The sequence below is a fragment of the Mesorhizobium sp. CA16 genome (genome assembly GCF_020165175.1).
GTDB lineage: Bacteria > Pseudomonadota > Alphaproteobacteria > Rhizobiales > Rhizobiaceae > Mesorhizobium.
The window spans coordinates 226214-283884 of the sequence record NZ_JAIUHP010000005.1; the positions used below are offsets into that span (position 1 = coordinate 226214).

Annotated in this window: 51 protein-coding genes and 2 pseudogenes (2 of these 53 running past the window's edge); 30 read left to right on the plus strand and 23 right to left on the minus strand. The window is 62.4% G+C overall.

The window, feature by feature from the left end:
* The 7 genes from LB525_RS10340 to LB525_RS10370 all read left to right on the plus strand — a co-directional run.
* A protein-coding gene (locus LB525_RS10340) for a FadR/GntR family transcriptional regulator (protein WP_224544515.1) crosses the window boundary here: on the plus strand, positions 1-208 show its end. Its footprint begins 506 nt before the window's first position; 208 of the gene's 714 nt are visible here — the last part of the coding sequence; its start codon lies off the left edge, out of view; the stop codon is at positions 206-208.
* A 21-nt stretch (positions 209-229) separates the two neighbouring features.
* Entirely contained in the window at positions 230-1804 is a 1575-nt protein-coding gene (locus LB525_RS10345; protein ID WP_224544516.1) for an ABC transporter substrate-binding protein, read from the plus strand.
* A 78-nt stretch (positions 1805-1882) separates the two neighbouring features.
* Positions 1883-2842 (plus strand): ABC transporter permease, encoded by a 960-nt coding sequence (locus LB525_RS10350; protein WP_224544517.1) that lies wholly within the window; start codon positions 1883-1885, stop codon positions 2840-2842.
* A gap of 26 nt (positions 2843-2868) precedes the next feature.
* Complete coding sequence (locus tag LB525_RS10355) at positions 2869-3729, plus strand: ABC transporter permease (RefSeq protein ID WP_411971017.1); 861 nt, start codon at positions 2869-2871, stop codon at positions 3727-3729.
* 10 nt (positions 3730-3739) lie between these two features.
* The gene (locus LB525_RS10360) at positions 3740-4657 is read left to right on the plus strand and encodes a dihydrodipicolinate synthase family protein (RefSeq protein WP_224544519.1); all 918 of its coding nucleotides are present in this window, start codon (positions 3740-3742) and stop codon (positions 4655-4657) included.
* Positions 4657-5667, plus strand: a complete 1011-nt coding sequence (locus LB525_RS10365; protein WP_224544587.1) for an ABC transporter ATP-binding protein — start codon at positions 4657-4659, stop codon at positions 5665-5667. Before LB525_RS10360 ends, LB525_RS10365 begins: the two co-directional genes overlap by 1 nt.
* Positions 5664-6635: an ABC transporter ATP-binding protein gene (locus LB525_RS10370; protein WP_224544520.1), complete on the plus strand. Its 972-nt coding sequence runs from the start codon at positions 5664-5666 to the stop codon at positions 6633-6635. Before LB525_RS10365 ends, LB525_RS10370 begins: the two co-directional genes overlap by 4 nt.
* A gap of 346 nt (positions 6636-6981) precedes the next feature.
* Here the strand turns inward: LB525_RS10370 and LB525_RS10375 are convergent, their stop codons facing one another.
* Together LB525_RS10375 and LB525_RS10380 are read right to left on the minus strand one after the other, a co-directional pair.
* Entirely contained in the window at positions 6982-7236 is a 255-nt protein-coding gene (locus LB525_RS10375) for a hypothetical protein (RefSeq protein ID WP_224544521.1), read from the minus strand.
* 37 nt (positions 7237-7273) lie between these two features.
* The gene (locus LB525_RS10380) at positions 7274-7576 is read right to left on the minus strand and encodes a hypothetical protein (protein WP_224544588.1); all 303 of its coding nucleotides are present in this window, start codon (positions 7574-7576) and stop codon (positions 7274-7276) included.
* A 489-nt stretch (positions 7577-8065) separates the two neighbouring features.
* Here LB525_RS10380 and LB525_RS10385 point away from each other — a divergent pair, with 489 nt between their 5' ends.
* Together LB525_RS10385 and LB525_RS10390 are read left to right on the plus strand one after the other, a co-directional pair.
* A complete protein-coding gene (locus LB525_RS10385; RefSeq protein ID WP_224544522.1) occupies positions 8066-10501 on the plus strand; it encodes a putative bifunctional diguanylate cyclase/phosphodiesterase in 2436 nt (811 codons plus the stop codon).
* 706 nt (positions 10502-11207) lie between these two features.
* The gene (locus LB525_RS10390) at positions 11208-11522 is read left to right on the plus strand and encodes a hypothetical protein (protein WP_224544523.1); all 315 of its coding nucleotides are present in this window, start codon (positions 11208-11210) and stop codon (positions 11520-11522) included.
* Positions 11523-11570: 48 nt separating this feature from the next.
* On the opposite strand, the gene LB525_RS10395 is transcribed toward LB525_RS10390, so the two are convergent.
* From LB525_RS10395 to LB525_RS10405, 3 genes are all read right to left on the minus strand, one after another.
* Complete coding sequence (locus tag LB525_RS10395; RefSeq protein ID WP_224544524.1) at positions 11571-12059, minus strand: hypothetical protein; 489 nt, start codon at positions 12057-12059, stop codon at positions 11571-11573.
* Between the two features lie 662 nt (positions 12060-12721).
* The gene (locus LB525_RS10400) at positions 12722-13720 is read right to left on the minus strand and encodes a membrane dipeptidase (protein WP_224544525.1); all 999 of its coding nucleotides are present in this window, start codon (positions 13718-13720) and stop codon (positions 12722-12724) included.
* Positions 13717-15165 carry an aldehyde dehydrogenase family protein gene (locus LB525_RS10405; protein ID WP_224544526.1) on the minus strand — a complete coding sequence of 483 codons (1449 nt, stop codon included), beginning with the start codon at positions 15163-15165 and terminating at the stop codon, positions 13717-13719. The genes LB525_RS10400 and LB525_RS10405 overlap by 4 nt, the downstream gene beginning before the upstream one ends.
* 100 nt (positions 15166-15265) lie before the next feature.
* Between LB525_RS10405 and LB525_RS10410 the strand changes: the two genes are divergently transcribed.
* The 5 genes from LB525_RS10410 to LB525_RS10430 are packed head-to-tail and all read left to right on the plus strand — an operon-like array spanning position 15266 to position 20537.
* Positions 15266-16174: a LysR family transcriptional regulator gene (locus LB525_RS10410; RefSeq protein WP_224544527.1), complete on the plus strand. Its 909-nt coding sequence runs from the start codon at positions 15266-15268 to the stop codon at positions 16172-16174.
* A 15-nt stretch (positions 16175-16189) separates the two neighbouring features.
* Positions 16190-17194: an Ldh family oxidoreductase gene (locus tag LB525_RS10415; protein WP_224544528.1), complete on the plus strand. Its 1005-nt coding sequence runs from the start codon at positions 16190-16192 to the stop codon at positions 17192-17194.
* A complete protein-coding gene (locus LB525_RS10420; protein ID WP_224544529.1) occupies positions 17191-18840 on the plus strand; it encodes a hypothetical protein in 1650 nt (549 codons plus the stop codon). Before LB525_RS10415 ends, LB525_RS10420 begins: the two co-directional genes overlap by 4 nt.
* Positions 18837-19415 (plus strand): DUF3726 domain-containing protein, encoded by a 579-nt coding sequence (locus LB525_RS10425; RefSeq protein ID WP_224544530.1) that lies wholly within the window; start codon positions 18837-18839, stop codon positions 19413-19415. The genes LB525_RS10420 and LB525_RS10425 overlap by 4 nt, the downstream gene beginning before the upstream one ends.
* A 15-nt stretch (positions 19416-19430) precedes the next feature.
* Positions 19431-20537 carry a class I SAM-dependent methyltransferase gene (locus LB525_RS10430; protein ID WP_224544531.1) on the plus strand — a complete coding sequence of 369 codons (1107 nt, stop codon included), beginning with the start codon at positions 19431-19433 and terminating at the stop codon, positions 20535-20537.
* Between the two features lie 228 nt (positions 20538-20765).
* On the opposite strand, the gene LB525_RS10435 is transcribed toward LB525_RS10430, so the two are convergent.
* The 11 genes and pseudogenes from LB525_RS10435 to LB525_RS10485 all read right to left on the minus strand — a co-directional run bounded on the left by LB525_RS10435 (position 20766) and on the right by LB525_RS10485 (position 31130).
* A complete protein-coding gene (locus LB525_RS10435; RefSeq protein ID WP_224544532.1) occupies positions 20766-21383 on the minus strand; it encodes a hypothetical protein in 618 nt (205 codons plus the stop codon).
* 189 nt (positions 21384-21572) lie between these two features.
* Positions 21573-21753 (minus strand): annotated as a pseudogene (locus LB525_RS10440) (transposase domain-containing protein); the annotation flags it as partial.
* A 98-nt stretch (positions 21754-21851) separates the two neighbouring features.
* The gene (locus tag LB525_RS10445) at positions 21852-22667 is read right to left on the minus strand and encodes an IclR family transcriptional regulator (RefSeq protein ID WP_224544533.1); all 816 of its coding nucleotides are present in this window, start codon (positions 22665-22667) and stop codon (positions 21852-21854) included.
* A gap of 61 nt (positions 22668-22728) precedes the next feature.
* Entirely contained in the window at positions 22729-23928 is a 1200-nt protein-coding gene (locus LB525_RS10450) for an aminotransferase class V-fold PLP-dependent enzyme (protein ID WP_224544534.1), read from the minus strand.
* A 24-nt stretch (positions 23929-23952) separates the two neighbouring features.
* Positions 23953-24444: a RidA family protein gene (locus LB525_RS10455; protein WP_224544535.1), complete on the minus strand. Its 492-nt coding sequence runs from the start codon at positions 24442-24444 to the stop codon at positions 23953-23955.
* Between the two features lie 15 nt (positions 24445-24459).
* Positions 24460-25455: an ABC transporter ATP-binding protein gene (locus LB525_RS10460; RefSeq protein ID WP_224544536.1), complete on the minus strand. Its 996-nt coding sequence runs from the start codon at positions 25453-25455 to the stop codon at positions 24460-24462.
* Entirely contained in the window at positions 25452-26459 is a 1008-nt protein-coding gene (locus tag LB525_RS10465; RefSeq protein ID WP_224544589.1) for an ABC transporter ATP-binding protein, read from the minus strand. Before LB525_RS10465 ends, LB525_RS10460 begins: the two co-directional genes overlap by 4 nt.
* Before the next feature lie 8 nt (positions 26460-26467).
* Positions 26468-27685 (minus strand): amidohydrolase/deacetylase family metallohydrolase, encoded by a 1218-nt coding sequence (locus LB525_RS10470; RefSeq protein WP_224544537.1) that lies wholly within the window; start codon positions 27683-27685, stop codon positions 26468-26470.
* Positions 27685-28548: an ABC transporter permease gene (locus LB525_RS10475; RefSeq protein ID WP_224544538.1), complete on the minus strand. Its 864-nt coding sequence runs from the start codon at positions 28546-28548 to the stop codon at positions 27685-27687. The genes LB525_RS10470 and LB525_RS10475 overlap by 1 nt, the downstream gene beginning before the upstream one ends.
* Positions 28548-29489, minus strand: coding sequence for an ABC transporter permease (locus LB525_RS10480; RefSeq protein WP_224544539.1), 942 nt, complete (start codon positions 29487-29489; stop codon positions 28548-28550). The genes LB525_RS10475 and LB525_RS10480 overlap by 1 nt, the downstream gene beginning before the upstream one ends.
* Positions 29490-29600: 111 nt before the next feature.
* Entirely contained in the window at positions 29601-31130 is a 1530-nt protein-coding gene (locus LB525_RS10485; RefSeq protein ID WP_224544540.1) for an ABC transporter substrate-binding protein, read from the minus strand.
* Between the two features lie 454 nt (positions 31131-31584).
* Here LB525_RS10485 and LB525_RS10490 point away from each other — a divergent pair, with 454 nt between their 5' ends.
* From LB525_RS10490 to LB525_RS10505, 4 genes are all read left to right on the plus strand, one after another.
* Positions 31585-32292, plus strand: coding sequence for a 4'-phosphopantetheinyl transferase (locus LB525_RS10490; protein WP_224544541.1), 708 nt, complete (start codon positions 31585-31587; stop codon positions 32290-32292).
* A gap of 100 nt (positions 32293-32392) precedes the next feature.
* The gene (locus tag LB525_RS10495) at positions 32393-38710 is read left to right on the plus strand and encodes a non-ribosomal peptide synthetase (protein WP_224544542.1); all 6318 of its coding nucleotides are present in this window, start codon (positions 32393-32395) and stop codon (positions 38708-38710) included.
* Positions 38703-40400, plus strand: a complete 1698-nt coding sequence (locus tag LB525_RS10500; protein WP_224544543.1) for an AMP-binding protein — start codon at positions 38703-38705, stop codon at positions 40398-40400. Before LB525_RS10495 ends, LB525_RS10500 begins: the two co-directional genes overlap by 8 nt.
* Positions 40401-40552: 152 nt before the next feature.
* Complete coding sequence (locus LB525_RS10505) at positions 40553-41611, plus strand: alpha/beta fold hydrolase (RefSeq protein ID WP_224544544.1); 1059 nt, start codon at positions 40553-40555, stop codon at positions 41609-41611.
* A gap of 1187 nt (positions 41612-42798) precedes the next feature.
* Here the strand turns inward: LB525_RS10505 and LB525_RS10510 are convergent.
* The 4 genes from LB525_RS10510 to LB525_RS10525 all read right to left on the minus strand — a co-directional run bounded on the left by LB525_RS10510 (position 42799) and on the right by LB525_RS10525 (position 44956).
* Complete coding sequence (locus LB525_RS10510) at positions 42799-43617, minus strand: transglutaminase-like domain-containing protein (protein WP_224544545.1); 819 nt, start codon at positions 43615-43617, stop codon at positions 42799-42801.
* A 387-nt stretch (positions 43618-44004) separates the two neighbouring features.
* Positions 44005-44247 carry a hypothetical protein gene (locus tag LB525_RS10515; protein WP_224544590.1) on the minus strand — a complete coding sequence of 81 codons (243 nt, stop codon included), beginning with the start codon at positions 44245-44247 and terminating at the stop codon, positions 44005-44007.
* 86 nt (positions 44248-44333) lie between these two features.
* Positions 44334-44684, minus strand: a complete 351-nt coding sequence (locus LB525_RS10520) for a hypothetical protein (protein ID WP_411971014.1) — start codon at positions 44682-44684, stop codon at positions 44334-44336.
* An 11-nt stretch (positions 44685-44695) separates the two neighbouring features.
* Complete coding sequence (locus LB525_RS10525; RefSeq protein WP_140721212.1) at positions 44696-44956, minus strand: hypothetical protein; 261 nt, start codon at positions 44954-44956, stop codon at positions 44696-44698.
* 492 nt (positions 44957-45448) lie between these two features.
* On the opposite strand from LB525_RS10525, the gene LB525_RS10530 reads away from it, so the two are divergent.
* Genes LB525_RS10530 through LB525_RS10540 form a run of 3 tightly spaced genes read left to right on the plus strand, consistent with a single transcriptional unit; the run spans position 45449 to position 47717 of the window.
* Positions 45449-45787 (plus strand): co-chaperone GroES, encoded by a 339-nt coding sequence (locus LB525_RS10530; RefSeq protein WP_224544547.1) that lies wholly within the window; start codon positions 45449-45451, stop codon positions 45785-45787.
* A gap of 56 nt (positions 45788-45843) precedes the next feature.
* Complete coding sequence (gene groL / locus LB525_RS10535; protein WP_224544548.1) at positions 45844-47478, plus strand: chaperonin GroEL; 1635 nt, start codon at positions 45844-45846, stop codon at positions 47476-47478.
* Positions 47479-47501: 23 nt separating this feature from the next.
* On the plus strand, positions 47502-47717 hold the full coding sequence (locus tag LB525_RS10540; RefSeq protein WP_224544549.1) for a hypothetical protein: 216 nt from the start codon (positions 47502-47504) through the stop codon (positions 47715-47717).
* Here LB525_RS10540 and LB525_RS10545 read toward each other — a convergent pair.
* Positions 47701-47997 (minus strand): hypothetical protein, encoded by a 297-nt coding sequence (locus LB525_RS10545; protein WP_224544550.1) that lies wholly within the window; start codon positions 47995-47997, stop codon positions 47701-47703. The genes LB525_RS10540 and LB525_RS10545 overlap by 17 nt on opposite strands.
* Before the next feature lie 75 nt (positions 47998-48072).
* On the opposite strand from LB525_RS10545, the gene LB525_RS10550 reads away from it, so the two are divergent.
* From LB525_RS10550 to LB525_RS28705, 3 genes are all read left to right on the plus strand, one after another.
* On the plus strand, positions 48073-48270 hold the full coding sequence (locus LB525_RS10550) for a hypothetical protein (protein WP_224544551.1): 198 nt from the start codon (positions 48073-48075) through the stop codon (positions 48268-48270).
* An 80-nt stretch (positions 48271-48350) separates the two neighbouring features.
* Entirely contained in the window at positions 48351-48533 is a 183-nt protein-coding gene (locus LB525_RS10555) for a hypothetical protein (protein WP_224544552.1), read from the plus strand.
* Positions 48534-48972: 439 nt separating this feature from the next.
* Positions 48973-49227, plus strand: a complete 255-nt coding sequence (locus LB525_RS28705; RefSeq protein WP_411971015.1) for a DUF6527 family protein — start codon at positions 48973-48975, stop codon at positions 49225-49227.
* Positions 49228-49329: 102 nt separating this feature from the next.
* Here LB525_RS28705 and LB525_RS10565 read toward each other — a convergent pair whose 3' ends face one another.
* Positions 49330-50307, minus strand: a complete 978-nt coding sequence (locus LB525_RS10565; protein WP_318012397.1) for an AraC family transcriptional regulator — start codon at positions 50305-50307, stop codon at positions 49330-49332.
* A gap of 12 nt (positions 50308-50319) precedes the next feature.
* Here LB525_RS10565 and LB525_RS10570 point away from each other — a divergent pair, with 12 nt between their 5' ends.
* The gene (locus LB525_RS10570; protein ID WP_224544554.1) at positions 50320-51069 is read left to right on the plus strand and encodes an SDR family oxidoreductase; all 750 of its coding nucleotides are present in this window, start codon (positions 50320-50322) and stop codon (positions 51067-51069) included.
* Positions 51070-51279: 210 nt separating this feature from the next.
* Positions 51280-51525, plus strand: a pseudogene (locus tag LB525_RS10575) (SDR family NAD(P)-dependent oxidoreductase); the annotation flags it as partial.
* Positions 51526-52157: 632 nt separating this feature from the next.
* On the opposite strand, the gene LB525_RS10580 reads toward LB525_RS10575, so the two are convergent.
* Positions 52158-52385 (minus strand): hypothetical protein, encoded by a 228-nt coding sequence (locus LB525_RS10580; RefSeq protein WP_224544555.1) that lies wholly within the window; start codon positions 52383-52385, stop codon positions 52158-52160.
* 370 nt (positions 52386-52755) lie between these two features.
* On the opposite strand from LB525_RS10580, the gene LB525_RS10585 reads away from it, so the two are divergent.
* From LB525_RS10585 to LB525_RS10600, 4 genes are all read left to right on the plus strand, one after another.
* Positions 52756-53802, plus strand: coding sequence for a DUF3991 and toprim domain-containing protein (locus LB525_RS10585; RefSeq protein WP_224544556.1), 1047 nt, complete (start codon positions 52756-52758; stop codon positions 53800-53802).
* 44 nt (positions 53803-53846) lie between these two features.
* Positions 53847-54446 (plus strand): DUF1419 domain-containing protein, encoded by a 600-nt coding sequence (locus LB525_RS10590; RefSeq protein ID WP_224544557.1) that lies wholly within the window; start codon positions 53847-53849, stop codon positions 54444-54446.
* Positions 54447-54457: 11 nt separating this feature from the next.
* Positions 54458-54856, plus strand: a complete 399-nt coding sequence (locus LB525_RS10595; RefSeq protein WP_224544558.1) for a DUF3085 domain-containing protein — start codon at positions 54458-54460, stop codon at positions 54854-54856.
* Between the two features lie 82 nt (positions 54857-54938).
* Positions 54939-57671, plus strand: partial view of an N-6 DNA methylase gene (locus LB525_RS10600; RefSeq protein ID WP_224544559.1) — the 5' portion only. It continues 2376 nt past the right edge of the window; the window shows 2733 of its 5109 coding nt (coding positions 1-2733); the start codon lies at positions 54939-54941; its stop codon lies beyond the right edge, outside the window.

A 57671-nucleotide genomic window follows, 5' to 3' on the forward strand; every position in this document is an offset into this window, starting at 1 on the left:
CAGCGCATTGATCGATATCTTTTGGGTGGCGTTCAACAAGGCCTCGGATTTCACCAATCTCGACAATCCGACGCCGCTCGCCACCTGGCGCGATCATCATGAAATCGTCGAGGCGGTCGCCGCCAAGGATGTCGACATGGCACGTAGCCGGCTCGACGATCACTACAGAGGCATCCAGCAAGTTATCGCCAAAAACCGCACAACCTGAAAAATGCCAAGGGAGGAAACCATGCGCATCAAGACGATAGCCATCGCTGCCGCGCTGCTGTTCGGCACCGGCCTGCCGACCATCGTACAGGCGCAAAGTCCAAAGACCATTGCGGGTGGTTTCGACGTCGGTCCCGGCGGCTTCCCCAAGAACTTCAACCCGCTAGTCGCGACTGGCGGCTTCACCTGGCTCAGCACCTATTTTGAACCGCTAGTCATCTGGAATGCAGGGCTGACCCAACTCGAAGGCGACCTGGCCAAGAACTACACGGTGAGCGCCGACCAGCTGACCTATACGTTCAACCTGGTCAAGGAGAGCTGGCACGACGGCAAGCCGTTCACGTCGAAGGACGTGAAATTCACCATCGATCTTGCCAAGAACAAAGCTTCCGGCAGCCTGTTCGCGGCACGCCTCGGCGATATCGCTTCGGTCGAGGCGCCCGACGACAGCACCGTAATCATCAAGCTGTCGAAGCCGAACGCCTCCTTTCTGTCCATTCTTTCGCAGGTGCTGATCCTGCCGGAGCATGCTCTTGCCGGAATGCCGCCGGAGTCGCTGGCAACCAGCACCTGGTGGTCGACCAATCCGGTCGGCACAGGTCCGTTCAAGTTCAAGAAATACGTCACCGACCAATATGTCGAACTGGCCGCCGATGACGATTATCGTGGCGGCAAGCCGAAAGTCGACGTGCTGATTAACCGCTATTTCGAGAGCCCGGCCGCGGCGGTCGCGGCGCTGCGTGCTGGTGAGATCCAATTCACCTATGTCGAGCCTGACGACGCGGCGTCGTTCAAGACCGATTCCAACTTCAAGGTGATCGAAGGCGGCTCCTACGTGGTCAACTATATCGGTCTCAACCAGCAGGTCGACCTGTTCAAGGATCTCAAGGTTCGTCAGGCGATCATGTACGCCATCGACCGTAACGCGATCATAGAGAGCCTCTATGGCGGCGCAGCCAAACCAGCCAACTGCGGCTTTGTGGCGCCGCAACTGGTCCCCGAAGGGCTGGAAACCTACGCCTACGATCCGGCCAAGGCCAAAGCGCTGTTGGCAGAGGCGGGCTGGGACAAGATCAACGGCGACAAGCCCATCACGTTGCTGACCTATTACGGCTCTCCGCAGGCTGCCAATGTCATGGCAGCCATCCAATCCATGCTCTCACAGGTCGGCATTAACGTCGTGCCGCGCGTCGTCGACACGCCGACCTACAATGGCATCGTCTACAAGGCAGGCACGCCGGACTGGAACGCATTTCCCATGGTCTATGCCGGCCTGCAGAATGGCCCGAACCCGGCTGGCATCAATCCGGGCCTGAACAAGTCGCAGATTCCGCCCGCCGGCTTCAACACCATGCGCATCAAGTTCGACGACCTGAGCGCGGCTTTAGACAAGGCGCTCGGTGAAACCGATGCATCGAAGCTCGATGCCGCTTGGCAGGACGTTTGCAAGGTGATGAACAAGGACCTTCCGTGGGCAACGCTGTGGGTGGCCAATCGCTACGGCGTTGCCTCCAATAAGCTGAAGGATTTCGTCTGGACGCCTGCGCCCGCCGGCGGTCCTTACGCCGCTCATCCCGAGGCCTGGGACATTCAGTGAGCAGGCGGGTCTGCCGGCCCGCCACAAGGGCCGGTTTCCTCTGGGATCCCGCCCACACCATCCACTTGCGGAAAGCCAATGCTGAGCTTCATAGCCCGCCGCTGCGCCACAGGACTGTTGATGCTGGTTGCCTTGAGTCTCCTCATCTTCATCTTGTTGCGCCTGTCGCCTGGCGATCCGATCGACGCATATATCAATCCTTCCGTGCCGATGTCGGCTTCCGATCTCGAAACCCTGCGCGACCGCTTCGGTCTCGATCGGCCGCTGCCGCTTCAGTATTTCGGTTGGGTGCGTGCGGCTCTGTCGGGGGATTTCGGCTATTCGATCCAGCGCAACGGCGTGCGGGTGTTGCCGCTGGTGATGGAGCGCATCGGACCCACGGCTCTCCTGATGGGCACGGGGCTGGCGATCGCCATTGTCGTCGGTATTACGACCGGTATCTACAGCGCAGTGCGCCGCAACGCCTGGCCCGACATTGCAATGTCCGTGCTGTCGTTCATCGGCATATCGAGTCCGGCCTTCCTGACCGCACTGCTTGGCCTCTATTTTTTCTCGGTTCTGCTGCGCTGGGCGCCGTCAGGCGGCATGCAGACCGCGGGCGCGCCATTCTCGATCTCCGATGTGCTTGCCCATCTAATTCTGCCGGCATGCCTGCTGTCGATCGGCCACGCGGCGCTGATCATGCGTTATATGCGCGCTTCGCTGCTCGAAGTGCTCAACCAGGATTATGTCCGAACCGCCCGGGCCAAAGGCGTGCGAGAGTTCTGGGTGATCATCAAGCACGCCACCCGCAACGCGCTCTTGCCGGTCATCACGCTGATCGGGTCGACCGTTGGCATCGCGATCGGCGGCGCGATCTTCCTGGAGAGCGTCTTCAACTGGCCAGGCATGGGCTTGCTGCTGGTCAACGCCGTCGGCACGCGTGACTATCCCGTCATCATGGGTGCCACGCTGGTGATCGGTGTCTGCGTCATTCTGGTCAACATTCTCACCGATGTTGTCTACGCCTTTGTCGACCCGCGCATCCAGGTGGAGTGATGACGATTGCCGAGATCGAACCACCCATGCAGCGCACCAAGGGTCCATTGCGCCGCGCACTCGGCCGCTTCATCGAGAACCGCGCCGCGCGGGCCGGTCTGGTCACCGTGATCCCCGTACTGATAGCGGTCATGACCTACCACTGGTGGTGGCCATACGCTCCCAACGCCATCGACCTGAAGGCCATGAACAAGGGACCGTCCGCCACCCATTGGCTCGGCAGCGACGGTGTCGGCCGCGATGTTTTCGCGCGGCTTCTGCAGGGTGGTCGCATCTCGCTGCTGGTTGCCGTCTGCTCGGTCGCGATCTCCACCGTCATTGGCTTCCTCATCGGTGCTATCGCGAGCTTCGGCGGCCGCGTCGTCGATGCAACCGCGATGCGCTTCGTCGATCTCGCCATGACCTTGCCGCCAGTCATGTTCTTGCTGGTTCTTGCCTCGATCGCCGGCACCGGCATCGCGCCGACAATCCTCGTCATCTCGCTGCTATCGTGGCCAGTTCTGTCGCGCATGGTCAGGGCCCGCCTCCTCGAACTGCGCGAGCGCGATTTCGTCGTTGCCGCGCGCGGCATGGGGGCAAGGCTGCCGCATCTCCTGTTTCGCCACGGCCTGCCCAATTGCATGGACATCCTCGTCGTCTACGCAACTTTGCAGATCGCCAACGCGATCCTGTTGGAAGCTGGCCTCTCTTTCCTCGGCCTCGGCATCGCACCACCCGAAGCGAGCTGGGGCAATATGCTCAATCTTGCCCGCTCCACCGTCGTCCTCGAACAATACCCCTGGCAGTGGATGTTCCCCGGTGCCGCCCTCGTACTCACGGTCCTCGCCATCAATTTCATTGGCGATGGGCTGCGTGACGCTTTCGATCCCCGATCCGATCTCAACTGAAGGTTTCAAAATGGCACTTTTTACCGGCGTCGTGCCGCCAGTCGTTACCCCCCTCAACAACGACTACAGCATCGACTTTCCGTCGTTCACCCGGACGCTGGAGAACCTGCTCGACGGCGGCGTCCACGGACTGTTCGTGCTTGGCTCGACCAGCGAGGTGGTTTTCCACGACCAAGCCGTGCGCAAGGCGATCATCGAGCACGCGGTGAAGGTCAACAACGGCCGCGTTCCGATCTTCGCCGGCGTCATCGATCCGACCACCGACCGTGTCATCAACCATTCGAAGATCGCCAGATCGGCCGGGGCCGACGCAATCGTCGTCACCGCGCCCTTTTACACGCGCACCAGCCAGCCGGAGATCATCGATCATTTCCGCTATATCAAGGATGCGATCGACATCCCGATCATTGCCTATGACATCCCGGTCTGCGTCCATATCAAGCTCGATCGCAAGACGACGGTGACGCTTGCCAAGGAAGGCACCGTGGCCGGCCTGAAAGATTCCAGCGGCGACGATGGCAATCTGCGTTATGTGCTGAAAGACATGGCCGGCGATGCCGGCTTCTTCGGCATGACCGGCTCCGAGATCATGGTCGATACTGCTCTCGCCATGGGCGCGCATGGTGTTGTGCCGGGCATCGCCAATGTCGATCCGCACGGCTACGTCAAGATGTGGAACCTGATGCAGGCCGGCAAGCATGCCGAGGCCCGCGTCGAGCAGGAACGCCTGCTGAAGCTGTTCGAGATCGTCTGGATCGCGCTCGGGCGCACCAGCGCCGGTTCAGCCGGCGTCGGCTCCTTCAAGACCGCCATGCGCAGCCTCGGCATCATCGCCACCAACAGGATGGCCCGCCCGCAGCGCGATCTCAATGCCGAGGAAACCGCCAAGGTCGACGCGATCCTGCGCGACGTCGGCCTGCTTGGCTGATCATGGAAGCGCCGATCCTCCAGATTGCAGGATTGCGTGCGGTGTTTCGCATTGCGGGGCGCGACATTGCGGCCGTACAGGACGTTGATCTCGAGATCGGCTCCGGCGAGACCGTGGCGCTGGTCGGCGAGTCCGGTTCGGGCAAGTCAGTCACCAGCCTCTCCATCATGGGGCTCCTGGCGCCGAAGATCGGCCATATCGCTCACGGCCATATCTCGATCAGACGACGCGACGGTTCCGTCACCGAGCTGACCGGGCTGGACGCGGAGCAACTGCGCCGCGTGCGCGGCAACGACATCGGCATGGTGTTTCAGGAGCCGATGACCAGCCTGAACCCGGTTTACACTATCGGCGAGCAGATCGCCGAGCCGATGCGCACCCATCTTGGCAAATCGCATCGCGAGGCGGCAGCCGAAGCGGTGCGCTTGCTGATGCAGGTCGGCATCCCGGACCCCGCGCGGCGCGCGAAACAATACCCGCACGAACTCTCGGGCGGCATGCGTCAGCGGGCCACCATTGCCATGGCGCTCGCATGCAACCCGACATTGCTGATTGCCGACGAACCGACGACGGCGCTTGACGTGACGATCCAGGCGCAGATCCTCGATCTGCTTGCCACTCTCCAGGCCGAACGCGGCATGGGCATCCTCTTCGTCACCCACAATCTTGGCGTTGTTGCGGAAATCGCCGACCGCGTGGCCGTCATGTATGCCGGCCGCATCGTCGAGACCGGCCCGGTTGCCGAAGTCTTTGCCCGTCCGCGCCATCCTTACACGACAGGCCTGATGCGATCGGCACCGCGACTTGGCCAAGCAACGGTGCTGAAGGCGGCCGGCACACCGCTGCCGACGATTGCCGGCAATGTCCCCTCGCTGGCCATGCTGCCCGGAGGCTGTTCTTTTGCTCCAAGGTGCCCGATGGCGATCGACTCCTGCCGCGCCGCCGTGCCGCCGCTGTTGCAGGTATCGCCGACACAGACGAGCCGCTGCATCCGCTGGGAGGAGCTATGAGCGCGCCGGCTCCTTATCTGTCCGTTCGCAACCTGACCAAGCATTTCCCGCCGACAGCGTTCTCGCGCGGACCTGTGGTCAAGGCACTGCAGGATATTTCATTCGACATTCCACGTGGTCAGGTGGTCGGGCTGGTCGGCGAATCCGGTTCCGGCAAGACGACAATTGGCCGTTCCGTGTTGCGGCTGATCGAGCCGACCTCAGGCGAGATACGCTTCGACGGCAAGGACATCGTCAAGCTCGGGGCGAGGGAGCTTCGACGTCAACGTCGCAACATGCAGTATATCTTCCAGGATCCCTTCGCCAGTCTGTCGCCGCGCATGACTATCGGCCAGATCCTCACCGAAGGCCTCGATATCCAGGGCATCGGTAATCGGCCCGAGCGCCGCGCCCGCGCCGAAAAGGCGCTCGCCACCGTCGAACTGCCGGTCGATGCCTATGACCGCTACGCGCATGAATTCTCGGGCGGCCAGCGCCAGCGCATCGGCATCGCGCGAGCCCTTATGCTGGAGCCCGAGTTTATCGTCGCGGACGAACCGGTCTCGGCACTCGACGTGTCTATTCAGGCCCAGGTGATCAACCTTCTTCGCGATCTCCAGGTCCGGCTTGGCCTCACCATGCTGTTCATTTCGCATGACCTCGCCGTTGTCGAATATATCTGCGACACGGTCATCGTTCTCTATCTCGGACGCATCATGGAAGTCGCGCCCGCCGCCGATCTCTATGTCCGGCCGGAGCATCCCTACACACGGGCATTGCTGTCGGCCGTCCCATCGCCAGATGCGTTCGCCAGGAAGCAACGGCAGATACTGAAAGGCGACATCCCAAGTCCCGCCAATCCGCCGTCGGGATGTGTTTTCAGAACGCGCTGTCCCGCAGCGATGGCTGCCTGTGCCGGCGCCGTGCCACGGCTACGGGAGATAGCTCCTGGACGTATGAAGGCATGCATTCGCGACGACATAGGCTGAACATGGCAGCCTAAAAATTGGAGTAGTTCTGATACGTTTTTGGGACATTCACAGTCAGCGCGCAGTTGGCAGTTGAGCGGGGAGGTGTCCGTTTCTGTACCCGCAATGGGGGCGGAGGAGGTTGGAAATATAGGGGATAAGTCCGGGCCAGAGATGCCGCAACTTCGTGGTCAGGTTGATCGAGGACGCCGCAAAGGGCGCGTAACGAGCCTGCTGCTGTCCATGACGAAAAGAGCGGGCCGGCACGAAGAGCCGGTCGTTGCGCCCACTCAGTCGCAGCCGGGAGCAAAAAAGGCCATCCCGGTAAATGCGGAGGTGGACGGCCTTCTTTGCAATACTTCAAACCTTAATAGGCCTTCTTCGCGGCGCTCCTCCTGTGCTTCACCGGGCACTTGTGCTTCTTGGTCGCCTTGCAGGCCTTCGTTACGTGCTTCTTAGCCTTCTTCATGGTCATAGCATCCGAAGCGGGTGCAGAGCTAGTTGCGGCCGTCGCTGCTGGCGCTGGCTTCGTCGCCGCGGCGGCGTCGTTAGGGCTGAGAACTGGTATCGAGACGGCGAGCGCGAATGCAAGACCGACGGCAGACAGAAGAGACTTTTTCATGTGTCTATTCCTTGTTTGGCAAGTCGGGGGTTGAGCGTCACCCATCAGGATCGATGAGTGTCACTCCAAGCAGCTTCAAAGCTTTCGCGAGCATCCGGATTCCCTGCGCCTCCTTCTTCTTGGCGCAGTACCGGTTTCCCTTTCTCTGAAGAGCCTTCGCCGCGGTGACCTGCGTTGCCGCGGCATGCGTTTTGAGGGCTTCGTCAACTTGACGGCTGAGAATGGTGCAACGCTCGGTCCGGGTGAGCGGCGCCGCCTTTGAGGTGGAGGCTCCGGTCGCTGCCGTAGCGAGCGACAAGCTGAGCAACGCACCCATCAAGTTGATCGAGATTCTGTGCATCGCTTGTCGCAACCCGAGCAAGTGCAGCACTGCCGCAGCCGATGAACTGATCCCTCCAGAGCATGATACGCTTGAATGATTTCTGCAGTTTTTCCTGAATGTTTCTGGATTGTGTCTGCCCTCGTGCGGACGGTTCGCTGCCGCAAATGCCGGAGGAGCATGCGCGACGTTAAAACTTGGTGGTGGCATGACACGGCTCATTCACGCCTGTGGTGGCAATCGAGCTGTCGGGCAGGAAATCAATAGAGTTAGAGCCGGCGGTCTGTTTCGTTCGATAGCCTCCGACAGCGCGGCGAGCGGGCGGAGGGAGCTAGCCCGCCTTTAAAGATAAGGGCTTCTATTTGCAGCCGTTACCGGCCGTTCGCGCTCAGTGGCTGCGGCGAGTAAGGGTCCTATTTTGCTAGATTATAAATCTATAATCTTGGTGGATCATTAGCGGTTCCTAAACCGGACAACACTAACCTCTGCCGATTGGTAGGGGAGCCCCGGATGAATGCCTTCAGGCGAACAATAGGCTTCGGCCTGATCCTGTTGATTAGCGTTGTCACCCTGGTGGGGTTGCGTGTTGACGCGAGCAGGGAATTTGCGCTTGCCAAGGAACGATATCTGGAAAATTCACGGGCAACTTCGAGGGCGACTGCAAAGACCGTCGAAGACGCTCTGAACGCGATCTATCAGAATGTCCGAACCCTGACGTTCCTGCCGAGCGTCCGGGCCCTTGACCGACACGGCACCAACCTCGGCGACGAAGGGCGAGCAACGATCCAGCAGATTTACAACAACCTCGCCGACAACGTCTCGATCTCGGAGGTCTACTTCCTGCCTCTGGATTTCGATCCCGATCGGTTCGACGCCGTGACCGGCAAGCTGGAGGAGCCAATTCTTCAGTTCGACCAGCTAATCGTCAATGCCAAGGCGAGATCCGAAGCTGCGGCAGCGCCCAAATCCAGGAAGCTGGACGAGAATGCGCTGACTCGCCCCCCTGAGGAGGTCGAGACCTATGAATACCACGAGCTGGCGAAACAGCTTGCCTGGCTTAAGGCAAACTACCCTAACTCAAGCACCCTTGACGGGCTAAACGTGCCGATCATCGGGACCAAAGAGCTGATCACCTGCGACAACACGAATTTCATTCGCACCGGCGATGATGCCGACCGGTCTGGCTTCATTCTTTCGGTTCCGGTCTTTGGACAGGACGGAACCCTGCGCGGCTCCGTTTCGGCGATCATGCTCACCTCGGCGCTGCGAAAGCTGCTGCCTGGCAGTGGCTATGTGATCGTCAATGCCGGATATGGCTTCGAGTCCGACCAGCGCCGGATGTCAGAATCGCTGGTGACCAATACTAGATCTTTCACGGAACCTGATCCCAGGCTGATCTATTCCGAGGTCATCCCGCTGTCGCTCAACGATCCGAGAAGCGCCTGGCGCCTTTGGGCTGGCTTTCCCGACACGCAATTCACGAGCAATGTCGATGTTCGATCGGTGCGGGAATTCGAACTGGCTGGGTATGTGGCCGTCGGGATTGTCACATTGCTGGCGCTGATTTGTTGGTACTCCATCGGTCGCACCATGATGATGCAAGCGCACGCGGCTGAGACTCTTGAACAGAGGGTAGAAGAACGCACCGCCCAGATCCAGCATCTGGCAACACACGACATTCTGACCGGACTTCCCAACCGCGGTCTACTGGCCGACACGATGGACGAAGCCCTACGCATCCTCAGGCAAGGCGAGAAGCTTGCCGTCCACTGCATCGATCTTGATCGCTTCAAACCGGTCAACGACACCTTAGGTCACCCCATCGGCGACGAGTTGCTGAGAGCTGTCGCGGACCGGCTGAGGCATCATGTAGGCGAGACCGCCATGGCCGCCAGGGTGGGCGGCGACGAGTTCGTTCTCGTTCAGCTTCTGCTTAATGGCAATGATCAGGCCGGGGCGCTTGCCGGCCGGGTCATTCATGCCTTGTCCGCTTCATTCTCCATCCAGGGCCACAATATCAACATCGGTTGCAGTGTCGGCATTGCTGTTTTCCCGAACGACGGACAAAGCCCGGAAACGTTGATCCGCAACGCCGACCTTGCCCTATACAAGGCCAAAACCGAGGGCCGTGGCACATGCAGGTCGTTTGAACCTGGAATGGACGCACGGCTGCAGGAGCAGCGCCAGTTCGAAGCCGAGTTGGCGCAGGCCGTGTCGAAAGACCAGTTCGTGCTCCACTACCAGCCTCTGCATGATACGAGGACCTCGAAGCTCACCGGTTTCGAGGCGCTGGTTAGATGGAACCACCCAGTGCGTGGACTTCTGCCGCCTGCAGAGTTCATCCACCTCGCCGAGGAGTCAGGGGTTATCGACGGTCTGGGGGAATGGATCCTAAAACAGGCCTGTAGCGACGCGTCGAGATGGCCTTCCCACGTCAAGGTTGCCATAAACCTCTCGCCTGCGCAGTTCAAGCAGCCGGGGCTGGCGCTTCAAGTAGCCTCGGCATTGGGCTCGTCAGGCTTGTTGGCATCACGACTCGAGCTTGAAATCACCGAGTCGGTGCTATTGGCGCACAATGAAAATACGCTCCAGACATTGCACAGCCTACGCGACCTCGGAATCAGCATCGCGATGGACGATTTCGGAACCGGCTATTCATCGCTCAGCTATCTGCGCTCTTTCCCTTTCGACCGCATCAAGATCGATCGTAGCTTTGTCAGCCTGATATGCGAAAGCAGCGAAAGCCGGGCGATCGTCAAGGCCGTCGCCGAACTTGGGGCCACTCTCGGCATGACCACGACAGCCGAGGGCGTCGAAACTGAGGAACAGTATCAGTTGATCAGGGAGAATGGCTGTACCGACGTACAGGGCTGGCTGTTCGGTCGCCCCCTACCTCAGTCTAAGGTCTTTGCCCTATTCGAAGAAGCAGCCCATTTGCGAGCTTGATAATCGATCAATTGAGCAAGATTGGCGTGCGATGCGATCCATACAGGTCGTACGGCTAGCCATGGCTTGGTTCAGGCAGGCGGGTTCGCCGGTTCGTGAGGTCCCCCGGACAGACGCTTGTGCTTCTCGAACAGGTGCAGCTTTTCGGGGTATCCGAGCCTCAGCGCCGCGTTGCAGGACGGGCATTTGAATGAGGATATGGTTTTAAACCATGTGCCTTTTCGAACGATGGGGCGTTCGCACCGTGGGCACTCAAAGGTGAGATATTCGTCGTCAAGCTCTTGAGGAATCGGCAATCCGGCACCTTTAGGCTGATGGATGCCACCATCATCGCAGGTAATGGTGGGCATCCATGAACTGGCGATGAAGGGACTATGCTCGCCAGCACTCCCAAATGAAGATCTGCGGAATATGTTGCGTCGTCGGGACTTATGAGTTTGCCGATAAGACGTCTGGCCGACGCGTGTTACGACTGACGGGCAAGACACAGGTGTCGGGGGAACAACTCGGGCATTAGCGCTGTTCCCGAGTAGCCTGCCGCGCACGTTGCCACTTCGCGCCCCCCAGGCTACTCCAGTACTGCCCGCTGGCTCTGGCCGGCGGCTTTTTGTCGGACGGCGGCCTAGCCGTGCACAGCCTACGTTTGCGGTATGTGGAGCGCATTCCCTGATGGGACTTTCGCCGCGAACTGAAGCGTGAACAGGAGATGATCTTCATCGTCCGTCAACATGGCTTCATAAACTTCCAGAAAAAGCGCTTGCTCTCGTTTATCATCTCGCCGGCAGTCTGCACGGCTCCTTCCTTGCCGCGGGAGATCGACACCATCTTCGTCGGGGATGAATTAGCCGTCGTCGACGTGGAAATAGTAGGTCGTCATGATGCTCTGCCCTGGGTCGACAGGCCCGTGACGTATCATTCAACGGGTATTCACCTGCCCGTAGGGGTGGATCAGTGTTCGAGCGCGGCCTCGATGCGCACAGCGATGGCTCCTTCGGGAAGTTCCACTGGCGAGAAAATTTGACAGGGGCACCTGTTTCGATCCCCGCGGTCTCGGCGCCGATGCAACGAACTACTGCGATGCTTTGACCAGGCGTCGGAGCAACGGGTAGTCCTTCAGATCCTTGTAAGGTGTGAGATCTAAATCTCCCGGCACACAGCGAAGCTGTTCGTCATTGATCGCTTTCTCATGGCCCTTGATGACGCTTTGGTAGTGCCGCCAGGTCAGGCCAGCCCCTCTGACGGCGTCCCTTTCGACGCGCGAGGCGATTTGATGGGCGTGCAGATAATGAAGGCGCAACTCGTCCAACAGAGCTTTTTCAACAATTTCGTGGCACACCAGAAATGGTTCGAGGCGCACGTGCTTGCCTCTCCATCTGATGGTGCGCGGCAGATGTTGGTCGATGTAAATCTTCGTTGCATCCCTGCTGTACCCAGCAATGTAGGGAATATCGAACTCGTGGCTGACCTTAACTCGTCGATGAAGTGCAGACACGACATCAGACAGGACGAGGTCGCTGATATCTTCAGAGCTATGACGGCCCTCGTCGGCTAGTTTCAACTAAGCTCCTGCTACTTGGCGGCTGATGCGCCCGCCCCAAGGCAAACGCCTGAATGCTGAGCCGAACCGCATCGATCTGATTGGTAAGCGCTGCCTTGACGGACTTACGACTTTGCGATGCCTTATGACCTTGTTCCCCAACCAATACGATCCAACTTGGTCCAAGGGGAAAAGTTCCTCGGCATCCAGAACGTAAACATCGGTATAAACGATGGCGTTGCCTCGTGCATTTGGGCCTTCTCGCGCTCCCGCTAGAGGTCCAGTTCGGCCTGGAACGTATTCCGATCGAGGATTTTGGGCGCTGCCATATTCTGGCTTGTGACCTCGGTCATCACCTTCTTCTCATCGCGCGGGGTACCGTTCAATCACCTCGGCCACACCGTCCGGATTGTCGGCCACCGCGTAATGGCCGGCGCTTGGGACTACGTCGCTTTCCACATGCGTCACGCCCTTCGCGCGATAGCCGTCCACCAGGCCAAAAGCCGACTTTCTGCTCGCGGCCCCAAGGTTGGCGGGCCGTGCGCTTCAAATCGGTCGTAGAAACAGGCTTGCCGCTCGACGGAAGCAGACGTTGGCGGCGACCAGAGTGGCCGCGGTGCTAACGGGATCTGGCGTGGTATTAACCTGAGACCGTGCTTGGCGTGTACGCATGCGGGGCAAATCTAACTGCTGGTGGCTTGCGAATTCCGGGTCGAAGGCAGATTGGCCTCGAGGAAGCGATGCCAGGCGCCGCCGAGCAAGAGCGACGTTTGCGTCTTGTCAAAGCCCGCCGAAAGAAGGCCCTCCGAAAGCGTTGCAAAATCGAGGTTCGACCTGAACCAGGATGGCTGCTGCGGGAAACTTGCCGCCGCCTGTGTCTCGCGGGTCCAGCGGCCTTCGCGCATCCAGCGCACCACGCTGTCGGGCTGGTCCTGGCAGAGATCCGAGCCGATGCCGAGATGGTCAGGTCCCATGATCCCGGCCGCTTCCGCAGCCATTTTCCCGAACTGCTCCAACGTCGTGTCCGAGCCGTTCGGAAGGTGCAGCGGGTAGAGCGAAAGGCCGAGCAGCCCCTCCTTTGCGCGCAATGCCTGCAAGAGGGCCTTGGAGACATTGCGGTTGCTGTCGCGCAGCCAGCGTGGATTGGCGTGGCTGACGACCACCGGCCGCTCGGAGAGCGCGATCGTTTCCAGCGCGGTCCGCTCGCCGGCGTGGGACAGATCGATGATCATGCCGAGCCGGTTCATCTCAGCGATCGCCTCGCGCCCCATCCGCGTCAGGCCGCTGTCCTCCTTTTCCATCCAGCCGCAGCCGAGAAGCGACTGGTTGTTGTAGGTGAGTTGCATGAAGCGGATGCCGAGATCGAAAAGCATCTCGATAAGGCCGATGTCGTCCTCGATCGGCATCGGGTTCTGCAGGCCAAGCAGGATCGCCGTCCGGTTCGAGGCCCGCGCCCGCTCGATGTCGCCCGCATCGCGCGCCAGGAGGATCAGGTCCTCATTGTCGCGAAGCCAAGTGCGCCAATCGACGAGATGGCGCACTGTCTCGCGAAAGCCTTCGTGATAGCCGACAGTGGCATGGACCGCGGTCAGTCCGCCCCGGCGCATCTCCTCGAAGATTGCGCGCGACCAGTTGCAGTATTGCAACCCGTCGATGAGCACCTGCGGCGTGTCGCTGGTCATTCGGGCGCGCCCGCGTGGATGTAGGAGGTCTTGATCTGGGTGTAGAACTCGACCGCGGCGCGGCCTTGCTCGCGCGGCCCGTAGCTCGAGGCGCGGACGCCGCCGAACGGCACGTGATAGTCGGTGCCGGCGGTCGCCAGGTTGACCATTACGCAGCCGGAGCGCGAGGCGTGGCGGAACTTCGTGGCGCGCGCCAGCGAGCGCGTGGCGATGCCGGCCGTCAGCCCATAGGGCGTATCGTTGGCAAGAAAGATCGCCTCGTCGAGATCGTCGGCGGTCATCACGCAGGTGATCGGCGCGAACATCTCCTCCTGGTTGATGCGCATGCGCGAACGGCCGTTGAGGAACACTGCGGGCGCCATGTAGTGGCCGCGATGCGCCAGATCGAGCGCCTCGCCGCCGGTCGCTAGCTCGGCGCCTTCGCTGATGCCGAGCGTCACATAATCGAGATTGGCCGAGAGCTGCTCGGCGCTGACGACCGGCCCCATCTGGACGCCGGCTTCGAGCGCATGGCCGACCTTCAGGGCCTTGGTTTTCGCCAGCAGCTTCTCGACGAAGCCGTCATGCACCGGCCGGTGGACGATCAGGCGGGACGAGGCCGTGCATTTCTGACCGGTGCCGCCGAAGGCGCCGTTCACGGCAAGGTCGACGGCGCGATCGAGGTCTGCATCGTCCATGATCACAAATGGATTCTTCGACCCCATTTCGAGCTGCAGCTTCACGAAGCGCGCGGCGGCGAGCGCGGCGATGCCGGAGCCGATGGCGCCGGAGCCGGTGAAGCTCAGCCCTTGTATGTCGGCATTGGCGGCAAGCTCGCGGCCGATCGTCGATCCTGAACCCATCACCAGGTTGAACAGGCCCTTCGGGATCGCCTGCCGGCTGATGATCTCGGTGAGCGCCCAGGCGCTGGCCGGCGTGACGCTGGCCGGCTTCCAGATAACGGCATTGCCGAAGGCTAGCGCCGGCGCGATCTTCCAGGACGCGGTGGCGATGGGGAAATTCCAGGGCGAAATGATCGCGACGACCCCAAGCGGCTCGCGCTCGATCAGCACATCCACGCCGGCCCTGACGGAATCGGACGAGGAACCCAGATTGCGCAAGGCCTCCGCGGCGAAATAGGTGAAGAACTGGCCGGCGCGATAGACCTCGCCGACGCCCTCGGGAAGGGTCTTGCCCTCCTCGCGCGACAGCAGCTCGCCAAGCTCCTTCGAGCGCGCCATCAACTCGCGTCCGATGGCGTCCAGAACGGCGGCTCGCGCTTCCAGCCCGGCCGCCGCCCATTCCCGTTGCGCGCCTTGCGCCGCCGCGACGGCGTCATGGATGTCGGACGGCCGTGCCTGCGCGAAACGCCCGACAACATCGGCAACGTCGGACGGATTGATATCCTCGACCCAGTCGGCACCGTCGCGCCATTCTCCTGCAACGAAGTTCTGACCGCTCAACATCCTGTTCGACCTGCATCAATTCGGTTGACAACGACCTAACCAATGCTGTGAACTTCAATCAAGCTCAATTTTTGGCACAAATGTTCAGGCAAGCTTAACGGTGACCAAAACCATCAGCCTGACCGGCATGCGCAGCTTCGTCGCGGTCTGCGAAACCGGCGGCGTGCGTGCCGCCGCCGACCAGATCGGCCGCACGCCGTCCGCCGTGTCGATGACCTTGAAGCAACTGGAAGACGATATCGGCGCGCCGCTGTTCGAGAGCGAGCGCAAGGGCGCGCTTTCGCCGGTCGGCCGTATCGTGCTCGACGAGGCGCGTGCCATGATCGCCCATTACGACCGCGCCTGCCTGGCGATGACCAGCTACGCGGCGGACCGGCAAGGCCGCTGCGACGTGGCCAGCGTGCCGTCGGTCGCCGTGACCTTGTTGCCGCGCGCGATCGCCCAGCTTCGCGCCGAAGGCAGCCGGTTCGACCTACACGTCCGCGACAGCGATTCCAGCGCCATCGTCGAGGCGGTCGAGAACGGTATGGTGGAGGTGGGCCTCTGCGTGCTCGCCGGCAGGCGGACGCAGCTTAGCTTCGAGCCGCTGTTCCATGAGCCGCTCGATTTCGTCTGCCCGGCCGACCATCCCGTGGCAAGATCGAAGCGCCCGTTGAAATGGGCTGAGCTCGAGGGCGAGAGCTTCATCCGCAATGGCGCGGCCGCGGCACTGGGGCTTGCCGAGACCGAAGCGCTCGCCGCCGGCTCCAAGCTAACCGCGACCAATGTGAGCTCCAATTTGGCGATGGTGGAGGCCGGGCTCGGCGTCACCATACTGCCCCGGCTCTGCCGCTGGAAATCGAGTCACGACGTGCGGTTCGTGCCGCTTGCCGATCCGCGTTCGAGCCGCACCGTCGGCTGGATCGCCAAGGAGGGCCGCAACCTGCAGCCGGCGTCGCTGCGCTTCATCGAATGCATCCGCCTGCAGACGCGGGCGAGCGAGGGGGAGTTCGGCTATGCGGCGGCATGATCGGTGGGTGAGGGGATGACACGCCTGACCCAAGCCCGCATCGAAACGCTCGCCCGCGCCGCGCTGGTGCGGCACGGCGCCAGCGAGGGACAGGCCGAGGCCTTGGCCGCCGGCATCGCGGCGGCGGAACGCGACGGGTTGAAGTCGCACGGCTTGATGTATCTGTCGACCTATTGCGAGCATCTGACCTGCGGCAAGGTGCTGGGGCGGGCCGAGCCGCGCCTGACGCGGCCGGCTCCGGCGGTCGTCACGGTCGACGCCGCCAACGGCTTCGCGCATGCGGCCATCGCCCTCGGCCTGACGGCGCTGATCGAGGCGGCTCGCTTGCAAGGTGTCGCGGCGCTCGCCATCTGCAACTCCTACAATTGCGGCGCGCTCGGCTACCACACCGAGCGGATCGCCCAGGCCGGCCTGGTTGGTTTAGGCTTCACCAACGCGCCGGCCTCAATCGCACCCTGGGGCGGCCGTAAGGCGGCGCTGGGCACCAATCCCTGGTCGCTAGCTGTCCCGAACGGGCAGGGCGGGGCGCGCTTCGTCATCGACCAGAGCGCCAGCGTCGTCGCCAAGAGCGAGGTCATCAAGCGCGCCCGCGCCGGCGAGCCGATCCCACCCGGCTGGGCTTTCGACGCAAGCGGCGAGACGACCACCGATGCCGGCGAAGCGTTGAAGGGCACGATGGCGCCGGCGGGCGGCTACAAGGGCGTCGGCTCGGCGCTCTTGGTGGAGATCTTCGCCGCATGCCTGACGGGAGCCAACCCCGGGCTTGTCGCCAGCCCCTTCTCCGGCACGGCCGGTGGCCCGCCGGGAACCGGGCAGTTCTTCCTGGCAATCTCGCCCGATGCGACCTCGGCCGGGGCATTCGCGGGGAATCTGGAAGCCGTCGCCGGCGCCTTTGTCGGTGAAGCGAGGCTTCCGGGCACGAAGCGCTTTGACGCGCGAGAGCGGAACGCAACCGAAGGCATCGCGGTGGCCGCCGAAACGCTCGCCACGCTCGAGAAGCTGGCCGGGACCGCCGCATGACGGCGATCGCGCTGCGCCCGCCGGAGGTCGTCATGCGCCTTAAGCGGCTGGGCGCGGCGCATCCGACGCGGCTCAGTTTCCTGCGCCAGCTGATCCGCCGCGCCTCCAGGGAGAAATGGCGTGTCCGCAAGCACCTGTTCGACCTCAACGACAACGGATTTGGGCGCGCGGTCTACGCGGTCGAGACGCCGGCCAGAACCTACAGCCTGGTCGCCTTCTCGACGCCGCTCGACGATGAGAAGCGATCCGACCGGGTGATCGCGCAGGCCTGGGATACCAGCTACGTGCTTTACGACGGATTGCCGGACGCCGCCGAAATCGCGCGACTGGAGGCAAATGCGCCGCTACAGGAGGCAGGCCGCTACACCAGAAGCGAGCTGGTGCTGGCGCGCGCCAACAAGAGCGTGCGGCTGTTCGAGGACGTTGCGTCGGCGCTGGCGCGGGGACAACAGCCGGACGAGGAGCAACTTCTCGGCGTCGGCTATCTGCTGCGCACCACGGCCGTTTACGGCAACGGCAAGTTCGGTATTGCCGACCGCGACGAGATCGCCGCACGCCCGGAGCTTGCCGGATCCTTCCAGGCCGAGATGCTCACCGTCTGGCTGATCCGATCCTTCACGCTCGACCTTGTCGACCATATCGCCCGTCGCCGCAACCCGGCCGGCGCGGCGAGGCTGGCGCCGCAGTTGCGCCGGGCGCTCGGCGTGGGAAACGCGACGGGACTCGGCATGGCGCCGTTCCTCGTGCGCCACCCGCTGCTGACGCATAGCTGGTTCCTCGCCCGCGAAACCGCGCTGGCGCGGGTGCGCGCCGAGCCGCAGGCAGGCGAGGCGGAACGGGGGATTTTCGAGCGGGCGCTCGCCGACCTGTCGCGGGGCGTGGCCCGCTGGCACAGCGACGACAACCGCCAGGCCGCCGCGACCCGGTCCTTGGCCGCCGATCTCGATAGGCTGGCCGAAAACCTCGGCCGGCTACTGGCGACACCGCAGCCCTGGGACGCGCTCTACTGCTTCGCGGAAGAGCACTTCTCCCTGGAAGGGCAGGAGGCCTGCGTCTCCCTGATCCTCGAGCCGCACGGGGCGCTGGTCGACGAGCTCGGCGACACGATGAAAGCCGACGAGACGCCCGGCCATGCCATCAACGGCGGCATGGACTGCGGCTCGCTGCGCCAGGCGCTTCTCGACTGCTATTCATGGGCGAGGGCAATCGACTTTGCTCAGCCGGCCGCCAACGCGCGCTTCTGGTATGTATCGGCGGAGAAGCTCGAGCCCCGGCTTGGCGAACGCTTCGAGGAGGACGGCGCCGAGCTCGAACAACCTTTGGCCACCGCGCGCGACGCGCTCAGCCTGGCGGCCGCGCTCGCGCAGGAGCCGGCCTCGGCCAGTGTCGCGGACTTCCTGCTGCGCCGGCCTGAATGGCGCCATGCGGTGCGGCGCGCCCAGATCGTCGCGAAATTCCCCTATGCCGAGATCCACGACAATCTGATCGGCGCCGAGTTGCGGCCCGTCGACATATTGCGCGCCAAGCTGGCCTTCTTCGGCGCGCGCAGCTTCGATCCCCGCTCGGACCGCTGGCTGCGCATCGCGCTGTTCAGCGGCGAGCCGCTGATCGAGGATGTCGCCACGATGGCGGGAGAGGCCGCGTGATCGACCTGTCGCTCAACGAGGTGGAAACGCTGAGCGCCAAGGCGGCGCGGGGCGCCGGGTTTTCATGGGGACTGGCCGAGGATATCGGCCGCGCCGCGCGCCGGATCGCCGTTGAGGACGACAATTGGGGCATGGCCATGCTGAGCCTTGCCGAAAACGCGCAATCCCTGACGGCGCCCGATCCTGCTCGCGCAGCGCGCTGGCGAAAGGGCGAGGCCGACAAGCCTGCCCAAACGCCGCTCTGTCCGATCCGAACAGCGGCTTTGCTGCTCGACGCTCCGCTTCCGGCGAGCGCGCTGCCGCTGACGATCATTGGTGTCGGTCTGCCGGTCTGGCTCGACGCCATGCTGCGCCGCTCGGCCATGCGCGTCGCGCGACCTGCGGGGCTGGCGAAGCGCGCCGATGTCGTCATCGAACATCGCGCCGAAATCGAGCAGCCGGCCACAGGCCGGCGCGGCGCGATAGACGAGCAAACCCTTGCAGCGCTCAGTTCCTGCGCCGCCAGAACCTATGTGCCGGAAAGCGAGCGATCGCGCATGCGCGGCGCAGGCGGCGGCCGGGTGGACGACGAATAAGAAGGGGAGAATAAAATGAGCGCAGCCGACGGCCAGAAGATCGCCATGCGTGGGGCGGGCTACTACTCGGCCAACACCGTCGGCGCCAAATACGTCATCGACAAGGTCGGCGATCTCGTCGTCAAGGCAGTCGCCGGGATGCCTCGGCTGGCCGATGGCCAGCCATTCGCCGTCGCCGATTTCGGCGCGGCGGACGGTGGCACCTCGATGGACATGATGCGGCGGCTGGTCTCCGCGGTTCGGGAGAGGGAACCGGACCGGGCGATATCGATCACCTACACCGACCTGCCCCATAATGACTTCTCGACCCTGTTCCGGCTGAGCCAGGGACTTTTGGGAACCTCCGCCGAGGTTCCGCTGGCCGAGACGCCCGGCCTTTACATCTTCGGCAGCGGCACCAGCTTCTACCGCCAGATCCTGCCGGACAATTCTCTCTCGTTCGGCTTTTCCGCCACGGCGATGCACTGGATCAGCAAGCGGCCCTGCATGATCGCCGACCATGTCCAGGCGGTCGGCGCGACCGAGGCCGAACGGGCGCAGTTTCGCGCCCAGGGGCTGCGCGACTGGGAGACGATCCTGTTGGCAAGGGCCCGTGAGCTCAGGCCCGGCGGCCGGCTGGCGCTGGCCAATTTCTGCGTCGACGAGGAAGGCCGCTATCTCGGACATACGACCGGGGTCGACATGTTCGACAGCTTCGCGCGCCATTGGCGCGATTTGCTTGCGGCGGGGCGGATCAGCGAGGCGGAATATGTCAACGCGACGTTCCAGCAATTCTATAAGACGCCGGACGAGTTCGCAGCACCCTTTCGCGATCCCGTTTCGCCGGTGTCTCAGGCCGGGCTGAGGCTGGAAAACATCTTCACCATGGTGACGCCGTGCCCCTATGCCGAGGCCTTCCGGGTCCATCGCAACGCGCAGGATTTCGCCAGGGCCTACGTGCCTACGCTCCGCTCCTGGTCGGAAACCGTCTTTGCGAACGCGCTCGATCCCTCGCGTCCCGCCAATGACCGTGCCGCAATCGTCGACGATCTTTACGGCGCGTACGAAGCCGACGTCGCGCACGCCCCTGAAGGGCACCGCATGGACTACATCCATTGCGTGACGGAGATCGTCAAATCGTAAGGGGTACCGAGAGTTTGCGCGCCGCTTCCTGAAAAGGTTCAGATGACGATCATCCGGGCCAAACTGGACGTCCATTCTTGAAGTTTCACGGCCTCCGCCCCCGAACCGCCTCTGTGCCACAAGAAACATCGAAGCCCGATGGCCGCTGGAGCGCGTCTATAATAAGTGATGTGCCGCTCACGCGTGGGCGGCGTACAGTTGGATCAGGTGCGATGCGTGACCTGAACCTTAGAACGGGTTCTTGTCTGGATTGATCGCCTGAGGAAGCAGCAATGCTGCTTGAGTCCTAGCCGCCGCACAGACTTCGGATGTCCGCTGGCTAAAAGCCAGATTCAGCCCGTACTGACCATACTGCCAATTTTGATCCTTGGCAGCCTGATCCAAGTCTGACTTGCTAGAAATCGCCTTCACCGCTTTCCGCATATTCTCGACATCAGTCTCACTGAAAGAGAGATCATTATGGCGATAGCAGTAATCCGCTGTCGCGTAGATCACATCAAGCAGCAATAGCTCCTTGCTGGCCTGAGAGCTCGTAGGCGGGGCGACTGAGGCTGTTCCAGCCTTAAGTCTGGCTGCAAACGCTTTTATCGAAGCAGCGGTCCTGTGCACCTGGTCGAACTCAGATGGACTAAGTGTCGATTTAGCCTTCTGCTCCAGTTCATCCATCTCCGTCAGATCGGCAGGTGAGAGAGTGTGTTCTGACATCACCTTGCCTGCGAACACCGACATCTTGGTGACGAAAGTGCCATAATTTGGCGCTTGATCATCACCTAAACCGACAGACGCTCCAGCAATAGTCATTGCCATAGCGAGAAGGCTGCCCCTGAACATGCTGGTATAAATCAAAATCCCCCCACGAAGACCATGGACCGTAAACGTTCATAGATGAATCAACGCATCCGCGGCAAGATCAAGGGAGTCTGGCGAACATCTTCAGGAGATTGGCAGGATCGGGTTCTTCTCTGAGCCATCGCTCGTAGTTCTCGCGAGTGTCTGCCGCCAGCACCATTGATCACTCGAAAGTAAGCTGTTTTCTCAGGCTGCGGCCTTAACCTTCTGATTGGCCATGTAGGCCCAGGGTAGGAGATCGTCGATCTGGCTGTTTGGGTGCACGATCCGGGCGAGCACTTCGGCGAGGTAGCCCAAGCGGCTCGACGTCGTTCGGCTTGCAGGTCTCGATCAGCGAAGCGACGACGGCCCAGTGCTCGGCGCCGCCGGCTGCAGCGCTATCTTGGCGTCTAGCTAGTCCAGGTCGAGGCGCGGTTGCCAGTAATGACGGACGCGCGTGGGATGCCGATCGGTCGCCGTTGTTAGTCACCTTACACTGCGCCAGCCCAACCGGGATTCGATACGCCTGGCGCTAGCTTTGACCAGATGGATCAGATCCGGGTTCTTCTGTTTCAGCTTGATATCGGGAACCACGATAGAGATCGTCGCCCTGCAAGCCCCCTCGCCGTCGCATATGGGGGCGGCGATGCAGGCCACAGAGAAGTCGGATTCACCGGCCTGGATCGAGAGGCGTTGTTCGAGGGCCGCGGCGGCCGTGCTCGCCAGCACCTTCTCATCCGTTTCGGCTCGGCCGGTCGGGGAAGCCGTTGCGGAGCGTGCAAAAATGGCGCGGCGTTCCTCTTCCGGCAAGTGGCCGACCAGCATGCGGCCGGAGGCGGTCCAGTTAAGGGGGCTGCGAGTGCCTACGCGTGAGGTCACCTGGAAGTGGTCCTTGCCCTCCTTCATGGCGAGCACCACCATGTGATCGCCATCGCGCCCGCAAATCTGGATAGTCTCGCCCGAGCTTAGGGCGAGCTCGTGCATCTCCTGGATCGCGACGTTGAGAAGATCAAGGGTGCGGGCATAGGTCAAACCATAGTGGTAGAGGCGAGGCCCGAGCCACAGGAGGCCGTTGTCCTGCCGGTCAAGCAACTCCTTCTCCACAAGGTCGTCAACGATCACATAGATGGTCGACAGCGGCGCGCCTATGTCGCGGGCGATCTCGTAGGCGGTCGCCGGTCGCTCCACCTTCTGCAGATAATCGAGGATCTGCAGCGCCCGGTCGATGCCGCTGGTGCGCGAGCGGCGCGGCTCAGGCGCCGCAATTGGCGCCGCTTCGATTTGGGCCACTATCCTGGTCATTGGTTCGGACATCTTTCTCAAGGCGAGTGTAGAACGGTATGGCTGTTTCCGATACGTGATATCAATCCGGCCATTTCAGGATTGCCGCTTCCCGTGCGCGCAGGCGCTCCTCAAAGGACGTGGCGGCCATCAGGTTCGACGTGCGCGCCTGATCCAGTTCCACGGCCAGCCGCTTTGCCACAATAAGGTCCTCACCCGGATGCAGATTGCAGGGGTCGAGGAAGAAGTAGCCGTGCTCGACCTCATGGTCGCGCACAATGACTGGAGGGTCGCCAGCAGCCAGGCGGTCGGCCAGATCCCAGGCGGCAATGCGGGCTTCAGCAGGGTTGACGGAAACTTTCAGGCGATCGAGCGGATTTTTGGTCGGGTCCGGGGCGATCTCGGCGATTATACCCGGTCGGCCATCGAGCGCCTCGGCCCAGCAGTCGAGCGCCTTGCGTTCGCGGGCGCGGATGCCGTCATGATCACGTGTTTTCCATGCCTGAAGTGCCGCCACAGCGCCGACGATGCCTTCCTTGCCCACCTTCATGCCGCGGCCAATGCCGCGATTTTGCAGATAGACGTCGCGCACCCTTGCCTTGGATCCGGCAACGATGCCCGAGGTTGGGCCGCCGAGAAACTTGTGACCGGAATAAAGAACCAGGTCGGCTCCATCGGCCAGGAAGCCCTTCAGGTCGTATTCCGACGCCGCATCGACGATCACCGGTACGTTGCGCGCGTGGGCCACTTCGGCGAAAATGTTCAAGGGGATTTGCGCGTAGCCCACCACGTGGTGTGACACGACGTAGACGGCGGCCGCGGTGTTTTCGGTAAGGGCGCCGGCGAGTTGATAGGCCGCGGCACTTGTCGCCTGGCCGACCGGCACGACCTTGGCTCCGGCAATGCGGATCGCCTGCTCGATAGGCGCGCCGTAGCTCACCATATGGCCGGACTGGATGACCACCTCGTCCTTCAGCCCGGCCGCGTCGGGCAGGCGTTCGATCGCGACCAGATCAGGTCCGGTCATGCAGGCTGCCACCGCCAGGCTGATCGCCGCCGAGCAGGACGCCGTGACAAAGCCGGCTTCGGCGCCGGTCAGGTCGGCGATCACGGCGCTGGCGCGACGTTGTAAGTCACTCATTTCGACGAATTCGCTCAGGATCGCCGCCACTGCTTCGACGGCATCCGGCACCACGATGGAGGCGCCGAGCCCAGTCATCGTGCCGGAAACATTGATGACTGGTCTCAAGCCAAGGCGGCGACGAATGTCCTCAATCGGCATGGCGGTGCTCTCCTTAGTGGGAATTCAATCGATGGCGATGATGGCTTCGATCTCGACGGTGATTTGGCCAGGCAGCGAACCGTGCCCGACGGCCGATCGCGCGTGAATTCCGGCCGGACCGAAGACGTCGATGAACAGATCCGAGCAGCCATTGATGACGGCAGGATGGTCGGCGAAATCGGGCACGGCATTGACCATGCCGAGCAGTTTCACCACACGCCGCACACGGCTCAAGTCGTGGAGCGCGGATCGCATCACGGCAAGCAGGTTGATACCGGTCAGCCGTGCATGTGCATAGGCCTGCTCCACCGTCACGTTGCCGCCGACCTTGCCGGTGTGCTGCATGCCGTCAGCCTCGGTCGGCCCCTGACCGGACAGGAACAGAAGCTTGCCTTCCTGAACGTGGGTGACAAAATTGGCGATTGGAGGTGGTGCCTGGGGCAGGGTGATGCCCAGCGCCTTCAGGCGGTCATTGGGCGAGCTTTCCGATCGCTTCATCGGCTCGGAAAAAGTCATGTAAGCGAACTCCAGTCAGTCATTTCTTTGGTCGTGGCGAATGCAGGCCACATGATGTCCGCCGCCGATGGGCGAGACCGGCGGGATTGCCGCGGCGCAGGCTTCGATCGCTTCCGGACAGCGAGTGCGAAAGACACAGCCCGATGGCGGATCAATCGGGCTGGGAATATCGCCCAGGAGCGGGACCCGAACGCGCATGCGCGTTGGATCCGGCACCGGTGCAGTTGCCAGTAACGCCCTGGTGTAGGGATGCCGTGGCGCCGCATAGACCAGCCTGCTTGGACCACGCTCCATCACCCGGCCGAGATACATGACGACGACTTCGTCGCACAAATATTCAACCACCGACAGGTCATGCGCGATGAACAGCAGCGTCAGGCCAAGCCGCTTTTGCAGATCGCCAATCAGGTTGAGCACTTGGGCCTGCACCGAGACGTCGAGCGCCGAAACCGGCTCGTCGGCAACAATGAATTCTGGTTCCACCGCAAGTGCCCGGGCAATGCCGATCCGTTGGCGCTGGCCACCTGAAAATTCATGCGGGTAGCGAGAGGCATGATCGGGTGAGAGGCCGACAAGCGCAAGAAGCTCGGCAATGCGGTCCTGCCGCGCCTTGCCACGCAAATAGCCGCGCGCGTCGAGAGCTTCGCCGAGTATCGCGCTGACACGCAGGCGCGGATTGAGGCTGGAGAAAGGGTCCTGAAAGACGATCTGCAGCTTTTGCCGATAAGCGCGCATCTCGCGCGCCGACAGCGAGAAGAGATCGACGCCATTGAACAGGGCTTTGCCGCTGGTCGGCTCGATCAGACGCAAAATGGCGCGACCGGCGGTGGTCTTGCCGGATCCGGATTCACCGACCAGACCGACCGTCGAGCCGCGCTTGACCTCGAAACTGACGTCCTCCACGGCGTGCACGACACGGCCGTTGCGCGCGGGAAACCGCTTTGTCAGTGCCTGGACGCTGAGCAGGGGGGCTGCTTGTGTCGTGTCGTTGGTTTCAGCGTCGGCAATCATAGTTCGGCGCTCCGGATGCAGCGGGAGAACCCTGCCGAGCCCGCCGGCATCAACGGTGGCGGGGCGGCCCGGCACGGGGCGATTGCGTAATCGCAGCGCGGCTCGAAGGCGCAGCCGGGCGGCAGGGCGGTGATCGCCGGCACGCTGCCGGGGATGGAGTAAAGTATTTTGCGCTCGCCGGCCGCATCGACGTCGCGCGCCGCATTGGGAGTGCAGGCAAGCAGGCCGCGCGTATAGGGATGGCGCTGATGCGCGAACAGATCGTTGACGGGCGCCTGCTCGACGACGCGGCCGGCATACATGACAACGACATTGTGCGCGATCTCGGCAACGACACCGAGATTGTGAGTGATGAACAGGATCGACATGCCGAACTGCTGCTGTAGCCGTCGCAAGAGATCAAGAATTTGAGCCTGGATCGTCACGTCGAGCGCCGTCGTCGGCTCATCGGCAATCAGCAGCGAAGGGTTGCAGGCAAGCGCCATCGCAATCATCACGCGCTGGCGCATGCCTCCTGACATCTGGTGCGGATAATCATCGAGACGCGATGCGGCATCGGGAATTTCCACATGCCGCAGCATCTCCAGCGCCCGCTTGCGCGTTTCCTGCCGGCCGACCGGTTCATGCAGCGCGATCATCTCGCCGATCTGGTCGCCGACGCTATAGAGCGGGTTGAGGCTGGTCATCGGCTCCTGGAAGATCATCGCGACCTCCTTGCCGCGGATGCGGCGGAAATCCTTCGCCGTGAAGCCTGCGAGATCGTCGACTTTGCCGGCCCGGTTGCGAAACAGGATTTTGCCGCCGGCAATACGGCCCGGCTTCGACAGCAGCCCCATGATCGACAAGCTGGTGACCGATTTTCCCGAACCGGATTCGCCGACCACGGCCAGCGTCTCGCCGCGCTTCAGGGCGAAGGTGACGCCGTCGACCGCCTTGGCGGTGACGCGCCGGGTGACGAACCAGGCCTTGAGGTCCTGGACCGACAGGATCGTGTTCTGGGCCAGCGCCTCGCTCAAGCTTTCCATCCGCAATGAGGACAAGCTCCGTCGCCGGCATGCGCCGATGGCACGTGCCGGTGGGCTTCTATCGCATTCGCTCCCAGGATCGCGTAGCGCGGTTCGAACAACTGGTTGAGCACGCTCATCGCACCCTGGGAGTCTTTCACCGTCAGTTCGGCATCGACCAGTTCGAACAATGTGAATTCCGCCGGCTTGCCCTTTTCCAGCAAGCTGTCGGCTGGCAGTCGGATGGCCCGGCGTGGTGCCACAGTCGACGCTGTCACCACGTCCTCGAACGCCATGCCCAGCGACAGAAGCTTCGACATGGTCGTCGCCATGTCCCACACGGAACTGTCGAGCGAGCGGTTGTGCAGATCGGTCGAGATCGTCTTCGGCGGCAGGCCGCGTTCCAGAGCGGCCTTGGCGACATCAAACGAGAAGGATGCCCCGCCATGGCCGACATCAAGCACGATGCCGCGCGACGCCGCGTCCTCGGCCAGACGGTAGAGATCGTCGTCCTCGAGGATCGAGCCGCCGGCCTTGCCGTTGAAGCAATGGGTGACGATGTCGCCCTCGGTCAGCAGGCCGAGAATGTCGTCATAGAGCGGCGGCGGCTCGCCGACATGCACCATCACCGGCAGCTTGACGATGCGGCCGAGCTTCTTGACCAGCTTGACCGGCGTCAGGTCCCAGCCGCCGGTGATGACGTGGCTTGCCCGCACCTTCAACCCGACGATGGCGTCGCGGTTGGCTTCGATAGTGGCGATGGTTCGGTCGATGTCGATCGAGCGCATGTCGATCAGCTCGCTCACCCGGTTGCAGGCAACGAGCCCAATCGAGCCGATGTTCAAGAATGCGTAGATGTTCTCCTGTGCCGGCTCGACGATGAATTCGCGAAAGCCGTGGAAATTCGCCTCGCCGGCAGAGCCTGCGTCAACCATGGTGGTGACGCCGCGCGCGGCACCACATTGCTGGGGCCGAATGGAGATATCAGTGCCGCCATACCAGACATGGACATGCAGATCGGTCCAGCCGGGCGACAGGAAGGCGCCGTTCGCCTCCACCACCTTGACGTCGTCGCCGGCGCCAATCATTGAGCCGATCTCCGCGATGCGCCCGTCCTTGTCGACGAGCACGTCGATGGCGGGACCGAAACGACCGCCGAACGCGACGGGCCTGGCGCCCCTGATCAGCAGCGGCTGCTTCATTTCGGGAAAATGGTTGCCGAACATCAGATGTCCTTTACCAGACGGGGATCGAGAAGGTCGCGCAGGCCGTCGCCAACCAGTTGCAGGGCCAGCACGGTGATGACGATGGCAGCGCCCGGGAACATCATGATCCAGCCGGCCTGGTCCATGTACTGACGGCCGACCGCAATCATTGTGCCCCAGGTCGGGATGTCGGGAGAGATGCCGACACCGAGAAACGATAGCCCGGCTTCGGCCAGGATGGCGTTGGCGAAGATGAAGGTTCCCTGCACCAGGATCGGCGAGGCGACGTTGCGCAGCACGTGACGCACCAGGATGACCGGCGTCGGCACGCCGAGCGCGCGCGCCGCTTCGACATAGGGCAATTCGCGGATCACCAGCGTTGAGGCGCGCACCACCCGCGCCAGTCTCGGCGCGTAGACGATGCCGAGCGCGACGACTACGTTGACTGCCGTGGCGCCGAGTGCCGCCACCAGGGCGATGGCAAGCAGGATATCGGGAAACGCCATCATGGCGTCGACCAGCCGCGAAACCGGGGTGTCGAGCTTCCTGAAAAAGCCGGCCGTCAGCCCAAGCACAATACCGATCACCGAGGAGAAGACGACCACCGCGAAGCCAACCGACAGCGAGGTGCGCGCCGCATAGAGCATGCGCGTGAACACGTCGCGGCCGAGATCGTCGGTGCCGAACAGATGCTCGAGGCTTGGCGGATGCAGCCGGCTGGCGATCGAAAGCTTGGTCGGCGCATAGGGCGCGATGATCGGCGCCAGGATCGCCGCCAATGCGATGACGACGAGCAGGGCCAACCCCACCGCCGCCGTCGGGCGGCCGAGCAGCCGTGACAGAAGATTGGGCTCCTGCTGCAGCGGGGTTGCGATGGCGGCCATCAGTAGCGCACCCGCGGATCGATGAGGATGTAGAGCATGTCGATGACGAAATTGACCAGCACGTAAAGGCCAGCGATGACCAGCAGCGCGCCCTGGATGACCGGATAGTCGCGCCGCAGCACCGCCGAGACGACGAGGCTGCCGACCCCCGGCAGGCCGAACACGGTCTCGGTGACGACGGCTCCCGAAATCAGCAGCGCCGCCGTCAGGCCGATCACGGTGAGGATAGGGATAAGCGCATTCTTGAGGGCGTGTTTGAGCACCACGCGCCACTCGCTCATGCCCTTGGAGCGCGCGGTGCGGACGTAATCGTCGTTGAGAACGTCTAGCATCGAGGCCCGCGTGAAGCGTGTGATCAAGGCCGAACTGACCAGGCCGAGCGCCAGCGCCGGCAGCACGAGATGAGCGATGCGATCGCCGAACGAGGCGCCGGGTCCGCCATATCCCGACGTGTCGAACCAGCCAAGCCTGACGGCAAAGAACTGGATGAACAGCAGGCCGAGCCAGAAGCTCGGCACGCTGGCCGCGAACATGGCGATCGTGGTGGCCGCCTGGTCGAAAAGCGAGCCGCGCCTGTAGGCGGATAGGATGCCGACGGGCAGGGCGATCACAGTCGCGATCATGAGCGAGAACACGGTCAGAAAGAAAGTTGGTTCGGCGCGCTGGAGGAGTGCCGTGGTGACCGGCTCGTTGAGGAAGATTGACTGGCCGAAATCTCCCTGCATAACCCCGGCGAGGTAGTGCAAGAACTGTTGCGGGATCGAGCCGTCAAGCCCGAGCCTGGTGCGAAGCGCTGCGATATCGGCGGCGGTGGCATCGGGACCGAGCATGATCGCGGCCGGGTCGCCCGGCGTCACCCGCACGATGACGAAGACGATGGTGGCGACCAGGGCCATCACCACGACCATGCCGAGGAGCCTGTTGAGAACCGAGCGCAGCATCCGCGTTGATATCTCCGGGGCCGGTTTTGCGGGAAGGGCCGCCGGACCGCGGCGCCTCCCGGATCATGCCATGCTGCCTTCCCGCGACGGAGCGGGAAGGCAGGGGATTGGCTATTTGCCTTCGAGGTAAGCGTTCCAGAAATAGGGCCAGGGCGCCGGCGTGACGCCCTTGAGGTTCGGCGCCTCGGCGGCGAGCGCGTTGAAATCGCCGACCTTGTAAACCGCGGCTTCGTCGTAGATCACCTTCTGCACGTCTTCGTAGAGCTTGGCGCGCTTGGCCGGGTCGGTCTCGGAGTTGAATGCGTCGAGCACCTTGTGCTTGGCATCGCTCGACCACCAGCCCGGCGTGTTGTCGGACATGAAGCCGTTGAGCGACGGTTCGGCCAGAAAGGGACTGTGGGTGATGTAGATGTCCCACAGCGCCGGATCGGTGCGGTTCTTGGTCAGTGTCGCCCATTCGACGACATCGAGCTCGACCTTGAAACCGGCCTGCTCCAGATAGGCCTGAGCCACTTGTGCCATCTTGTAATGGAACTCGTACTGGCGGCTGGTCAGGATGCGCAGCGGCTTGCCGTCATAGCCGGCGTCCTTGAGCAGTGCGGCGGCTTTCTCGGTGTCGCCCTGGGGCTTGTAGGCCTCGGTACCTGTGTTCGAATGCCAGGCGAAGCCTTCCGGATACATGGCACCATCGACTGCATAGAAATCCTTGGACCCGAAGGCGGCGAGCAGCATATCCTCAGGCGCCAGCGCCGCCTGGATGGCCTTGCGGATACGGATGTCGGAATTCAGCCCCTGTTTGGTGTTCGTCACGAACACGGGCCAGCCGAACGGCTTCAGGATAAGCGGCTTTGTCTTGCCGCCGGAAATCTTGTCGTAGGATTCGACAGGAAGAGAATCGGCATAGGCGAACTGGCCGGCGACGGCGCCCTCGACGCGCGTATTGGGATCCGGAACCGGCACGAAGCGAATTTCGTCCAGATATTGTTTCCTCGCCCCACCATAGCCATCCGGCTCTCCGTCGCGGGACCTGTAGCCATCGAAGCGGGCGAGTTGGATGAACTGATCCGGCTTACGGTCCTTGAGCATGTAAGGCCCGGTTCCGATGAACTTTGTCAGCGGATCTTCGTCGGCATTCTTAGAGGGGATGATGATGGCCGCCGCATTGTTCAACGACAGCAGCGACAGCAGCGGCGCGTACGGTTTCTTCAGTGTAATCTTGACCGTCTTCTCGTCGAGGGCGTCGAGTGAGCTTATGACGTCCGCCGCCTGCTTGCCGCGCGTCGCCACCTTCATCCAGCGTTTCAGCGAGGCCATGACATCGGCCGATGTCATATCCGAACCGTCGTGGAACTTGACGCCCGTCCTTAGCGGGATCGTGTAAGTCAGGCCGTCCGGCGATATCGTGGGCATGTCGGCGGCCAGGAGCGGCGTGATGCCCCACTTGTTGTCGAACGTATAAAGCGTCTCGTAAATGTGCTGGGTGATGATGCCGACCAGATCGGCGGTCGATGCCATTGGATCCAATGTCGGAGGCTCGCCGACGGTGGCGACGTCGATCACTCCCCCCTTCTGCGGTTCAGCCCATGCCAGCGCCGGCAGCAATGCGGCGAACGACGCGACGACTTGCAGTACGCGCTTCATTCGTTCTCCTCCAAGTTCCATTTTTATGGAATATATAGTTTAGTTACGCACTAAGCTTACGCCGATGGCTCGTCGCGTCAAGCGGCGAAGCCATTGCTGGTCTCGAGGCAAACAGGCGAGTTTGCGCCAGAAGCTGTCCCTGCCGGCTCGATCGCACAAAGTCAGCCGCAAGCGGACGGGAGGTGGATGTGTCGATATAAAGCTGCTTCCGGTTTGAAGGCCGGTTCATTACGCACTACCCGGCAACTATTGCCGTCCGCTGCGACTGGCTATCCATTCGGCTCCGCGCCAGATTCTTAACGTCGCTGCGCCAGCCGAGCTCTCGCCCCGACCCACCATGGCGCAGCGAACGGCCGGGTGACCTCTGCTAAATGAATGTCGTTGGCGACTTTGCGTCGATGTTCTGGTATAAGGCTAGACAGCATAAAGGACTGCGGTTGGGGCCGGCAAAGAAATGGTATTGCCTGTTGGATCGGACATCCGCAGCGACTGTTCGGCCGCCCAGTTCGTGGCATCTTTTCGGGAGTTGGTGGCCGATGATATCGGTGTCGAGGGTGGTGATTTCAAACCAGCCGATCGGGACCTGCCGCTCAAAGAGGAAGCACATCTGGGCAATGTTGTACCGGCGCGACGGCGTGAGTTTCGGGCTGGACGCCTTTATGCAAGGCAGGCCCTCCGGGGCCTAGGCATTCCTGAAACCGTGATTCCGATAGGGCCCGATCGAGCGCCGATCTGGCCGACAGGTGTTGTCGGTTCAATCTCTCACACCAGAAGCCTGTGCGCTGTCGCAGTCGGATTGTCCGCCGATTATCTTGGCATCGGCATCGACATCGAAGAAAATTCTTCGCTTTCCGGCGAGCTGGCGAAACTGGTGACGCACACTTCGGAACTGAACGAGCGGGACGTGATCGAAGCGCGGCTGGGCTACGATCTTCCAAAGCTTCTGTTCGTCATAAAGGAAGCTTTCTACAAAATGCATTTCCCGCTCAACCGGCGCTTTTTGGCGTTTCGGGATGTTCGCGTCGAACTTGACGTGGAGAGACACGCAGCGAAAGCCGTGATCGTTTCGTCAAGCCGCTTTGTAGCGGCCGATACTTTCGACGGCCGGTTCGGCAGCAGCCATGGGACATTGTTCTCGTGTTTTGGTCTCTCTGCGCCTTGACAGCCACGCGGCCAGCAAGCACTCAGTGATCCGAGCCTGGTGCTCCATTGGATTGAACGGTGCTGTTGCTGAATAACGTCCGATCTTGGAGCATGATCTGATGGACACGATACGTGGCCATGTGGATCGGCATGCGGGACAGAATTCGCGAACGGTGGCCCTTCTGGCTGCGGGACGCGCGCCTCTTACCTATCAAGGGTTGGCGCTCAAGATTCGCCACATCGGTGAATGGCTGGCGCTGGAAGGCATCGGACCAGCCGACCGCGTAGCGCTTCTTCTGCCCGAGTGGACGGAAGCTGCTGCTGTGATCGTGGCGGTCGCAGCCAACGCGGCTTGCGCTCCCCTAAATCCCGCATGGCCCGCCGACGAGCTTGAATCGCAACTAAGCGCGTTGCAGCCCAAGGCGCTGATCGTGTCGAATGGCTGGCAATCGCCGGTGCTCGCCGTGGCGATTTCGTTGAACGTGCGCATTCTGCGACTGCATGTAGCGCGCGACGCGGCTCTCGGGCCCTTCTTGTTAGCCGGCGCCAGCGGGGCACGTCGCGATGACCAGCCCAGGGCCACGCCAGACGATGCCGCGCTGCTACTTTTCACGTCGGGCACGTCGGCGCGGCCGAAGCTAGTCTCGCTGACACATCGAAACCTTTGCGTTGCGGCGCACAACATCTGCTCGGCGGTGGATCTCCGGCATACCGACCGGTGTCTGGGCGTGATGCCACTGTTTCATATTCACGGCATAAGCAGCCTTTTATCGTCGGTGGTATCTGGGGGCTCCTACATCAGTATTGAGGGTTTTTCCGCCGACAGCTTCTTCAGCTGTCTCAGCGAGTTCAGGCCGACCTGGTATTCGGCGTCGCCCGCCATTCATCGCACCATTCTCGATCAGATCCGTCTCTGCCCGGATGACCCTCGCCAGAGTGGACTGCGCTTCATTCGCTCGGCTTCGGCACCAATGCCGCCTCAGCTGATCGCGGAGACTGAAAAAATATTCGGCGTGCCGTTTGTCGAGGCCTACGGAATGACCGAGGCAGCGCCGCAGATTGCGAGCAACCGGCTTCCGCCGTTCGAACGCAAGCCAGGCTCCGTGGGCAAAGCCGCGGGGCCGGAAATCGCCATCATGGACGAAACCGGGCGTCTCCTGCCGCCCGGCGCAAATGGCGAGGTGGTCATTCGCGGCGCCAATGTCATGCAGGGCTACGACGGTGACCCCGCCGCCAACCAAGCCGCATTCATCGATGGCTGGCTGCGGACGGGTGACATGGGCCATATCGACGCCGACGGCTATCTGTTCGTCACCGGGCGCCTGAATGACATCATCAATCGCGGCGGCGAAAAGATATCGCCGCTGTTGGTCGAGCAGGTCCTGCTCCAACACCCCGCGATCGCGCAGGCGGCTGCCTTCGGCGTTCCCCATCCGGTGCTCGGCGAGGCGGTCGCCGCATCGGTCGTGCTCAAGCCAGGGTACGAGCAATTGGTGTCGGATCAGCAGATACGCGGCTTCGTGGCCGAACGGCTGGCGCGCTCGAAGGTACCGCAGAAGATCATTGTGGTGGAGGCAATCCCTGTCGATTCCGGCGGAAAGGTCAATCGCAGACATCTGGCCCTGACGCTCGATCCGCAAGGACAGCGCGCTCAAGTCGATGCGCCACGGACCGGCAAGGTGGTTGCCCGAACTGCCACCGAGCGCCGGGTGGCGGCGGTGTTTGCCGAAGTGCTGGGGACCGAACAGCCCGGCATTCATGACGACTTCTTCGATCTCGGCGGTCATTCGCTGATCGCCATGCAGCTTCTCGCCAGGCTGCAGGATATATTTCAGGTGGGATTGCCGATCGACAGCATGTTTGAACGCCCCACCATTGCGCGACTTTCGGAACGCATCGGCGAGCATATGGCCAATCTCGTGGCCGAGGGCATGGTGCGGCTGGAGCATGGACCGGTATCTGAGCCCGGCACGACACGCATCCCGCGGCGGCAAGTGGGGACGCCCGCACCACTCTCGTCCGCCCAGCAGCGCCTCTATTTTCTCGACGGAATGGGCGCCCGCGGCGCTTACAATATGTCGGCCTCGCTGCGGTTGACAGGCACGCTCGACGAGCGCGCACTGGCGGTGGCCCTCGATGAGATTCGTCGGCGTCACGACATCCTGCGCACGACCTTTCACATGCCCGACGGCGAACCGGTGCAGGTGGTTTCCGAATTTCAGGAAACTAGGCTGATGGTGATCGATCTGACCGGCCACAATGCGCAGGCGCGCGCCGCCGAGGCAATGCGCCTTGCCAGCCAGGATGTCGCGGAACCATTCGACCTGGCACAGGGCCCGCTTTTTCGCGCCAGGCTGATCCGGCTGGCATTCGACGAGCACTTCCTGCTGCTGACGATGCACCATATCGTTTCCGACGGCTGGTCGGTCGCTGTCATCCATGCCGAACTGAAGCAACTCTACGACGCCTTTCATCACGACACGACGTCGCCGCTCGAAGACTTGCCGCTCCAGTATGGCGATTTCGCGGACTGGCAGTGGCGCGGCGTCGAGGCCGGGGAACTCGAGCGCCAGACCGGTTACTGGATCCGCCGGCTCGAAGGACTGTCGCAAGCCTTCACGCTTCCGACGGACCGCCCGCGCCCCGCCATTCAATCCTATCGCGGCGGAACTCTGCAGGCCGTGATCGACCGTCAAACCACGGATCGCTTGAAGGTCCTCGGCCGAAGCCAGGACGCGACCCTGTTCATGATCTTCCTGGCGGCCTTCAAGACGTTGCTCTTCCGCTACAACGGTCAGGACGATTGCGTCGTCGGCGTGCCGATCGCAAACCGCCAGAGGAAGGAGCTGGAGCCGCTGATCGGGTTTTTCGCCAACACGCTGGTCCTGCGGACATCGCTTGCCGGCGATCCGCCCTTGCTGGCGTTGCTCGGCCGCATCCGGTCGACGGCGCTCGATGCCTATGCACACCAGGATGTTGCGCTCGAACGCATCGTGGAACAGCTGAGGATCCGGCGCGATCCCGGCCACACGCCGTTGTTTCAGGTGATGTTCGCGTTTCAGAACGTCCCGGAATTGCCAGGCTTGCCTGCACGATCGGCGACCGGCCACGCGACAGGACCTTGCTTCGATCTCGCGCCGGGGCTCGCGGCACAGCCTTTGAGCATCGACAAGGCGACGGCGAAGTTCGACCTCGCTTTGTACCTGTCGGAAAGCCCGGAAGGGATGTCCGCAACCTGGCAATTTAACGCCGATCTGTACGAGCCGGCCACCATCGACCGGCTGGCCCGGCATTTCCAGACCTTGCTCGAAGGCATAGCAACCGATCCCGGGCAAAGACTGTCGGAATTGCCCCTGTTGCCCGACGCCGACCGCCGCCAGATCGAAGTCGACTGGAACCGCACCGAAGTCGGAGGATTGCTTGGTCAGGATTGTGTCCAGCTGTTCGAGGCGCAGGTGGAGCGAACACCCGAGGCCGCCGCCGTGTTGGGCAAGGACCGGCAGTTCACCTACCGCGAGCTCAATGAACGGGCCAACCGGTTCGCGCGGTACTTTCGCAGCCGTGGGGTTGCCCGCGAGACATTGACCGCGATCTGCCTGCCAAGATCAGGCGAGATGCTGGCTGTGCTGCTGGGAGTGTGGAAGGCCGGCGGCGCATTCCTGCCGGTCGACCCCGAACATCCGTCCGAGCGCATCGCCCTCATGCTGCATGATGCCGGCGTGAGCCTGCTCGTCACAGAGACGTCGCTGCTGGCAAAGTTCCCGGCCGCGTTCCAGATTGCGGGCGATCTTGCGGAGTCCGGCCGGACGATCTGCCTGGATGCCTGCAGGGCTTCCGTGGCGCAGGAGGATCCGCGCAATCCCATAGGCCTCTGTGCGCCCGATGCACTTGCATATGTGATCTATACGTCGGGCTCCACCGGCAAACCCAAGGGCGCTATGATCACGCAGGCCAATGTCGGCCACTATGCGCAGGCGATGATCCGCGCCCTCGCTATCCGTCCGGACGACATCTATCTGCACACCGCTTCATTCTCGTTCTCCTCCTCGATACGGCAGTTTGCCGTCCCGCTTTCCTGCGGCGCTGCCGTGGCAATAGCATCGGCCGAGGAGCTGCGCGATCCGTATCTGCTGTTCGAGACGGTGCGCCGTCAGCGGGTGTCGGTGCTGGACCTTGTTCCATCCTTCTCGGCCAGCTGCCTGCAGGTTCTGACCTCGCTCGATCAATCCGTGCGGATTAGCTTGCTCGACAATCATGTGCGGCTCGTGCTTTCAGCCAGCGAGCCCTTGCCCAGCGCCTTGGTCGAAAAATGGCGGCGGCTCTGCAGACCCGCGACAGAATTCATCAACATGTTCGGCCTGACCGAAACGACGGGGATCGTGACGGTCTACCCCATTCCGGCGGAGGGCGACGTGGCGGGGATCGTCCCAATCGGGCGGCCGATCGCCAACACGCAGGCGTACGTGCTGGACACGTCCGGCCATCCGGTTCCGATCGGCATTGGAGGCCACTTGTACATTGGCGGGGCAGGAATCGGACTCGGTTACCTCGATCGTTCGGAGCAGACCGTCTGCAACTTCGGACCCAATCCGTTCAGCCCGCATAAGGGCGAGCTGCTCCGAACCGGCGACCTCGCCCGCTACCGACCCGACGGGACGCTCGAAATTCTCGGCCGCGCCGACGAACAGGTCAAAATTCGCGGCTTCCGCATTGAACCGGGGGAGATCGAGGCTGCGATCTTTGCTTACCCTGAAGTACGCGAATGTGTCGTCGGTGTTGTGGAGGATGCTGGCGAGGACGATGATCTCGGCGATCGAAAACGCCTGGTCGCCTTCGTTGCGGCCAACGAGCCGCGTGACGCGGATACGCTTGCCCTGTCGCTACGGCTGCGCGAGCTTCTGAAGCGGCAGCTTCCGGAATACATGCTGCCGCAACGCATCGTGATTCTGCAGCGCCTGCCCCGCACCCCGAACGGCAAGATCGACCGGGGGGCTCTGCTCACCAGGGAGCCGCAGCCGTCGGTTCGTTCCAATGTTGTCGCGCATCCCTCGATCCGGGTCGATCCGCACGGGGTAGCACCTACCGACGTCGAGACGATCTTGGTGGAGATCTGGAAAAGGGTGTTGCGGCTCGATGAGATCGGGCTCCAAGACAACTTCTTCGACCTGGGTGGCAATTCCATCCTGAGCATCAATATCGTTGTCGAAGCTGGCAAGGCCGGCCTGATCCTCGATTTGCGTCAGCTTTACCGGCACCAGACGATCGCCGATCTGGCGCGCGCTGTTGCCGTGGCACGGCACGATACCGGGCCAATCGTGGCCGCCGCACCGGTTTCGAGCGAACATGGCTCGAAAGTTTTGGTGACGATCGAGAGCCTTCGCGCCTATGGCCGCGATGCGCTGACACGGGCCGGACTGAGCTCCGAGGGTGCGGCGATTGTCACCGAAGTGCAGCTTGAGGCAAGCCTGCGCGGACAGCCGACACATGACATGGTCAGCATTCCGCGTTATGCCTCAAGGATTGCTTCGGGCAAGATCAAAGCTCGTCCGCAAATCCGGGTCGAACACGAGAGCGCTACCATCGCGCGGATTGACGGCGACAACGGACCGGGCCAGTGGGTGAGCATGGTGGCAATGGACCTTGCCATTGAAAAGGCGAGCAGGCACGGCGTCGGAATCGTCGGCGTTCGCCGCTCCAACCATTTCGGCGCCGCCGGCCATTATGTATGGCAAGCAACGAAGCACGACTTCATCGGACTCTGCACAACCAACGGACCGCTGATCCTGGCGCCGACAGGCGGCGTCACGCCAACATTTGGCAACAATCCGCTTGGTGTAGGCATTCCGGCAGGACGGCATTTCCCCATCCTTCTCGACATCGCCATGAGCGTCGCCCCGCGCGGCAAGATCGGCTTGTCCGTGGCGGAAGGCAGTCCGTTGCCAGCTGGGTGGATTCTTGACCGGTCGGGGCGTCCTTCTACCGATCTCGGCGATCTCGCCGCAGGACTTGGCGTTCCGATCGGCGGATACAAGGGCTATGGGCTGGCACTGGTGATGGAAGTGCTTGCGGGCGTGCTAAGCGGCGCGGGTTTCGGCCGTGATCATAAGCGAGACACGCTGCACGACAGCCGCCACGCACCGGACTACGGCCACTTCTTCATGGCACTCGACCCCGAGCGGTTCATGCCGGTTGGGGATTTTATCGAGCGCGTCGATCGCCTGATCGAGCAGACCAGGAACGGGGAACGCGCCGAAGGCGCCAACGAAATCCTGATCCCCGGTGAAATGGAATTGCGCGCCCGCGGGCAGAGCCTGAAGGAAGGTGTGTGGTTGCGCTCATCAACCTATAGTGCGCTCATCGCCTATGGACGCAAGGCAAAGCTCGAAGCTGAACTGGATGTCGTGACCGAAGTCCGGCCTGCAGAGGGTTATGGCTGATCAGTTGCACGATCTTGCGCCAAATCAGAACGATCAAATGATGACGTTCGAACGAGCCGAGCTGGAGGAGACCATCCCGGCGCGTTTCGCCAGAGTTGTCCGCAGTCATGCCTCACACGTGGCGATCGGCGGCGAGCGGCAACAATGGACTTACGGCGAGGTCGACCGGCGTTCCAATCAACTGGCCCGCGCAATCCTTGAGCGCACGCAGCCCGGGCAAGGATGCGTCGCCTATCTTGTCGACCATTCGCCGGACATGGTGATCTGTGCGCTGGCGACGCTCAAGGCGGCAAAGGCCTTCCTTTGCGTTCATCCTGGAATGCCGCTTGCAGCGCAGCGCGACATCATCAACGATGCTGCGCCGGATCTGCTGCTCGCCGGCGCGTCTCACGCAATGACCGCGCTTAACCTTGTCGATGACCATAGGCTGGTTCGCCTGATCGAGGACATCGACGCGCGATATTCCGCGGATGCGCTGCATGTTCCGGTCGACCCAGGCGACCCGGCCGCAATCTTCTATACCTCCGGGAGCACCGGGCGGCCGAAGGGCGTGGTGAAAAGCCATCGCACCGTACTGCATCGGGCCTGGCTTTGTGCCCGGTATGACGGGGTAACCTTCTCGGACCGTCAGTCTCTTCTGACATATTGCAGTTTCGCCTCATCGGAAGCGGACGTCTTCGGAGCGCTTCTGAACGGCGCCACGCTGGAACTCTATGACGCGGCATCGCGTGGTCTCGCCGAGCTGAAGGCGTGGATCGACGAGCGCCGCATCACCCTGCTGCATCCGCCCGTCATGCTGTTTCGCAAGTATCTGTCGATGGTCGAGGGCTCGGGCCTGCATCCGTCGGTACGCCTCGTGGCGCTTGCGGGCCAAACGGTCATTGCCTCGGACGTTGAGCAATGGCGCCTTCGCTTCACCACGTCCTGTGCCTTGCGCCACCGCTTCTCTTCCACCGAAGCTGGTCACATCGCGGTGGCATCGGTGGCCCCAGGCGAGACACCTGCGGCAGGTACGGTACCGGCGCCGCGCCCGGTCACCGACAAATCTCTTCTGGTCATCGATGAAGATGGCCAGCCAGTCGAACCGGGAGGTGTGGGCGAACTCGTCATCCGCAGCGCTTTCCTGGCAGATGGCTATTGGCGGCAGTCCTCCGAAACGGCAAGGCATTTCGGCACCGACTCCAATTTTCCCGGCCAGCTTCTGTTTCATACCGGCGACATCGGGCGGCTATCGAGCGACGACAGTCTTGAATTCCTCGGGCGGCGCGACGACCAGGTCAAGATTCGCGGGTATCGCGTCGAAACGCGGGAAATCGAGCAGGCTTTCATGCTGCTTCCAACCGTGAACGAAGCAGCGGTCGTCACCGAGCTTCGCCAGGATGTGCACTCCCTTGCTGCCTTCGTCGTGATGAGGCAGGGAGCGTTGTTTGAGACTGACGCCTTGAGAGCCGGGTTGAGGTCGATCCTCCCTCAATGGAAAATTCCAGGCCGAATCCAAGCGGTCGAGTCATTGCCTTTGACGCCGACAGGCAAGATAGACAAGCCACTTCTCCAGCAATTTCTTCAGGCACGTGGCGGCCCCGTTGGGGATGGCCAGACCGTGCAATCGTCCGACAAGAAAGAGAACGCGCCGTCTGCAAAACTGATCAAGATCTGGAAAGGGCTTTTTGCCAGGACTGTCATTCGCTGAATGCGAATAACAATTCAGACCGGCTCAGGGTGTTTGGTCTCTCTGGGTAAGAATCCTTGTTAGTCGCACAGGCTGTACGTTAAAAGCAAAGGCATTCGATGTACCGCCCTGCTTGCAAACGGCGGAAAATCAATCGGTTCAGGGGTTTGCCGATGAGCGTGCAGAAAATTATCCGCGCTGCTCAGGCAGCGCCAAGCATTGGGCCGGCGCATCTGATCGCAGGCATCTTTGCTGCGGAACTGCAAATTCCTCGTGCAGACATCGACGATAATTTCTTCGATCTGGGTGGCGATTCACTGACCGCGGAAACTGTCGTTCTTGCCGTTCAGAGCCGCTTCGGCATCAAGCTCCAGACCTCGGTCTTGCTCGCGGCTCCGACGCCGCGCGAATTCGGTAGCCTGGTCGCCTCCTTGAATCAGGTTCATCCGGCCCTTCAGCTCATCGTGCGCGTGTCCGGCAGCGCCGGCCATGAGCCGATCGCCATGATACATGGCATTTCGGGATCCGCCCTGTTTGCCAACCGTTTTGGCAGGCGCCTCAAGGAGAAATACGCGGTGATGGCGGTGCGTGGCATGGGGCTTGAACCCGGAGAGACGCCATACTCTAGCGTCGCCGAGATAAGCGCCAATTATTTCGACGGTCTGACCTCGGCCACAGGCCGACATCCGCATGTGGTCGGCGGCATATGTTTTGGCGGTCTGCTGGCCATCGAGGTTGGACGCCTCACCTATGATGCAACCGGCGAGCGACCGGCGCTACTGCTCATAGATCCACCGCCGCTCGGTTCGGCTTGGCTGAAACCGATGGCCGACAATCGCATGACCGCTCAGAGGCGGCGTCAGATCACGCGCAAGGTCGTCTACTGGCGCACGCTTCGCGACGGTTTGAAGGCAGTCGGGATGGGGCAGACATGGATTGGGCGCCATACGCGCCAGAAGGCGTTCAAAAGTATGCTCATCCACGCCGCTGCCGGCTTCTCGCCCTCATCCTATCCTTGTGACATCCTGGTTCTTGCCAGTTCAGAATGGGGCGCTGCAACCGTCGAGCAATACAAGGGCTGGGCGTCTGAAGAAACCAGGATAAAAACCGTTGTCTTGCCAGGCGCGCACGAAAACTTTCGCGAAGCCAACATGGAAGCGATCGACCACGAGATCATTGCGTTCCTGGCCGACAGAGATGTTAGACATGAGCCGCTTCCCTCCGGTTTTTGAGAACGTCCCTAGATTGGTGTTGGCCTTTGGCGGCCTGCTTTTCCAACGAGTTGGTGAAAGTGAAGGGCTCCACGGTCGAGGAATAGGAGTTGCTTGGGGTCGAACGGGAGCCCGGAAAGCCGGCTTTCGCACTGACGGCCGACCGGACGAGGGGGCAATATGTCGGCTCGGCCTTCATCAGTTCAAGCAGGCCATTCGGGAGCGCCTATGGAATCGTTTCAAGAGCATGCCGGCCCAGCGCCGAAGGGCGTGAGGTGGTCATCGCCGTGTGAAGCACTTGCGCGGCGAGGAGGATAGGCGACCCAGGTCCGTTGGCAGAAAGGTGCTCGGCGACAAGATCAGCACGGCGAAGTGGCGCTCAAGGCGAAACTGGTACGTCGTCGAGGCACAAGACGAAACCATCGCTCCCGCAATGCGGGTGGTGAAGAAGCGGGAGGGGGGCGACACGAATCTCGCTGGTCGAGAACACCCACCACGTAGCGATGCATCCAATGGACGAGGTTATCCCATCGCCGACGTGCTCCGCGCGGCCGGTTGCAGTGAAGCCATAGCCAAGGCGGTGGAACGCTCGCCCAAGGGCGAGGCGGTGGGCCGAGAAGGAACTGCCAGGCAAGGGATGGTTGCCGGGTATTCTGCGTTCGGCAGTAACCGAAGCGCCAGATAGCTTGGCCTTGGCCGCCGAATAACCTCGGCACATGCGCAGCAAGCCCGGACCGAAATCGATCCGGGCTTGCTTTTTGGGCGGCGAGGGTGCCCCGAAGCCCCGCCCTCGCGCTCCTTCCCGCATCGAGCACTTATTCGGAAGGAAAGAGGTTAGCTTTTAATCCAGCGCCCATTCAGGATGTGTAGAGGGTTTGAAGTGGTAGCGGGAGAGCGCTACCGCCTTTCCCCCAACTCGGAGAGCATGCGATACTTCTTACAGTGTCGGGCGTGATGGGCCTGTCTCGGTGCCGCAAAGACCGGTAAGGAACGGGAGAGTCTGAGCCGAAAGCTATCGAGACGTGAACGGCAGCTTTGCGCCTCGCTTCGGTCATCAAAGTTAGCTGTGCCCCTGCCTAAAAGCGGACGTCGCAGGCGACCGTGCTGGAAGTCATGATAGCGCCACTAGCAGACGATCCGCTTGGCGCCAGCAACGGCCCCTAATTCAACAGATCGAGAGGCCGCGCCCCGCCCCGCCTGCAAATTGTTCATGTGAGATGAAGGTTCTGCACTTCGTAGGTCCAGACCCGAAACCCTTTGAGAACATGCGGGCCGAAGGAGTTGATGAGCGGAATGTCGGCCGCATCGCGGCCGCGGGCGACGACGATCCTGCCAATCCTGGGCGTGTTGTTTCGGGGATCAAAAGTATGCCAAGCACCGTCTAGGAAGACCTCGATCCAGGCGCTGAAGTCCATGGGGTCGACGACCGGGACCCCGATGTCGCCGAGGTGTCCGTTGACATAGCGTGCAGGAATATTGAGGCAGCGGCACAAAGTCAGCGCGAGATGGGCGAAGTCGCGGCAGACGCCTATGCGTTCCTGGTACGCCTCGAAGGCCGTTCGCGTCGATCTGGCCTGCATGTAGTCGAATTGAATATGACCGTGGACGAAGTCGCAGATTGCTTGCACGCGGCCCCAACCTGGGGCAGTGGCGCCAAACATGTCCCACGCCGCCTGGCTGAGACGATCGGTTTCGCAGTAGCGACTGCCCATTAGGTAGACAAGGCAGCCGTCCGGCAAATCCCACACCGCTACTTCGCGGGCAGCTGGCAGCAGCCTGTCTATCTTGCCGTCATCCTCGATCGTTGCATCGCCCCACATCGTCAGGTCGCCCGCGGGCGCGACAAGCCGGCGGCATCGGTTGCCAAAGAGATCATGGTAGGTCGATGTCGGAACATCGGGCGTGGTGAAGACCGTTTCGGGGATCCTGATGTCGGCCGCGCGGTCGTCGTGGACCGATAGCAGGCATACCAATGCGGTCGGTTGCTGGCAGGTCAGCGTGATCTCATAGCCGTAGCGGATCAGCATGTGGATCTTTCCTGCCGGAAATCAGCGGGGGTCAGAGTGCAGGAACCGCGACGGTTGCGGGAGTAGGCTTGGCAAGCAACATCATGGATGGACATCAGCAAGGCCTCGAATGCTGAAAGGTATCTTGTTTCAGCAGGCCCGGTCTCGGCCAAGCCGATATCCGATTTCGCGAGCGCCTCGACATCGACCAAGAAGCAAGCCGTCATGATCGGTGAGGCGGACGGCGTTGCGCGCTGAAAACGTGGAAGTCGGTCCAGGAGCGACCAACTTCCACTCGACGGCCATTTGATGGTCCATAGAAATTGCGCCCGGACGCGCCGCCCTCATTTTCCCAGACCGCAAGCGCGGCGACGTTGCGGGTCCGACAGCTTTCGTTGTTATGGCCACTCATGATGTTAGCCGATCCTCATTACTCGCCTCCCCGGCGAGAACGCCCGAATAGAGCGTTGCGCCATTCGCATCGGCGATCGTCATGGCGTCCGGCCGCTGCGGCATGTTCAGGGTCCCAGCCAAAAGCCTGGCGATTTCGATCGCATCGTCGAGGTCGGCGGCTTCCGCGGCCTCGCGGCCGAGCACGGCATGCGCATCGTCCGCTTCTCGGGTGCGATAGAATTCGATCATGATCTTCATCATCATCCATCTCGCTGTGTCAGTTCTCGCCTTAGCCGCGAGGGGTACTGATGTCAGGAAGTCTGGTGTGGGCGCCGAACACGCTTTTAGGCTTGGGCAGGGCCTTTTCCTGCTTCGGCTTCCTGATTTCCCGGCTCGAGCGTTTCGGTCCCTTTGCCATGTGCGAACGTCCTTTCGATGAGCGTTATGGTGTCACCCGGCGATGTGGCGACCGGTTCGAGACTGTCTTGCGTCGCCACCCGTTCATGAGGTTCGCCGTCGTTGCGGATGCGGTACTGCGCCGAATCTTCCCTCGGCGGGAGTCTGGCTGTGATCCGGTAGATTTCCGAAGTCTTTGGAAACGTGCCGAAGCCGCCCTTCAGCCGGACAGCCTGTCCGAGGGCAAATAGATGCGTTGCGGCTTCGCGGCGGACCGTGTGTGCGTTGCGTTGCATCATCGTGGTTCTCATCATTGTCTCTGGTCCTGCTCCAGTGCGGCTTTGAGCGATGCCGGTTCGATCGGCACCATCTGCCGCGTAGCACCGCTTGCGGAGATCGCCGGCAGGTGAATGAAGGTGGCGACGCGGCGCCACGCGATCAGGGAAGCTCCTTCGAGGGCTTCCTCGTCGTGATCGACGCGGTAGTCCCCGGGTGGTTGCGGTGCATCAAAGCCGGGCAGCGAAAACGCCGACTTGAAGCGAACGATAGTTGGTGTGGTGCGGCTGGTCATTTGTTGCGGCTTTCAGCGGAAACCCGCGCCTGCGCGTTTCCCTATCATTCCCACTCGAACCACCGGAATGATGCCCGACGCTGCCAGTACATCCGTGGTCAGCGTCGATGTCATTCCAGGGGTTCGAACGGAACGAAATGTGCGCCGGACCGGCGCTGCACTCGTTTTCGAGAATTCGGTGTGAATGGCGGGGCTCTGACACAAAGCCAACTCGACCAAATCAACGAGTTTTACCTATGCGCCTCATTTGAGTTCTAAACAAGGTCGAGACGCTTTTTATTTGTCCCTTGAAATAACAGACGCACGCCCGCAAAATTCAAGCCGGCAGAAAATTTCCCACAAGTGCGGATGAATTTCTGCGCGGCTCGAATTATTTCATTCGAATTCTTGGTCATCGGCGAGAAATAATTCTGGCACTCCTATCTATCGAGTGCCAACCCGCCTATACAGAGGCAGCGGCCGCCCAATGCCGGCCACAGAAAGAAGTTCCCCATGAAATTCCGGCCACTCCACGACCGCGTCGTTGTTCGCCGCGCCGAAGGCGATACCAAATCCAAGGGCGGCATCATCATTCCCGACAATGCCAGGGAGAAACCGCAGGAAGGCGAAGTGATCGCCGTCGGCCCGGGAGCACGCGACGAAAGCGGCGCCTTGATCGTGCCCGATGTGAAAGCCGCCGACTTCATCCTGTTCGGCAAATGGTCCGGCACCGAGGTCAAGATCGATGGCGAGGACCTTCTGATCATGAAGGAAGCCGACATCATGGGCATCATCGACAAGAGCGAGACCGGCATTGTCGACAAGACAATGGCCGTCAAGAACGCCGCCTGACCGGGCAGTCTTCACGGCAAACGGCGCACTCCAATTTTCGAACGGGATCAACGATCATGTCTGCCAAGGAAATCAAATTCTCCACCGACGCGCGCGACCGCATGCTGCGCGGCGTCGAGCTCCTGAACAACGCCGTCAAGGTGACGCTCGGCCCCAAGGGCCGCAACGTCATCATCGACAAGGCTTATGGCGCGCCGCGCATCACCAAGGACGGGGTGACGGTGGCCAAGGAAATCGAGCTTACCGACAAGTTCGAAAACATGGGCGCCCAGATGGTGCGCGAAGTGGCCTCGAAGACCAACGACCTTGCCGGGGACGGCACGACCACCGCCACGGTGCTGGCCGCCTCGATCCTGCGCGAAGGCGCCAAGCTGGTCGCTGCCGGCATGAACCCGATGGACCTCAAGCGCGGCATCGACCAGGCGGTCACCGCCGTGGTTGAGGAAATCAAGGCGCGGGCCAAGAAGGTCAAGTCGTCGGCCGAGATCGCGCAGGTCGGCACCATTGCCGCCAATGGCGATGCCAGCGTCGGTGAGATGATCGCCAAGGCCATGGACAAGGTCGGCAATGACGGCGTCATCACTGTCGAGGAAGCCAAGACCGCCGAGACCGAGCTCGACGTCGTCGAGGGCATGCAGTTCGACCGCGGCTATCTCAGCCCGTATTTCGTCACCAATGCCGACAAGATGCGCGTCGAACTGGAAGAGCCCTATGTGCTTATCCACGAAAAGAAGCTCGGCAACCTGCAGGCGATGCTGCCGATCCTCGAAGCAGTGGTGCAGGGCGGTAGGCCGCTCCTGATCATCTCCGAGGACGTCGAAGGCGAGGCGCTGGCCACGCTGGTCGTCAACAAGCTGCGCGGCGGCCTCAAGGTCGCGGCCGTCAAGGCGCCGGGCTTCGGCGATCGCCGCAAGGCGATGCTGGAAGACATCGCCGTGCTCACCGCCGGCCAGATGATCTCGGAGGATCTAGGCATCAAGCTCGAAAACGTCACCATCGACATGCTCGGTCGCGCCAAGCGCGTGCTGATCGACAAGGACACCACCACGATCATCGACGGCGCCGGCGCCAAGGCCACCATCCAGGCGCGCGTCGCCCAGATCAGGGGTCAGATCGAGGAAACCACGTCCGACTACGACAAGGAAAAGCTGCAGGAGCGGCTGGCCAAGCTCTCCGGCGGCGTTGCGGTGATCCGCGTCGGCGGTGCTACGGAGTCGGAAGTCAAGGAAAAGAAGGACCGTATCGACGATGCGCTGAACGCCACGCGCGCGGCTGTCGAGGAAGGCATCGTGCCCGGCGGTGGTGTGGCGCTGCTGCGCGCCAGGTCGGCGCTCAAGGGCCTGACCAGCGCCAATGTCGATGTCACCGCAGGCATCTCGATCGTGCTCCGGGCGCTCGAAGCGCCGATGCGCCAGATCGCTGAGAATTCCGGCGTCGAAGGGTCGATCATCGTCGGCAAGCTTGCCGACAGCAAGGACCACAATCAGGGCTTTGACGCCCAGAACGAGGTATATGTCGACATGATCAAGGCAGGCATCGTCGATCCGGCAAAGGTGGTGCGCACGGCACTGCAGGATGCCGGCTCGATCGCAGCGCTTTTGATCACCGCCGAAGCCATGATCACCGACATTCCGGCCAAGGATGCCGCACCTTCACCTAGCGGCGGCGGCATGGGCGGAATGGGATACTGAGACCTTGGCGCCAGGAGACGGCCGTGCGTGAACCGACGCTACCCCCGGTGTTCGGCAGGCTTGGGGTCAAGTCGCCGGTCGCCATCGTGGCGGCTTCGGCCACATCCAGCAATACGACGAACCTGGCGGCCCGTATGCGAGAAGGTCTCTCGTCGCGCAGGGGCCTGGCTTTGAACCTCGGCGTGGTGCTGTGGACAGTACTTGTCCTGGCGGCGGTATTTTTCATTCTGCAAACCTGAACCGATCGGCGGCGGGCGAAAACGAAAGGACGCGGAATATGGCAAACCGCCACGGCTTCGTATGGACCATCCGGACAGCTGGACCGTTTTCGACGTCTTCACCGGCCAGCCCGCCGAGTCCGATCACAAGATCATGGTCGGCATCAATGCCGGCCAAGCGTACGAGATGGTAGCCGGCTGAGCGATCAAGACGCCAAGCGGTGGGAAGAGGCCGGCCGCTGACTTGTGCCGATGTACCAATGAATAAATCCGCCGGAATGTCGGGGGCGTACAGTGCCATTGTCGCCGGTCAGAACATGGGCACCGGCGCTTGAGAGCGTCCATCATACTCCCGCCCCTCGATGGGAGCCGGATTGTGGACAACGATCATTCCGCCGATGTGATTTCGACTTTGGACTGCAATATCCTGCGCGACGCCTTCAGAACATCGGTCATCATCGAAAATCGCATCCCTGAGGATCAATGGCACGGAAACGCCGCGCTTCTGATCCGCGATTATGCCGGCAACTCCGATTTTGATTCGGCACTGCTGGCCTGGATCGTACGAAAGTAACCTTGCCGCCGTGCATAACTTGCCGGAGCGGGCAGCTGCTCCGCGTTCGCTTTCATTTTTTGCCTGAAAGGATGATGAGCATGAGATACTTGAAAACCCCGGATGCTCCGGTCGTAACGATCGAGCCAATCGTCGAGGCCGCAAAAGTCCTATCGAAGCGGCTGACGATCAGAAGCGACGAAGCCGCAAGACGAAAGATCGCCGACACCGACGGCACGATGCGGCGGGCGCGTCACCTTGCTGAAAGCAACCGCCTGATTTAATGCGCCTACGTCGGCTTTCGATCAGGTCGAGACTTCAAGGCGCCCACGGTAAACGTCCGCTATCGCGCATCCGAAGACCTGAAGCTCCCTTTCGGCATCCGGCCCCGAATGAGAAAAAATCGACTTTCCCTTCGATCGCACCGGGATCATGTCGCACCGTCATCTGGGTGGCTCGTGGTCGTTCCGGTGGCTGCCACGAACGGCAGATAAGCGCCTAAACGGACGTTTTGCGGGGCGGACCGGAAGGACGGCACAGCGATGCTCGTCGGTATCGCGCAGTTCGGCTGCGCCAGGACCTGAGGATACTGGCGACCGTAGGCGAACTTCGGGGTGTAGCTCGCGAGCTATACGTGGCCGATGAGTTCGACATCGCTGTGCATCTTTGCGCCTGCGGTTGCGGTACGAAGTTAGGACGCCGCTCGGCCCTCCTGAATGGCGAGTGACCTATACGAACGGTGGGCCTACGGTCGTTCCCTCAATCGGGAACTGGCAGTTGCCGCGCCGCTCGCACTCCGTCATCACAGGCGGAAAAGTCCTGTGGGCAGGCCAGTGGAGTGAGGAGAACATCAACGCGGGCCGCATCGCGGAACAGCACCGAGGCGAGACCTACTATGCCGCTCGCCCGCACAATCGCAAATGGTGGGTCCGATTTGGCAAGTGGCTGCGCGGCCTGTTTAGTGGTGGCAGGAACTAAGGTCGGTTACCGAACGGCAGCTATCTGCAGGGTCCGCTCCAGGACCGGACAGTCAGCAGTCGGCCCCCACTGGCACAGCTATGAATACCTGATTTCGCCGCTTCAAGCACCGCGGGCGTATTGCGCTGGCGGCGCCCCCACGCACCGCGAGAAGGCTGAGCTGAAGGCACTCGTCGAGCCATATCCGGTCTTCGCCGCAATCTGCGCGATGCTGTGCTGCCGCGCTCTAAGCATGTGCTTGGCCAGCGTCATCCTCCAGCTTTGCAGGTATTCCATCGGCGCCATGCCCACCACTCGGTTGAATCGCGTGAAGAAGGCCGAGCGGGACAGCCCCGCCTCACGTGCCATCTCGGCGACGCTCCATGCGCGATCTGGCGCCGCGTGGATGGCGCGCAGCGGGCCGGTCAACCGGTCGTCCGCCAGCCCGCGCAGCAGGCCTGGCGTGGCACTCGTCTCGGTCGCAGAACGCAGAGCTTCGATCAGTAGCACCTGCAGCAGATGTTCCAGAACCACGTCGCGTGCCGGGCGATCCGCTCTCGCCTCGTCCCGCACCAGTCGCGCCAGGTCGCCAAGACGCTGCTCCCCCCGCACCATGGCCATATCGGGAAGCAGCGACACCAGCAGCTCCGCATCCGGGGCGCCGAAGCTGCAATACCCGATGAGCTGCTGCACCTCGACAGCGGCGTTCTCTGGCCCGATCCGCACTGTTCCGTCCGGACGGATCAAAGGGCGGCTTTCCAGCCCAGGCGGCGGTTCGGGATCGGCGCTCGACATGGAAAAGCTCTGCACCGCCGGCACCAGCACGAAATCGCCTTGGCAAAGCTTCATCGGCGGCTTGCCGTCCACCTCGAGACGCGCCTGACCGGCAAGGAGCAGACAATAGTAGACCTGTCCAACCTCGGTCCGCCGTACGCGCCAGGGGCCGGAAGCGTCCACCAGCTTCGAAAAGGGCGCGCGCGGACGCAAAAGGGCGATCACTTCGGAAAGCGGATCTGACATTTCGGACTTTCGATAAACAGTGACGGACATGCGATTATAGAAAATTCGCTCCGCAAGGTCGATATCCAAAGCATCCAACAACGGAGACACCCCATGAACACCGTGATGATCACCGGATGCTCCTCTGGCTTCGGGCTGGAGACCGCGCGCCACTTCATCGACAAGGGCTGGTCGGTCGTCGCCACGATGCGCAGCCCGCGCGAGGATGTCTTGCCCGCCTCCGATCGACTGCGCATCCTGCAACTCGACGTGACCGAGCGCGATGCGATCGGCCGCGCGGTCGAGGCAGCAGGTCCGATCGATGCGCTCGTAAACAATGCGGGCATCGGCTGGATGGGACCGCTGGAGGGCACGCCGGAAGAGATAATCCGCGAAATTTTTGAGACCAACACTTTCGGCACGATCGAGATGGTCCGCGCCGTGCTGCCGCAGTTCCGGCAACGCGGAGCGGGGACGATCGTCAATGTTTCCTCCAGCACAACGCTGAAGGCGCTGCCGCTGCTACCGATCTACACGGCCAGCAAGGCTGCGGTGAATGCCTTTACCGAATGCCTCGCGCTGGAGCTCGAGCCCTTCGGCATCCGCACGCGGCTGGTCCTGCCCGGCCAAGCTCCAGGGACCCGTTTCGGGGCCAACGCACGCGGCAAGATGGCAGAAGCGGGGGGCATTCCCGAAGCCTATGGCCCCATTGCCAAGCAGGTCTTTGCCGCTCACGCGGCGGCGGCGAACGCGAAGATCACCGAGCCGGCAGACGTGATTGCCGCCATTTGGCGGGCAGTGACCAAGCCGGACTGTCCCTTGCGGCAGACCGCAGGCGCCGATGCCATGGCTCTTGCGGCATGAGGGCAGGAATGCTGGGGGCTCCGGCACTTCGGGTCAGACGGAGGGCGAGTAACACTTTGCCGGTGTCGCGAATTTTCCGCTTCGCCGGCAGAACCTGTCTTAATGGTGGGGTCTGCCCACATGCGGCAAACGGCTCGATCGAGCCGTTTATCGTGTCCGATTCCAATGACAGCAAGGCGTCGTGAGCTGAATGGCTGATTTACCAATTGGTCGGTTGCGCGCGAACTGGCTGGAAAGAAGGTGCGCATCAACGCCCTCAATCCGGGGCCGACCGGCTCACCGATGCACTCCCATATCGACCCGGCCCTCAAGGACCGCATCGCGGCCAACCTGCCGATACGCCGCATGGGCCGGCCCGAGGATATGGCTGCCGCGATCCTGTTCCTGTGCTCCGACGCCGCGAGATTCGTCTACGGCGCGGCGCTCGACGTGGATGGCGGCTCGATGTTCCGCTGAGCGGCATGGCGTCAGTCATAGGAGAGTTTTACGCGGCTATATGGCGGTGGCGTATTTGGCTTTGGATGCCGGCAGCATCCAGAAATTGCCTTGGCGACGCACGACTCCGCGGCATTTCTCACCCGATTTCATTTGGGTATCGGTGAGATCGAAACCAGGATTGCTGGAACCGGACTGGTCGTTTCATATGGCGCCCTTCGCCGGGGGCTGTCGGTCCCGCATCCCGCCTTGACGGCGGCGCTATGCTGATGCTCCTTCGGCCGCCCTGTTGAACCGGTCTCATGGCCACGAACCTGCTCCAGCACCGAACTGACTTGTTTGCGCTTACGGACATTTCGGTGCCTTCACCTTGTACGCCCTTTTCACATTGGTCAGGAGAGCAGTGGGCTCTCCCGACGGAGAGGCCTAGAAGCGCCGGATTTTCAGCGACGGGTTGATAACAGAAAGGGAGGAGCAAAGGCCTTGCTCTCCTGCCGAAGAATGCCAGTACGGATCGCACCTACAGCGGAACCAACGTGCTTATAGCGGGGTGCCGTCGCCGAAAGCGGATTTCCAACTCAAAGGGTGGTTAACCTTTCGACGGGTCTCGCGCTCAGGAGGCGTATGGCGTGGCGATCTATCGGCGCGAAAAATCATAGCTCTAAAGACATTAGATCGCTTCGGCCCGGCAAGGCAGAACCTGCGCCGCCAGCCTGTCGAGGAAGGAGGCGATTGATTTGGCATCGGGGCCGCCGCATCTGGCTTCCGGCGTTCAGGGCTTTCTCGATCTGCCGGGCCGAGGCCAGAACATCATCAAAGCTCGGTGCCGCGCCGAAAATCATGACGGTCGTGTTTACATAGTCGCGGGCGAGCGTCAGCAAGGTTCGCAGTCCGTAGAATGCTACAAGTTTCAGACAAGACCGCGCGCGGCGCCAGGCTGCCCGTGCCGACTACCATTGGGTCAAGATGGGCTGCGAAGTCGCCCGAATCGCTCAGTTTTCGGAAATGGACATCGACGCGGTGCGTGCAGTGGTCGCGGAGGAAGAGCATCACCGAAACTGACGGCGGCGCACCGTGCCGCTTGCGCGCCAAGGCCGGCAAGGGAAGCTGCGCCGCGGCGCAACCCGTCACTATCATCGCGTTGCATGCCGCGCCCTTGCCCGCCTTGCGCTTCGCGGCCTCCTGTTCCTGCCTGATTGTTTGGGCGAGGACCGAATAGAAGGGAGGCGCTGCACAGGTGCGCGGGCGAAAATGGAAAAAGCAGAAATTGAAGGGCTGAAGGACAAGGTACCCTGCGCTGCGGTGCTGGAGCGCGCGGGATTCGCCCTCGACGTCAAGCAGAGCACGCGCAAGGCGATGAAATATCGCCGTGAGGCGTCGATCATCATCGTCATCCATGACGGCAAGGGCTGGTTCGACCCGCTTGGCGACGACAAGGGCGATGTCTTTCGCCTGGTCGAACATCTTGAGATGGTGCCGTTCGTCGAAGCGATGAACGACGTCGCCAACCTTGTCGGGTTCGTGCCGTCCGAGCCGGTCTGGCAGCGGGTGTCCCGCCAGCGGGAGCCTGACCTGTCGATACCGGAGCGCTGGCACGCACGGCGCAGGCCGTGGTGCGGATCGGCGACCTGGCGCTATCTCACCAAGGCCCGCCATCTTCCCGACCGCATCGTCCGCGCCGCAATCAGCGCCGGCGTCCTGCGCGAAGGCCCGCACGGCTCGATGTGGGCTGCCCATATTGACACCAACGGCAACGTTACGGGCTGGGAAGAACGCGGACCGGACTGGCGCGGCTTTGCCACGGGCGGCGCCAAGGTGCTGTTCCGCCTCGGCAGTCCCGATGCGTTGCGCCTTTGCGTGACCGAAGCCGCGATCGACGCTATGAGCCTTGCCGCGCTTGAGGGCTTCCGCGCCGACACGCTCTATCTCAGCACCGGTGGCGGCTGGTCGCCGGCAACCGATGCGGCGCTCCGCGCGCTTGCCGCCAAGCCGGGTATTGAGCTCGTCGCGGCTACCGACAACAACAAGCAGGGCGACATCTATGCCGACCGCCTGCTCGGGCTGGGGGAGCAAGCTCAGTGCGGCGGTGATCGCCTTCGACCTATAGCGGATGATTGGAACGCCGATCTGAGAATGAAAGCGGAAGCAGGAGAGGAGGAAGGAGGAAGCTGCCGCATGCCCGCCGGTCGCGTCAAGGGTGAAGCTTCGCCCGGCTCGCGCCGGCCCTTGACCCGCCCGGGCGGAGAGGCGGCCGCGGGGGGAGGGTCCGGAAGAGCCGAAGGGGATGGTGATCCATAGGGGATGAACCGCGCTCCGGCTCCGCACAAGGCCAGGAGCCTCCCATGACCCAATCCTTCATCCGCAAGATCTACTTCGGCGTCGCCGATCGCCGGCAGATGTTCCGCCTCTTCGACCGCCACGCCCAGCGGCCCGATCGCTGGGAGAATGACGACAGCGGCCTGTTCGCCGGCGAGTGGTTCGAGATCGCGCGAGCCGAGCACGATTACATGCTCGACCTGCTGCCGCCGCTCTGGATGCGCGGCGAGATGTTCGCCCTGCGCGAGTCCCTCACCGAGAGCCTGACCAGCGTCTTCTACACACTGCGCATCAACGGCAGGACGCGCTACTTCCATGCCTATTGCGACCTCGCGCGGCCCCGCTCGCCGGTCGAGATGCGCGACGCCATCGTCGAACGCGAATCCTGGCCAGTGAAGGCGATGACGCGTGCGGAGCGCCTCGAGCATGTCTGGAGCGCGACCCACGACGAGTACCGCGGCTACGCCGGGGAGCGCTTCGGAGCCGAGCATCGCGGCAAACGCACCATCCTCGTCTATGGCCTGGGGACGCCCGAGCAGAAGTTGCTCGACGACCTGACCGACGACGAGATCGCGGCCAAGCTGCCGGTGCATCTCAGGAACCTTCCCGTCCGCGCAGCGGCGTGAGGGAGGCGGCGATGTTTACCTTTCCGATCGTAGCGGTCCGCAAGGTCATAGAGCGCGGCATCGAGGATGCCGCGGCCAATGACGGTTTCCGCAATCCCTACTACGGCACCCGCCCCGGCGAAGGCGAGAGTCCGGGTCTGTGGCTGGTCGGCGACGAGGGCGTCTACATCATGTCCAACGGCAGGCTCGTCGAAGGGACACGCGCGCTCGTCGTCTATTCCGAGCAATGCCACCCCAGGGGCGACGTTGACTGGTGGGACTACAAGCGCCGCCACTTCGGCGCCGATGACGGCCTCGAGTTCATCGAGGCCGAGCGTCTGCTTCCGCTGTTCGACCGCAACCTGCGGGCTACTCACCTCAATGTCGAACTCACCGAGACCGAAATCGCGCTCTCGCTGATCACCCGCTGACTTCCCAAGCCGCGACATCGATCGCCTGGGCGACCCGCTCGGCCGGGGGCTCGCGCGCGCCTTCAAGACGAGGATTCTCCAGATGTCCAACGACGATCCATTCACGCTCGATCTGTTCAACACCACCACGCAATCGTCGGGCCTCGGTCTCGGCGTCACCGCCTTCGGCAACGACTTCGGCGCTGGCGAGCCCAAACCTAAAGAGATTACGACGCCCGCCGTGCCGGAGTCGCAGCCGGCCTTCCAAACCGTCCACTCGCTGTGCCGCGCGGCCGAGGCCGGCCTGGATGGCAACAACTTCTTCCTCGAGACCGATCGCGGTCTTGCCCGGAGCTGGAAGCAGCGAGCCCGCGATAATCTCGATGCGATACGGCTCGCCGCCGAAATCGAGAGCGCCGATCGGCCGGCGACGCGCGAGGAACAGGCGCGGCTGATCCGCTTCACCGGCTTCGGCGCTTCCGAGCTCGCCAATGCGGTGTTTCGCCGTCCCGGCGACCATGCTTTCCGCGCCGGCTGGGCCGCGATGGGCGCCGAGCTCGAGGAGATGGTGTCGAGCACCGACTACGCCTCGCTCGCGCGCTGCACGCAATATGCGCACTTCACGCCAGAGTTCATCGGTCGCGCGATGTGGGCAGGCCTGGTGCGTCTCGGCTGGCGTGGGGGCAGGGTGCTCGAGCCCGGTATCGGCACGGGATTGTTTGTGGCCCTGACGCCGGCAAAACTGCGCGACGAGGTGCACGTCACCGGCGTCGAGCTCGATCCGGTGACCGCGCGGATTGCCAGGCTACTCCAGCCTCGGGCACGCATTGTAAACGCCGACTTCGCCCGCACCGACTTGCCGGCTGACTTCGATCTCGCCATCGGCAACCCACCCTTCTCGGACCGTATCGTCCGCTCGGATCGCTTCTATCGGTCGATGGGGCTGCGCCTTCATGATTACTTCATCGCCCGCTCGATCGACCTGTTGAAGCCCGGTGGTCTCGCCGCGTTCGTCACCAGCTCGGGCACCATGGACAAGACGGATTGTTCGGTGCGCAAGCACATCAGCAAGACCGCCGATCTCGTCGCCGCCATCCGCCTTCCCGAGGGCAGCTTCCGGGCCGACGCCGGCACCGATGTGGTGGTGGACGTCCTCTTCTTCCGCAAGAGAGGGCACGGCGAGGTCGAAGGCGATCTGTCGTGGCTCGATACCGACGAGGTCCGTCCTGCCGATGGCGGCGATGGCGCGATCCGCATCAACCGCTGGCTTGCCCGGCAACCGGATTTCGTGCTCGGCACGCACGCGACCACCTCGGGACGGTTCGGCGAGACGTATACCTGTCTCCCGTGTCCGGGCGTCGATCTTGCACAGGCCCTGTCGGATGCGATCACCCTTCTCCCGGAAGCCATCTATGACGGCGAGCCCGAGAGGATCGATCTCAACGGGGGACACACCGGGCACTTCGGTGAAGACCTTCCCGCAGGTCCCTCTATCCGCGAGGGCAGCTTCTTCGTCGCCTCAAACACGGCGCTGATGCAGATGGTCGACGGCGCGCCAGTGACCCTCACCGTTCGCAAGGGCCGATCAAGCGATGGGGTGCTCGACAAGCACGCCCGCATCATCCGCAAGCTGATCCCGATCCGCGACGCGGTGCGCGAGGTCCTCAAGGCGCAGGAGCTGGATCGACCGTGGAAGGCGGCGCAGGTCAAGCTGCGCATCGCCTGGTCAAATTTCGTCCGTGCCTTCGGTCCGATCAACACCACCGTCGTGTCGACCAGCGAGGACCCGAAGACCGGCGAGGTGCGCGAGACGCATCGCCGCCCGAACCTCGCGCCGTTCCTCGATGACCCCGATTGCTGGCTCGTGGCCTCGATCGAGGACTACGACCTCGAGACGGACACCGCCCGGCCCGGTCCGATCTTCACCGAGCGGGTGATCGCACCGCCCGCGGCCCCGATCATCAATTCGCCAGCAGACGCTCTCGCGGTCGTGCTGAACGAGCGCGGCCTAGTCGATATCGATCACATCGCCGAGGTGCTGCATGTCGATCCCGACCTGGTCATCGCCGATCTGGGCGACGCCATCTACCGCGATCCGGAGAGCGGCGCCTGGCGGACCGCCGACGACTATCTCTCCGGCCAGGTCCGTGGCAAGCTCAAGGTCGCTGAAGCCGCCGCGGCTCTCGATCCCGCCTTCGAGCGCAACGTCCGCGCCCTCGTAGCTGTCCAGCCCGCCGATCTCGGCCCATCCGACATCACCGCGCGTCTCGGCGCGCCCTGGATTCCGGCGGCCGATGTGGTCGCCTTCGTCAAGGAGACGATGGGCGCCGAGATCCGCATTCACCACATGCCCGAGCTCGGTTCTTGGACGGTTGATGCCCGCCAGCTCGGTTACATGGCGTCCGGCACGTCCGAATGGGGCACCGAGCGCCGGCATGCCGGCGAGCTCGTCACCGACGCGCTCAACAGCCGCATGCCGCAGATCTTTGACACCATCAAGGATGGCGACAGCGAGCGGCGCGTGCTCAATGTCGTCGACACCGAGGCGGCCAAGGAGAAACTCACCAAGATCAAAACGGCCTTCCAAAACTGGATCTGGTCCGATCCCGACCGCACCGACCGGCTGGCGCGGGTCTATAATGACCGGTTCAACAACATCGCCCCGCGAAGGTTCAACGGGGACCATCTGCAACTTGCGGGCGCCTCAGGCGCGGTTTCTCTTTATGGACACCAGAAGCGCGGCATTTGGCGCATCATCTCGGCCGGTTCGACATATCTCGCGCACGCCGTAGGCGCCGGCAAGACCATGACCATGGCGGCCGCCGTCATGGAGCAG

Coding starts and splice junctions, on each gene's coding strand:
- LB525_RS10345 (WP_224544516.1), top strand. CDS start 230: ATGCGCATCAAGACGATAGCCATCGCTGCCGCGCTGCTGTTCGGCACC.
- LB525_RS10350 (WP_224544517.1), top strand. CDS start 1,883: ATGCTGAGCTTCATAGCCCGCCGCTGCGCCACAGGACTGTTGATGCTG.
- LB525_RS10355 (WP_411971017.1), top strand. CDS start 2,869: ATGCAGCGCACCAAGGGTCCATTGCGCCGCGCACTCGGCCGCTTCATC.
- LB525_RS10360 (WP_224544519.1), top strand. CDS start 3,740: ATGGCACTTTTTACCGGCGTCGTGCCGCCAGTCGTTACCCCCCTCAAC.
- LB525_RS10370 (WP_224544520.1), top strand. CDS start 5,664: ATGAGCGCGCCGGCTCCTTATCTGTCCGTTCGCAACCTGACCAAGCAT.
- LB525_RS10375 (WP_224544521.1), bottom strand. CDS start 7,236: ATGAAAAAGTCTCTTCTGTCTGCCGTCGGTCTTGCATTCGCGCTCGCC.
- LB525_RS10380 (WP_224544588.1), bottom strand. CDS start 7,576: ATGCACAGAATCTCGATCAACTTGATGGGTGCGTTGCTCAGCTTGTCG.
- LB525_RS10385 (WP_224544522.1), top strand. CDS start 8,066: ATGAATGCCTTCAGGCGAACAATAGGCTTCGGCCTGATCCTGTTGATT.
- LB525_RS10390 (WP_224544523.1), top strand. CDS start 11,208: ATGATCTTCATCGTCCGTCAACATGGCTTCATAAACTTCCAGAAAAAG.
- LB525_RS10400 (WP_224544525.1), bottom strand. CDS start 13,720: ATGACCAGCGACACGCCGCAGGTGCTCATCGACGGGTTGCAATACTGC.
- LB525_RS10405 (WP_224544526.1), bottom strand. CDS start 15,165: ATGTTGAGCGGTCAGAACTTCGTTGCAGGAGAATGGCGCGACGGTGCC.
- LB525_RS10415 (WP_224544528.1), top strand. CDS start 16,190: ATGACACGCCTGACCCAAGCCCGCATCGAAACGCTCGCCCGCGCCGCG.
- LB525_RS10420 (WP_224544529.1), top strand. CDS start 17,191: ATGACGGCGATCGCGCTGCGCCCGCCGGAGGTCGTCATGCGCCTTAAG.
- LB525_RS10430 (WP_224544531.1), top strand. CDS start 19,431: ATGAGCGCAGCCGACGGCCAGAAGATCGCCATGCGTGGGGCGGGCTAC.
- LB525_RS10445 (WP_224544533.1), bottom strand. CDS start 22,667: ATGACCAGGATAGTGGCCCAAATCGAAGCGGCGCCAATTGCGGCGCCT.
- LB525_RS10450 (WP_224544534.1), bottom strand. CDS start 23,928: ATGCCGATTGAGGACATTCGTCGCCGCCTTGGCTTGAGACCAGTCATC.
- LB525_RS10455 (WP_224544535.1), bottom strand. CDS start 24,444: ATGACTTTTTCCGAGCCGATGAAGCGATCGGAAAGCTCGCCCAATGAC.
- LB525_RS10460 (WP_224544536.1), bottom strand. CDS start 25,455: ATGATTGCCGACGCTGAAACCAACGACACGACACAAGCAGCCCCCCTG.
- LB525_RS10470 (WP_224544537.1), bottom strand. CDS start 27,685: ATGTTCGGCAACCATTTTCCCGAAATGAAGCAGCCGCTGCTGATCAGG.
- LB525_RS10475 (WP_224544538.1), bottom strand. CDS start 28,548: ATGGCCGCCATCGCAACCCCGCTGCAGCAGGAGCCCAATCTTCTGTCA.
- LB525_RS10480 (WP_224544539.1), bottom strand. CDS start 29,489: ATGCTGCGCTCGGTTCTCAACAGGCTCCTCGGCATGGTCGTGGTGATG.
- LB525_RS10485 (WP_224544540.1), bottom strand. CDS start 31,130: ATGAAGCGCGTACTGCAAGTCGTCGCGTCGTTCGCCGCATTGCTGCCG.
- LB525_RS10490 (WP_224544541.1), top strand. CDS start 31,585: ATGGTATTGCCTGTTGGATCGGACATCCGCAGCGACTGTTCGGCCGCC.
- LB525_RS10495 (WP_224544542.1), top strand. CDS start 32,393: ATGGACACGATACGTGGCCATGTGGATCGGCATGCGGGACAGAATTCG.
- LB525_RS10500 (WP_224544543.1), top strand. CDS start 38,703: ATGGCTGATCAGTTGCACGATCTTGCGCCAAATCAGAACGATCAAATG.
- LB525_RS10505 (WP_224544544.1), top strand. CDS start 40,553: ATGAGCGTGCAGAAAATTATCCGCGCTGCTCAGGCAGCGCCAAGCATT.
- LB525_RS10510 (WP_224544545.1), bottom strand. CDS start 43,617: ATGCTGATCCGCTACGGCTATGAGATCACGCTGACCTGCCAGCAACCG.
- LB525_RS10515 (WP_224544590.1), bottom strand. CDS start 44,247: ATGAAGATCATGATCGAATTCTATCGCACCCGAGAAGCGGACGATGCG.
- LB525_RS10520 (WP_411971014.1), bottom strand. CDS start 44,684: ATGATGCAACGCAACGCACACACGGTCCGCCGCGAAGCCGCAACGCAT.
- LB525_RS10525 (WP_140721212.1), bottom strand. CDS start 44,956: ATGACCAGCCGCACCACACCAACTATCGTTCGCTTCAAGTCGGCGTTT.
- LB525_RS10530 (WP_224544547.1), top strand. CDS start 45,449: ATGAAATTCCGGCCACTCCACGACCGCGTCGTTGTTCGCCGCGCCGAA.
- groL (WP_224544548.1), top strand. CDS start 45,844: ATGTCTGCCAAGGAAATCAAATTCTCCACCGACGCGCGCGACCGCATG.
- LB525_RS10545 (WP_224544550.1), bottom strand. CDS start 47,997: ATGGCACTGTACGCCCCCGACATTCCGGCGGATTTATTCATTGGTACA.
- LB525_RS10555 (WP_224544552.1), top strand. CDS start 48,351: ATGAGATACTTGAAAACCCCGGATGCTCCGGTCGTAACGATCGAGCCA.
- LB525_RS10570 (WP_224544554.1), top strand. CDS start 50,320: ATGAACACCGTGATGATCACCGGATGCTCCTCTGGCTTCGGGCTGGAG.
- LB525_RS10585 (WP_224544556.1), top strand. CDS start 52,756: ATGGAAAAAGCAGAAATTGAAGGGCTGAAGGACAAGGTACCCTGCGCT.
- LB525_RS10590 (WP_224544557.1), top strand. CDS start 53,847: ATGACCCAATCCTTCATCCGCAAGATCTACTTCGGCGTCGCCGATCGC.
- LB525_RS10595 (WP_224544558.1), top strand. CDS start 54,458: ATGTTTACCTTTCCGATCGTAGCGGTCCGCAAGGTCATAGAGCGCGGC.